Annotated in this window: 51 protein-coding genes and 1 pseudogene (2 of these 52 cut by a window edge); 26 read left to right on the top strand and 26 right to left on the bottom strand. The window is 72.2% G+C overall.

Annotation, left to right across the window (positions count from 1 at the left end):
• On the bottom strand, window positions 1-94 hold the 5' end (the start) of the coding sequence (locus F9C41_RS01420; protein WP_155384739.1) for an RNA polymerase sigma-70 factor. It extends 848 nt beyond the left edge of the window; only the first 94 of its 942 coding nucleotides appear in the window; its start codon is at window positions 92-94; its stop codon lies beyond the left edge, outside the window.
• A 216-nt stretch (window positions 95-310) separates the two neighbouring features.
• Between F9C41_RS01420 and F9C41_RS01415 the strand changes: the two genes are divergently transcribed.
• From F9C41_RS01415 to F9C41_RS01385, 7 genes are all read left to right on the top strand, one after another.
• Window positions 311-1,060, top strand: coding sequence for a DUF4118 domain-containing protein (locus tag F9C41_RS01415; RefSeq protein ID WP_155384738.1), 750 nt, complete (start codon window positions 311-313; stop codon window positions 1,058-1,060).
• A gap of 424 nt (window positions 1,061-1,484) precedes the next feature.
• Window positions 1,485-2,546: an ABC transporter substrate-binding protein gene (locus F9C41_RS01410; RefSeq protein WP_230689194.1), complete on the top strand. Its 1,062-nt coding sequence runs from the start codon at window positions 1,485-1,487 to the stop codon at window positions 2,544-2,546.
• On the top strand, window positions 2,543-3,382 hold the full coding sequence (locus F9C41_RS01405; RefSeq protein ID WP_155384737.1) for an ABC transporter permease: 840 nt from the start codon (window positions 2,543-2,545) through the stop codon (window positions 3,380-3,382). Before F9C41_RS01410 ends, F9C41_RS01405 begins: the two co-directional genes overlap by 4 nt.
• Entirely contained in the window at window positions 3,358-4,095 is a 738-nt protein-coding gene (locus tag F9C41_RS01400; RefSeq protein WP_155384736.1) for an ABC transporter ATP-binding protein, read from the top strand. Before F9C41_RS01405 ends, F9C41_RS01400 begins: the two co-directional genes overlap by 25 nt.
• Window positions 4,092-5,426: an LLM class flavin-dependent oxidoreductase gene (locus F9C41_RS01395; RefSeq protein WP_155384735.1), complete on the top strand. Its 1,335-nt coding sequence runs from the start codon at window positions 4,092-4,094 to the stop codon at window positions 5,424-5,426. Before F9C41_RS01400 ends, F9C41_RS01395 begins: the two co-directional genes overlap by 4 nt.
• 22 nt (window positions 5,427-5,448) lie before the next feature.
• Entirely contained in the window at window positions 5,449-6,498 is a 1,050-nt protein-coding gene (locus F9C41_RS01390; protein WP_155384734.1) for an aldo/keto reductase, read from the top strand.
• Complete coding sequence (locus tag F9C41_RS01385; RefSeq protein ID WP_155384733.1) at window positions 6,495-7,559, top strand: LLM class flavin-dependent oxidoreductase; 1,065 nt, start codon at window positions 6,495-6,497, stop codon at window positions 7,557-7,559. Before F9C41_RS01390 ends, F9C41_RS01385 begins: the two co-directional genes overlap by 4 nt.
• 5 nt (window positions 7,560-7,564) lie before the next feature.
• On the opposite strand, the gene F9C41_RS01380 is transcribed toward F9C41_RS01385, so the two are convergent.
• The 5 genes from F9C41_RS01380 to F9C41_RS01360 form a co-directional block, all read right to left on the bottom strand.
• Window positions 7,565-7,975 (bottom strand): tautomerase family protein, encoded by a 411-nt coding sequence (locus tag F9C41_RS01380; RefSeq protein WP_230689308.1) that lies wholly within the window; start codon window positions 7,973-7,975, stop codon window positions 7,565-7,567.
• A gap of 128 nt (window positions 7,976-8,103) precedes the next feature.
• Entirely contained in the window at window positions 8,104-8,457 is a 354-nt protein-coding gene (locus F9C41_RS01375) for a UBP-type zinc finger domain-containing protein (RefSeq protein ID WP_155384731.1), read from the bottom strand.
• Between the two features lie 130 nt (window positions 8,458-8,587).
• Window positions 8,588-10,210 (bottom strand): serine/threonine-protein kinase, encoded by a 1,623-nt coding sequence (locus F9C41_RS01370; protein WP_155384730.1) that lies wholly within the window; start codon window positions 10,208-10,210, stop codon window positions 8,588-8,590.
• Between the two features lie 56 nt (window positions 10,211-10,266).
• Window positions 10,267-11,106, bottom strand: a complete 840-nt coding sequence (locus tag F9C41_RS01365; RefSeq protein WP_155384729.1) for an alpha/beta fold hydrolase — start codon at window positions 11,104-11,106, stop codon at window positions 10,267-10,269.
• A gap of 70 nt (window positions 11,107-11,176) precedes the next feature.
• Complete coding sequence (locus F9C41_RS01360; RefSeq protein WP_155384728.1) at window positions 11,177-11,806, bottom strand: TetR/AcrR family transcriptional regulator; 630 nt, start codon at window positions 11,804-11,806, stop codon at window positions 11,177-11,179.
• Between the two features lie 112 nt (window positions 11,807-11,918).
• Here F9C41_RS01360 and F9C41_RS01355 point away from each other — a divergent pair, with 112 nt between their 5' ends.
• The 3 genes and pseudogenes from F9C41_RS01355 to F9C41_RS41740 all read left to right on the top strand — a co-directional run bounded on the left by F9C41_RS01355 (window position 11,919) and on the right by F9C41_RS41740 (window position 15,454).
• The gene (locus F9C41_RS01355) at window positions 11,919-13,187 is read left to right on the top strand and encodes an MFS transporter (RefSeq protein ID WP_155384727.1); all 1,269 of its coding nucleotides are present in this window, start codon (window positions 11,919-11,921) and stop codon (window positions 13,185-13,187) included.
• Window positions 13,188-13,221: 34 nt separating this feature from the next.
• Window positions 13,222-14,406: pseudogene (locus F9C41_RS01350) on the top strand (glycoside hydrolase family 3 N-terminal domain-containing protein); the annotation flags it as partial.
• Between the two features lie 109 nt (window positions 14,407-14,515).
• Window positions 14,516-15,454: a glycoside hydrolase family 3 C-terminal domain-containing protein gene (locus F9C41_RS41740; protein ID WP_269058889.1), complete on the top strand. Its 939-nt coding sequence runs from the start codon at window positions 14,516-14,518 to the stop codon at window positions 15,452-15,454.
• Between the two features lie 57 nt (window positions 15,455-15,511).
• Here F9C41_RS41740 and F9C41_RS01345 read toward each other — a convergent pair whose 3' ends face one another.
• Window positions 15,512-15,775 carry a GlsB/YeaQ/YmgE family stress response membrane protein gene (locus tag F9C41_RS01345; RefSeq protein WP_155384726.1) on the bottom strand — a complete coding sequence of 88 codons (264 nt, stop codon included), beginning with the start codon at window positions 15,773-15,775 and terminating at the stop codon, window positions 15,512-15,514.
• 176 nt (window positions 15,776-15,951) lie between these two features.
• On the opposite strand from F9C41_RS01345, the gene F9C41_RS01340 reads away from it, so the two are divergent.
• Window positions 15,952-16,269 (top strand): hypothetical protein, encoded by a 318-nt coding sequence (locus F9C41_RS01340; protein ID WP_155384725.1) that lies wholly within the window; start codon window positions 15,952-15,954, stop codon window positions 16,267-16,269.
• A gap of 202 nt (window positions 16,270-16,471) precedes the next feature.
• Here the strand turns inward: F9C41_RS01340 and F9C41_RS01335 are convergent, their stop codons facing one another.
• Entirely contained in the window at window positions 16,472-16,648 is a 177-nt protein-coding gene (locus F9C41_RS01335) for a hypothetical protein (protein ID WP_155384724.1), read from the bottom strand.
• Between the two features lie 108 nt (window positions 16,649-16,756).
• Between F9C41_RS01335 and F9C41_RS01330 the strand changes: the two genes are divergently transcribed.
• Window positions 16,757-17,248, top strand: a complete 492-nt coding sequence (locus F9C41_RS01330; RefSeq protein ID WP_196279578.1) for a GNAT family N-acetyltransferase — start codon at window positions 16,757-16,759, stop codon at window positions 17,246-17,248.
• 67 nt (window positions 17,249-17,315) lie between these two features.
• On the opposite strand, the gene F9C41_RS01325 is transcribed toward F9C41_RS01330, so the two are convergent.
• The 3 genes from F9C41_RS01325 to F9C41_RS01315 form a co-directional block, all read right to left on the bottom strand.
• Window positions 17,316-19,508, bottom strand: a complete 2,193-nt coding sequence (locus F9C41_RS01325; protein ID WP_155384723.1) for an MMPL family transporter — start codon at window positions 19,506-19,508, stop codon at window positions 17,316-17,318.
• Window positions 19,509-19,586: 78 nt separating this feature from the next.
• A complete protein-coding gene (gene trpD / locus F9C41_RS01320; protein WP_155384722.1) occupies window positions 19,587-20,612 on the bottom strand; it encodes an anthranilate phosphoribosyltransferase in 1,026 nt (341 codons plus the stop codon).
• 212 nt (window positions 20,613-20,824) lie between these two features.
• Complete coding sequence (locus F9C41_RS01315; RefSeq protein ID WP_155384721.1) at window positions 20,825-24,535, bottom strand: family 78 glycoside hydrolase catalytic domain; 3,711 nt, start codon at window positions 24,533-24,535, stop codon at window positions 20,825-20,827.
• Between the two features lie 144 nt (window positions 24,536-24,679).
• Between F9C41_RS01315 and F9C41_RS01310 the strand changes: the two genes are divergently transcribed.
• Complete coding sequence (locus F9C41_RS01310; protein WP_196279577.1) at window positions 24,680-25,510, top strand: hypothetical protein; 831 nt, start codon at window positions 24,680-24,682, stop codon at window positions 25,508-25,510.
• Between the two features lie 84 nt (window positions 25,511-25,594).
• Here the strand turns inward: F9C41_RS01310 and F9C41_RS01305 are convergent, their stop codons facing one another.
• Complete coding sequence (locus tag F9C41_RS01305) at window positions 25,595-26,932, bottom strand: M23 family metallopeptidase (RefSeq protein WP_230689193.1); 1,338 nt, start codon at window positions 26,930-26,932, stop codon at window positions 25,595-25,597.
• Window positions 26,933-27,128: 196 nt separating this feature from the next.
• On the opposite strand from F9C41_RS01305, the gene F9C41_RS01300 reads away from it, so the two are divergent.
• On the top strand, window positions 27,129-29,930 hold the full coding sequence (locus F9C41_RS01300; RefSeq protein WP_155384720.1) for an AfsR/SARP family transcriptional regulator: 2,802 nt from the start codon (window positions 27,129-27,131) through the stop codon (window positions 29,928-29,930).
• A 10-nt stretch (window positions 29,931-29,940) separates the two neighbouring features.
• Here the strand turns inward: F9C41_RS01300 and F9C41_RS01295 are convergent, their stop codons facing one another.
• Together F9C41_RS01295 and sigJ are read right to left on the bottom strand one after the other, a co-directional pair.
• Complete coding sequence (locus F9C41_RS01295) at window positions 29,941-30,975, bottom strand: endonuclease/exonuclease/phosphatase family protein (protein ID WP_230689192.1); 1,035 nt, start codon at window positions 30,973-30,975, stop codon at window positions 29,941-29,943.
• 113 nt (window positions 30,976-31,088) lie between these two features.
• Window positions 31,089-32,042 carry an RNA polymerase sigma factor SigJ gene (gene sigJ, locus F9C41_RS01290; protein ID WP_155384719.1) on the bottom strand — a complete coding sequence of 318 codons (954 nt, stop codon included), beginning with the start codon at window positions 32,040-32,042 and terminating at the stop codon, window positions 31,089-31,091.
• Between the two features lie 213 nt (window positions 32,043-32,255).
• Between sigJ and F9C41_RS01285 the strand changes: the two genes are divergently transcribed.
• Window positions 32,256-32,723, top strand: coding sequence for a DUF6220 domain-containing protein (locus tag F9C41_RS01285; RefSeq protein ID WP_155384718.1), 468 nt, complete (start codon window positions 32,256-32,258; stop codon window positions 32,721-32,723).
• A 130-nt stretch (window positions 32,724-32,853) separates the two neighbouring features.
• Here F9C41_RS01285 and F9C41_RS01280 read toward each other — a convergent pair whose 3' ends face one another.
• The 3 genes from F9C41_RS01280 to F9C41_RS01270 all read right to left on the bottom strand — a co-directional run bounded on the left by F9C41_RS01280 (window position 32,854) and on the right by F9C41_RS01270 (window position 35,529).
• Entirely contained in the window at window positions 32,854-33,600 is a 747-nt protein-coding gene (locus F9C41_RS01280; RefSeq protein ID WP_155384717.1) for a DUF4184 family protein, read from the bottom strand.
• 70 nt (window positions 33,601-33,670) lie between these two features.
• The gene (locus tag F9C41_RS01275; protein ID WP_230689306.1) at window positions 33,671-34,306 is read right to left on the bottom strand and encodes a response regulator transcription factor; all 636 of its coding nucleotides are present in this window, start codon (window positions 34,304-34,306) and stop codon (window positions 33,671-33,673) included.
• Entirely contained in the window at window positions 34,300-35,529 is a 1,230-nt protein-coding gene (locus F9C41_RS01270; RefSeq protein WP_155384716.1) for a sensor histidine kinase, read from the bottom strand. Before F9C41_RS01270 ends, F9C41_RS01275 begins: the two co-directional genes overlap by 7 nt.
• Before the next feature lie 108 nt (window positions 35,530-35,637).
• Between F9C41_RS01270 and F9C41_RS01265 the strand changes: the two genes are divergently transcribed.
• From F9C41_RS01265 to F9C41_RS40555, 3 genes are all read left to right on the top strand, one after another.
• Window positions 35,638-36,402, top strand: coding sequence for an ABC transporter ATP-binding protein (locus F9C41_RS01265; protein ID WP_155384715.1), 765 nt, complete (start codon window positions 35,638-35,640; stop codon window positions 36,400-36,402).
• Complete coding sequence (locus tag F9C41_RS01260) at window positions 36,399-38,735, top strand: ABC transporter permease (protein WP_155384714.1); 2,337 nt, start codon at window positions 36,399-36,401, stop codon at window positions 38,733-38,735. The genes F9C41_RS01265 and F9C41_RS01260 overlap by 4 nt, the downstream gene beginning before the upstream one ends.
• 99 nt (window positions 38,736-38,834) lie before the next feature.
• A complete protein-coding gene (locus tag F9C41_RS40555) occupies window positions 38,835-39,320 on the top strand; it encodes a hypothetical protein (RefSeq protein WP_196279575.1) in 486 nt (161 codons plus the stop codon).
• A 33-nt stretch (window positions 39,321-39,353) separates the two neighbouring features.
• Here F9C41_RS40555 and F9C41_RS01250 read toward each other — a convergent pair whose 3' ends face one another.
• Entirely contained in the window at window positions 39,354-40,106 is a 753-nt protein-coding gene (locus F9C41_RS01250) for an SDR family oxidoreductase (RefSeq protein WP_155384713.1), read from the bottom strand.
• Window positions 40,107-40,278: 172 nt separating this feature from the next.
• Here F9C41_RS01250 and F9C41_RS01245 point away from each other — a divergent pair, with 172 nt between their 5' ends.
• The 6 genes from F9C41_RS01245 to F9C41_RS01220 all read left to right on the top strand — a co-directional run bounded on the left by F9C41_RS01245 (window position 40,279) and on the right by F9C41_RS01220 (window position 45,319).
• Window positions 40,279-41,445 carry an aminotransferase-like domain-containing protein gene (locus F9C41_RS01245; protein WP_196279574.1) on the top strand — a complete coding sequence of 389 codons (1,167 nt, stop codon included), beginning with the start codon at window positions 40,279-40,281 and terminating at the stop codon, window positions 41,443-41,445.
• A 280-nt stretch (window positions 41,446-41,725) separates the two neighbouring features.
• Window positions 41,726-41,929: a cold-shock protein gene (locus tag F9C41_RS01240; protein ID WP_120322455.1), complete on the top strand. Its 204-nt coding sequence runs from the start codon at window positions 41,726-41,728 to the stop codon at window positions 41,927-41,929.
• Window positions 41,930-42,095: 166 nt separating this feature from the next.
• Entirely contained in the window at window positions 42,096-42,989 is an 894-nt protein-coding gene (locus F9C41_RS01235) for an acyl-CoA desaturase (protein WP_155385367.1), read from the top strand.
• A gap of 107 nt (window positions 42,990-43,096) precedes the next feature.
• On the top strand, window positions 43,097-43,567 hold the full coding sequence (locus F9C41_RS01230) for a sigma-70 family RNA polymerase sigma factor (protein ID WP_230689191.1): 471 nt from the start codon (window positions 43,097-43,099) through the stop codon (window positions 43,565-43,567).
• Complete coding sequence (locus tag F9C41_RS01225) at window positions 43,560-44,897, top strand: TolB family protein (protein WP_155384710.1); 1,338 nt, start codon at window positions 43,560-43,562, stop codon at window positions 44,895-44,897. The genes F9C41_RS01230 and F9C41_RS01225 overlap by 8 nt, the downstream gene beginning before the upstream one ends.
• A gap of 35 nt (window positions 44,898-44,932) precedes the next feature.
• Window positions 44,933-45,319 (top strand): DUF488 domain-containing protein, encoded by a 387-nt coding sequence (locus F9C41_RS01220; RefSeq protein WP_155384709.1) that lies wholly within the window; start codon window positions 44,933-44,935, stop codon window positions 45,317-45,319.
• A gap of 46 nt (window positions 45,320-45,365) precedes the next feature.
• On the opposite strand, the gene F9C41_RS01215 is transcribed toward F9C41_RS01220, so the two are convergent.
• The 8 genes from F9C41_RS01215 to F9C41_RS01180 all read right to left on the bottom strand — a co-directional run bounded on the left by F9C41_RS01215 (window position 45,366) and on the right by F9C41_RS01180 (window position 55,210).
• Window positions 45,366-46,736: an alpha/beta hydrolase domain-containing protein gene (locus F9C41_RS01215; protein ID WP_230689190.1), complete on the bottom strand. Its 1,371-nt coding sequence runs from the start codon at window positions 46,734-46,736 to the stop codon at window positions 45,366-45,368.
• An 86-nt stretch (window positions 46,737-46,822) separates the two neighbouring features.
• A complete protein-coding gene (gene cydB, locus F9C41_RS01210; protein WP_155384708.1) occupies window positions 46,823-47,824 on the bottom strand; it encodes a cytochrome d ubiquinol oxidase subunit II in 1,002 nt (333 codons plus the stop codon).
• 7 nt (window positions 47,825-47,831) lie between these two features.
• The gene (locus F9C41_RS01205) at window positions 47,832-49,226 is read right to left on the bottom strand and encodes a cytochrome ubiquinol oxidase subunit I (protein WP_155384707.1); all 1,395 of its coding nucleotides are present in this window, start codon (window positions 49,224-49,226) and stop codon (window positions 47,832-47,834) included.
• A gap of 88 nt (window positions 49,227-49,314) precedes the next feature.
• Window positions 49,315-50,724, bottom strand: a complete 1,410-nt coding sequence (gene zwf / locus F9C41_RS01200) for a glucose-6-phosphate dehydrogenase (protein ID WP_155384706.1) — start codon at window positions 50,722-50,724, stop codon at window positions 49,315-49,317.
• Complete coding sequence (locus F9C41_RS01195) at window positions 50,721-52,028, bottom strand: NAD(P)/FAD-dependent oxidoreductase (protein WP_155384705.1); 1,308 nt, start codon at window positions 52,026-52,028, stop codon at window positions 50,721-50,723. The genes zwf and F9C41_RS01195 overlap by 4 nt, the downstream gene beginning before the upstream one ends.
• A gap of 140 nt (window positions 52,029-52,168) precedes the next feature.
• On the bottom strand, window positions 52,169-53,302 hold the full coding sequence (locus F9C41_RS01190; protein WP_230689189.1) for an FUSC family protein: 1,134 nt from the start codon (window positions 53,300-53,302) through the stop codon (window positions 52,169-52,171).
• 1 nt (window position 53,303) lies between these two features.
• Window positions 53,304-54,248 carry a cyclase family protein gene (locus F9C41_RS01185; protein WP_155384704.1) on the bottom strand — a complete coding sequence of 315 codons (945 nt, stop codon included), beginning with the start codon at window positions 54,246-54,248 and terminating at the stop codon, window positions 53,304-53,306.
• An 11-nt stretch (window positions 54,249-54,259) separates the two neighbouring features.
• On the bottom strand, window positions 54,260-55,210 hold the full coding sequence (locus F9C41_RS01180; RefSeq protein ID WP_230689188.1) for a DUF389 domain-containing protein: 951 nt from the start codon (window positions 55,208-55,210) through the stop codon (window positions 54,260-54,262).
• 161 nt (window positions 55,211-55,371) lie between these two features.
• Here F9C41_RS01180 and F9C41_RS01175 point away from each other — a divergent pair, with 161 nt between their 5' ends.
• Together F9C41_RS01175 and F9C41_RS01170 are read left to right on the top strand one after the other, a co-directional pair.
• Window positions 55,372-56,838 carry an MFS transporter gene (locus F9C41_RS01175; RefSeq protein WP_155384702.1) on the top strand — a complete coding sequence of 489 codons (1,467 nt, stop codon included), beginning with the start codon at window positions 55,372-55,374 and terminating at the stop codon, window positions 56,836-56,838.
• A gap of 43 nt (window positions 56,839-56,881) precedes the next feature.
• A protein-coding gene (locus F9C41_RS01170) for a glycoside hydrolase family 15 protein (RefSeq protein WP_155384701.1) crosses the window boundary here: on the top strand, window positions 56,882-56,973 show its beginning. The gene runs 1,801 nt beyond the window's last position; only the first 92 of its 1,893 coding nucleotides appear in the window; it begins with the start codon at window positions 56,882-56,884; its stop codon lies beyond the right edge, outside the window.

The following is a 56,973-nucleotide window of genomic DNA, read 5'->3' as shown; positions in this document are numbered from 1 at the left end:
GGTACGCGATCCCGAACAGCCGGGGCCGCAGGCTCGCGAATTCCGCCGCCGCCTCTTCGAGCGCGGCCGCCGACGGGTCGTCCAGACGCGGCACAACATCATGCTAGCGATCTTCTCGCGGCCGGCGCCGCCCTTCGGGACGACCGGAGGGTACGGGCCATTTCGAGCATCGACCGGCAGCGGATGCTTTCCTTGCGAGAATCGGAGGGCGGAACCGAAGTCGTCTGACATCACTGACCTGGTTGATCCAGCTGTCGGCGGCGGCCTGCTCCAAGCCAGGGACAGGCGGGGACCGGATGGAGTGGAGGACATGCCTCGCTGGGGAAGGGATCGCATCGCCGTCGTGGCCGCGCTCGTGGCCCCGTTCGTGGTGGCGCTGGCTCTGGTGCCGGCGCGGGACAGCGTCTCCAACACCAATGTCGCCCTGATCCTCGTCGTCGTGATCGTCGCGGTGGCCGCCAACGGGCACCGCCTCGCCGGCGCACTGGCGGCACTGTCGGCAGCGGTCTGGTTCGACTTCTTCTTCACTCTGCCCTACCAGACGTTCGCCATCACGAAGCGGGCCGATCTCGTCACCACCGTGTTGCTGCTCGCCGTCGGGCTGGCGGTGTCGCAACTGGCGGCATACGCGCGCCGGCTACAGGTCATCACGATCACCGACGCCGGCTACCTGAACCGCATCCACGACACCGCGAAGCTGGCGCAGACCGCCGCGTCGCCCCGCGAGGTGATCGAACACGTGAAAGGGCAGCTCATCGAGCTGCTGAACCTGCGGGATTGCCGGTTCGAACACGGCACGCTGATCGGCCGTCCGCCACGCCTGGAGCCCGACGGCAGCATCGTCGGGCCGCACGGGCAGTGGGACGTCGACCGGCTGGGCCTGCCCGACCAGGACATCGAGCTGCGCACGTTCCACAACGGCGCCTACTACGGCCGGTTCCTCATGCGACCGGGGCCCGGCCCGGCGCCGCCGCTGCAGGCCAGGCTCGTCGCGGTCACTCTCGCCGACCAGGTCAGTGCCACCCTCGACAACCCGGGCATCGTCAAGGGCCGCGAATGAACCGGACTGGCTGACGGCCCGTCGCGCCGACCCAATACCGCAATAATTCATTAATCTCAATAAATGGAACTCCTATTTCGCAGATAGGAGATGTGGGATAACGTCTGTGCCATGACAAGCCGGCAGACCCCGCTCGACGCCACCGCAGTCGCGGTGTCGCGGGGATGCTGCCGCTGCTGGACCACCGCGCGCGGCTGCTGCTGAGCACGCCGCCCCGTTTCCCGACGCGACGAAGCCGGTCGACAGACCGGTGTCCGCTTCTCTGACCGAGCCACGGCCGCGCCATGCCGCGCCGCGCCCACCCATGCCTGGCCGACGTCCACTCGTCGACTCGCCCGGGAGGAACCCCCATGCCCCTCGTCACCGCACCCCTCACCCCGACGCACCCCGACGCCGCCCTGCGTGCGTCCACGAAGGAGTCACCGTGAATCCGCCACCCATGGACCGCAGGGCGTTCCTGTCCGCCACCCTCGGCGCGGTCGCGCTGAGCCTGACCGCGTGCGCCCAGGACGAGACGCCGGCCGAGGCACTGGCCCTCACCGCCGCGCTGCCCGCAGCCGTGCCGAACGGCACCAGGCTCGTCGTCGGCGACAAGGAGCACCAGAAGGCGATCGAGTTCTCCGGCGCGGCGAAGGACCTGACGTTCGAGGTGGAGTGGGCCAACCTCAGCGGCGGCCCGCAGACCCTGGAGGCGTTCCGGGCCCGGGCGCTGGACATCGGCTCGGTCGCCGACATCCCCCCGATCCACTCGCACTGGACCGGCATCCCCACGAAGATCGTGGCCTCGAAGTTCCGCCAGGACCCGCTCAACCACGCCATCTACCGGCTCGGCATCGCACCCGGGACCTCGGTCGCCACCCTCGCCGACCTCCGCGGCCGGAAGGTCGCGTACAGCCCGGGGCAGGCGCAGGGCGCGCTGGTGCTGCGAGTGCTGCACAAAGCCGGGCTGACCAAGAAGGACGTCGAGCTGGTGGAGCTGCCCAGCACCGGCGACGTCTACGCCAACGCGCTCGCCAGCCGCCAGGTCGACGTCGCCCCGATCGGGGGTGTGCAGGTCAAACGCTACGAGACCAAGTACGGCAAGGACGGTGCCACGACCATCGCGCACGGGCTGCGCGACGACCCCGGCCACCTGTACGCACCGATCACCGTGCTGGCCGACCCGGCGAAGGCCGCCGCGATCCGGGAGTACGTGCAGGTGTGGGCGCGGGCCTGGCGGTGGCGCGAAGCCAACCCCGACGAGTGGATCGAGCGGTACTACGTCAAGGACCAGGGCCTGACCACCGAGGACGGGCGGTGGATCGTCGCCAACGCGGGTGTCGCCGACATCCCGCCCACCTGGACCGAGGCGATCGCCCGGCACCAGGAGACCATCGACCTGCTGGCCAAGGAGACCGGCAACAAGCCGCTCAAGGCCGAGGACCTGTACGACCGGCGGTATGAGACGGTCGCCGCCGACGCTCTGGCCGCCGGGGGTGCGCGGTGACCGCCTCCGTGCTCACCCGGCCGCGTACGCCCGCGGCGACGGTGCCGGCCCCGAGGCCGCGACGCCGGCTCGGGCCCGGACGTGCCATCCCGTTCGGGGCGGTCCTCGGTCCGGCGCTGCTCCTGGCGCTGTGGGCGGTCGGCTCGGCCGCGGGCTGGCTCGACTCCCGGACCCTGTCGGCCCCCTGGACCGTCGTGACCACCGCGGGCGAGCTCATCGCCGACGGCCGCCTGCAGGACAACCTGGCCGTCTCGGCCCAGCGGGCCGGCCTCGGGCTGGCCATCGGGACCGTCATCGGCACCGTGCTCGCGCTGGTCTCCGGCCTGAGCCGGTGGGGCGAGGCGATCCTCGACGGCCCGGTCCAGATCAAACGGGCGATCCCCGGCGTGGCATTGATCCCCCTGCTCGTCCTCTGGCTCGGCATCGGCGAGCAGATGAAGATCACCACGATCGTGCTCGGCGTGTTCGTGCCCGTCTACATCCACACCCACAACGGGCTGCGCAGCATCGACAGCCGATACGTCGAACTGGGCGAATCGCTGCGCCTGCGGCCGGCGGTGTTCCTGCGCCGCATCGTGCTGCCCGGCGCGCTGCCCGGCTTCCTGCTCGGCATGCGCTTCGCCGTCGTCGGGGCGTGGCTGTCGCTGGTGGTCGTCGAACAGATCAACTCGACCAGCGGCATCGGCTACATGATGGACCTGGCCCGCCAGTACGGCCAGACCGACATCATCATCGTCGGACTCGTGCTGTACGGCCTGCTCGGGCTTCTGTCCGACGGGGCCGTGCGGCTCGCGCAGCGAAAGGCGCTGTCATGGCGACGCACGCTGGCGGACTGACCGGCACCCGCACGGTGCGGGTCAGGGGGCTGCGGCGCGGCTTCGGCGCGCGCACCGTCCTGGACGGCCTCGATCTGGAGATCGGCGCGGGCGAGTTCGTCGCCCTGCTGGGCCGCAGCGGCTCGGGCAAGAGCACCCTGCTGCGCGCGCTGGCCGGCCTGGACCGCGACGTGGCGGGCACCGGACTGATCGACGTGCCGGTGCAGTCCTCGGTCGTCTTCCAGGACGCCCGGCTGCTGCCCTGGCAGCGCGTCCTGGACAACGTGGTGCTCGGCCTGCCCGGGCCGGACGCGCCCCGGCGCGGCCGCGCGGCCCTGGCCGAGGTCGGGCTGGCCGGTCGGGAGCAGGCCTGGCCGCACCAGCTGTCCGGCGGCGAGCAGCAGCGGGTGGCGCTGGCCCGGGCGCTGGTGTCCGAACCGGAGCTGCTGCTGGCCGACGAGCCGTTCGGCGCGCTGGACGCGCTGACCCGGCTGCGCATGCACGACCTGCTGCGCGAGCTGTGCGCCCGGCACCGGCCCGCGGTCCTGCTCGTCACGCACGACGTCGACGAGGCCGTCACGCTCGCCGACCGGGTCCTGGTGATCGACCAGGGCCGGATCACCGTCGACACCGCCATCGACCTGCCCGCGCCCCGCTCCCACCGGCAGCCGCAGTTCCTGGCGTACCGGGAATCGCTGCTGCGCTCGCTCGGCGTCGACCGGACGGAAGGATGACCATGCTGCACCTCAACGCGTTCCTGATGGGCGTCGGCCACCACGAGGCCGCCTGGCGGCTGCCGGAGAGCGACCCGTTCGCGCAGACCGACGTCGAGCACTTCAAGCACCTGGCCCGCATCGCCGAGCGCGGCAAACTCGACTCGCTGTTCCTCGCCGACAGCCCGGTGCTGTGGAACAGCATCGGCCGGCGGCCGTCGGGCACCCTCGAACCGACCGTGCTGCTCACCGCGCTGGCCGGGGCGACCCGGCACATCGGGCTGATCGCGACCGCGTCGACCACCTACAACGAGCCGTTCAACCTGGCCCGCCGGTTCGCCTCGCTGGATCACATCAGCGGCGGGCGGGCCGGCTGGAACATCGTCACCACCGCCGGGGTGGACGCGGCCCGCAACTTCAACCTCGACGACCTGCCCTCCCACCGCGACCGGTACGAGCGGGCCGCCGAGTTCGTCGACGTATCCCTGAAACTGTGGGACAGCTGGGACGACGCCGCGCCGCTGGGCGACAAGGACGGCGGGCGCTGGGGCGACGACACCCTGCTCTACCCGGCAGCGCACGCCGGACGGCACTTCCGGGTCGCCGGCCCGCTCAACGTGCCCCGCTCGCCGCAGGGCCACCCGCTGCTGGTGCAGGCGGGCTCGTCGGAGGACGGCAAGGAGCTGGCCGCCCGCTACGCCGAGGCGGTCTTCACCGCCCAGCAGACGCTCGCCGAGGCGCAGGCGTTCTACCGCGACCTCAAGCGGCGCACCGCCCAGGCCGGACGCGACCCGGACACGATCAAGATCCTGCCGGGGATAGTGCCGGCGATCGGCTCCACCGAGGCCGAGGCCCACGCGCTGGAGGCCGAGCTGGACCGCCTGATCCGGCCCGAGTACGCGCGGCGGCAGCTGGCCACCACCCTGCGGGTCGCCCCCGAGGACCTCGACCTGGACCGGGAGCTGCCCGCCGACCTGCCCGACGAGGACGAGATCGAGGGCGCCAAGAGCCGGTACACCCTGATCGTGACCCTGGCCCGGCGGGAGCGGCTGACCGTACGGCAGCTCATCGGCCGCCTCGGCGGCGGTCGCGGGCACCGCACCTTCGCCGGCACGCCGGAGCAGGTCGCCGACGCCATCGAGGAGTGGTATCGCAGCGGCGCGGCCGACGGGTTCAACATCATGCCGCCGGTGCTGCCGTCCGGGCTGGCGGCGTTCGTCGACCACGTCGTGCCGATCCTGCAGCGCCGGGGCCTGTTCCGCACCGAGTACACCGGCACCACCCTGCGCGATCACTACGGGCTGCCACGCCCGGCCAACCGGTTCACGCGGCAGCCCGCCGCGGCCCGCTGACCCACCAGAGAGGACACCCGCCATGGTCGACTACCGGCCCTTCGGACGCACCGGCGTGCAGATCAGTTCGCTGACGCTCGGCGCGATGAACTTCGGACAGCGCGGAAACCCGGACCACGAGGACGGCATCCGGATCATCCACCGGGCCCTCGACGAGGGCATCAACGCCGTCGACACCGCCGACGTCTACTCCCACGGCGAATCCGAGCAGATCGTGGGCAAGGCGCTGGCCGGTGGGCGGCGCGACGACGTCTTCCTCGCCACCAAGTTCCACGGCCAGGTCGGAGACCATCCCCACCACCGGGGCAACTCCCGCCGCTGGATCCACCGGGCGGTGGAGGACAGCCTGCGCCGGCTGGGCACCGACTGGATCGACCTGTACCAGGTGCACCGGCCGGAGCCGGACACCGACTTCGACGAGACCCTGGGCGCGCTGTCCGACCTGGTGCGCCAGGGCAAGATCCGCTACATCGGCACCTCCACGTTCGAGCCGTCCGCGATCGTGGAAGGCCAGTGGATCGCGCAGCGGCGGGGCCGGGAACGGGTGGTCAGCGAGCAGCCGCCGTACTCGATCCTGGCTCGTGGGATCGAACGGGAGGTGCTGCCGGTGGCCCAGCGGCACGGCCTGGCGGTGATCCCGTGGAGCCCCCTCGCCGGCGGCTGGCTGTCCGGTCGCCACCAGGCCGGGCTCGACGCTCCGGTCTCCCGCCGCGCCGACCGGTTCCCGGCGCGGTTCGACCCCGCCCTGCCCGCCAACGCGACCAAGCTGGCCGCCGTCGCCGAGTTGACCGCGCTCGCCGACGAGGCCGGGCTGTCACTGATCCACCTGGCGATCGCGTTCGTCCTGCAGCACCCGGCCGTCACCTCGGCGATCATCGGGCCGCGCACCCTGGCCCACCTGGAATCGCAGCTGGGCGCGGCCAAGGTGACGCTCTCCCCCGAGGTGCTGGACCGCATCGACGCGATCGTGCCGCCGGGCACCACCCTCAACCCCGCCGACGCCGGCTACCAGCCGCCATCGCTGACCGACCCGGCGCGCCGCCGCAGCGGTGTCGCGAAGGAGCTCCGATGAGCGCGGAGTTCCTCTGGTACATCCCCAACCAGGCCACGCCCGGCCACCGCGGCGACGACGTCGTCGCCGGCCACAACAGCCTGCAGACCCTGGTCGGCCACGCGAAGGCGCTCGAGGAACACGGCTGGGGCGGCGCGCTGCTCGGGACCGGCTGGGGACGGCCGGACACCTTCACCGTCGCCACCGCCCTGGCCACGCAGACCACCACGTTCCAGCCGCTGATCGCGATCCGGCCCGGCTACTGGCGGCCGGCCCACTTCGCCTCCGCCGCCGCGACCCTGGACCATCTCACCGGCGGGCGCGTCCTGGTCAACATCGTGTCGGGCAAGGACAACCTGGCCGCGTACGGCGACACCGCAGGCGACCAGGCGCACCGCTACGACCGCACCAGGGAGTTCCTGCGGATCGTGCGCCGGCTGTGGACCGAGGAGAACGTGACGTACCACGGCGAGCACTTCGGCGTCACCGATGCCACCGTGGTGCCCCGCACGGTCGTCCGTGGCGACCGCAGGCACCCCCGCCTGTACTTCGGGGGCGCGTCCGAGGCCGCCGAACAGGTCGCCGCCACCGACGCCGACGTGCAGCTGTTCTGGGGCGAGCCGCTCGACGGCGTCCGGGAGCGGATCGAGCGGCTCCGGCTGCTCGAGCAGAAGCTGGAGCGCGAGCACGCCCCGCTGGAGTTCGGGCTGCGCATCACCACCCTCGTGCGCGACACCACGGAGCAGGCCTGGGCCGACGCCGAAGCCAAGGTCGCGAAGATGGCCGACGGTCATGACCCGGTCGGCCGCGACCCGAGATGGCGGGCGGCCGTCGGCCAGCGGCGGCTGCTCGACCTCGCCGCCCGCGGCGACGTGCTCGACGACAATCTGTACACGGCTCCCGGCCGGTTCGGCGGCGGCGGCGCGGGCACGACGTGGCTGGTCGGCTCGGCCGCGGACGTGGCGAGCGCGCTGCGCAAGTACCAGCAGCTCGGGGTCACCCACTTCGTGCTGTCCGACACGCCGTACCTGCCGGAGATCAGACGCCAGGGTGACCGTCTGCTGCCGCTGCTGCGCGATTGACGTCCCTACTGCGCGGCGAGCGCGACCAGGTCGGCGTAGCGCACGATCTTCCCGCCGGCGGCCCAGGTTCCGTCGGGCTGCTCGTGGATGAGCACCCAGACGCGCTGGGCGTCGGCGTCGGTCAGCCCGGCCGCGTCGAGCACGGCGGTCGTGATCTCGCCGACCAGGCCCGCCTTGCGGCGCTCGGACAGCGCGCCGACCGGGACGGTGATCTCCACCCGGAACCGGGGCGCGTCGTCCTCGGCGGTGGTCTGCGCCCCGGCGGGCAGCTCGTGCAAGTAGGTCCAGGCCAGGCTGCGGAACAGGGCGTTGTCGGGCGCGCCCTCCCAGCGCAGCAGCACCGCGGCCAGGGTCTTCTGGATGCTGTCACGGCCGGCGGGCGTCAACGCGCCAGCGGGGGCGGTGAGCTGGATCATGGGCACGGGAGACTCCTGGGGGTGTTCAACGCGAACGCTCTATGACGAGTCTCATGGTGCCAGTTCGGGCGAACGCCTGCCGTCGACGGCCGCCGGTGTGCAAGCCACCTCGCTGCAGATCGGCGAGGTCACGGGTTGAGCTTGGACTGCCAGTCCTTCGGCACCCGGCCGCGCGGCCCTGGCACGGGCTGGTCGAGCGGGTGGTGGGAGGGCGGCGCGAGCGCGGGTCCCTTCATGAACGACTCGCTCCGGTAGTCCCAAAACCAGTCCTCGCCCGGTTCGAAGCTGCGGATGACGGCGTGCCCGGTCGCCTTGGCGTGCGCCGTCGCATGCTGGGCCGGGGAGTTGTCGCAGCACCCGATGTGGCCGCAGGCGGCACAGCGGCGCAGGTGCAGCCACCAGCCGCCTGCCTGATCGCAGTCCACGCACCCCGGGCCACTGGGCGGCACGCTCAGGTCGATGACTGACTCGTCGTATTGCATGCGCTGACCTACCCACCACGGCGGCATGGGCGACCACCGCACCTTCAGGATGACAGGATCGCCAGGTCGCCGCAGCCAGAGTGGCCACCAGGCGATGATCCGGAGCGGGCTGCCGGCGCCGCAGCCGCGTTCAGTCGCCCGCCTCACCGCCGCCGTCGCCCGGTTGTGCCGTCGATGACGGTGGCGGTGGCGGGGGGCTCGGCTCCGACGTGGGATCGTCGCCGGCCGAGGGCGACGGACCGGCCGGGGTGGGGTCGGGGACCTGCGGCGTGCCGCCGCCCGGTCCGGCCGAGGCCGGGAGCTGGGTCGGTCCGGCGCTGTGGCCCGGCGGGGCGATCGGGGCGCCGCTGACGTCGACCAGGGTGACGGTGCAGGGTTGCCCGTCGAGGCGGACGGCGGTGGGCAGTGGCCTGTCACCCCGGTGGGTGCCCGCGACCGGCAGGTCCAGCTTGGCGCCGGAGGCCAGCGTGCGCCGACCGGTGGCGGTGACGGTGCCGCCGGCCAGCTTCCATCCGTTCCCTGCGTCGATCCGCTGCGTGCCGGGCAGGTCGAAGGAGGTCCGGGCCGGGTCGCGGACGACAGAGGAGGAGTTGGCGATGGTGATCGTGGCGGTGAACCGGCTGCCGGCATCGCTGCGGAGCCGGAACACGGCCGCGCAGCCCGGCCCCGTGGCGGCGGTCGTAGGGCCGGCGGCGGCCGGTTCCGATCCGCTGTCTGCCGTGGCAGCCCACAGCGCACCGGCGGCCGCCAGGGCGACCGCGATGAGCGTCGCGGTGACGAGCGCCCGCCGTCGACGGGCGGGTGGTGCGACCGGTGGTGCCACCGTCGGCTGCCAGGGCAGCAGGTGCGTGAGCGTGCTCGACGTCGCGACGGCGTTGGGCCGCACCGGCGGCGGGGCGGCGCCGTCGGTTTCGGCGGTCAGGAGTGCGGTGAGCTGCGCGGCGGTGGGCCGGGCGGCGGGGTCGTGGTGCAGGCAGGCCATGACCGCTGCGGCGACGGCGTCGGGCAGGCCCGGAATCTCGGGCAGCGGCTGGGGCGGCCGTAGGCGCGGTGCGGTCAGCAGGCCGATGGGGGTGTCGGCCTGCCAGGGCAGGAATCCGGTGAGCATGCGGTACAGCAGCACGCCTACCGCGAACACGTCGGCAGAGGGCTGCACCGGCTGCCCGTCGACGCGCTCGGGTGCGAAGTAGGCCGGTGTGCCGATGAGGTTGCCGTCGGGGTCTCGCTCGTCGCTGCCGGTCGGTGCGCAGATGCCGAAGTCGATGAGTTTCACTCCGTCGGCGGCGAGCAGGACGTTGGCGGAGGTGATGTCGCGGTGGACGATGCCGCGCGCATGGGCGGCGGCGAGCGCCTCGGCCGTCTGGGCGGCGACGGTCACTGCCTGCGGCCAGGGCAGGGTCGTCTGCCGGGCGAGGGCCTGGCTGACGGATTCACCGTCGAGCAGCTCCATCACCAGGTATGCCGCCGTGATGTGGCTGCCTTGGCGAACGGCGCCGCAGTCGTACACCTCGGCGATGTGGCGGTGGCGCAGCCGGGCCAGGGCATGGGCCTCGTCCTGCAGGCGTTGTACGGACAGCTCGTCGCCGAGCAGTCGCGGGTCGAGCAGTTTCACCGCGACCATGCGTCCGAGACGTTCGTCGCGGGCGCGCCACACGGTGGCGGTGCCGCCGCTGCCGATGGGACCTGTCAGCAGGTAACGGTCCTCGAGCAGGGTGTCCGGTCGCCATGGACCGGGGGCAGCGGTGGTACTCATAACCCGCCTCTACCCGAGAGGCCCCGTCGCAATCGCCGTCACCGGGTTTGCTGCGCTCAGCCGCCCGAGGTCAGCTGCAGGATCGCCGGCACGACCACGTCCCAGGTGGCCGGGGGCGGGGCCTCGTGGCCCATGTCGGGCAGGATCAGCTTGGTGGCGCCCGGGATCTCGCGGGCCAGCGCCTGCCCGTGGCCTGGCGGGAACAGCGGATCCCGCTCGCCGTGGATCACCAGGGTCGGCACGCGTAGGCTGCCCAATCGCGAGCGCCATCCCTCCCTGCCCTGGTCGAGGTGGTTGTGGTTGTTGAGGTTGGCCTCGGTGTCGCTGCCCCGGTCGACCATGCGGGCGAACATCGCCCGGGCGGCCGGTTCGTCGATCGGGCCGGGCACCAGCGCGTGCTGGAAGCCCATCAGGTGCTCGATGACCGCGGTCCGGTCGGACCAGTCGGGCGGGGTGATGTCGCCGAAGTAAACGCGCAGCTCGTCCGCCATCGGCGGCAGATCCTCGGCCGGGCCGCTGGTGGTGGCGACCAGGGTCAGCGACGCGACCCGGTCCGAGCGGTCGAGCGCGAGCAACTGCGCGATAGCGCCGCCCATCGAGACCCCGACCAGGTGTGCCTGCCCGACCCCGAGTGCGTCGAGCAGGGCTATCGCGTCGTCCTGCAGCGCCTGCGCCGGGTAGCCGGGCTTGCCCGCCGGCCAGGTCGTCGAGGCTCCGGTGTCGCGGTGGTCGTAGCGGATGACGAAGCGACGTCCAGCCGCCAGCGCCGCGCAGAAGGCCGGATCCCAGCCGTCCATCGAGCTGTTCGCCCCGGCGATCAGCAGCAGTGCAGGTTGGCCGGGGTCGCCGAACGTCTCGACGCCGAGGTCGGCTCCGTGCACGTGGACCAGTTCCATCCGTCCAACCTAACGCGCAGGTCCGACGGTGGCGGTGGGCGCGCGGCGGGTCCCTTGTGGAGTGCGGGAGTCAGGCGTCCAGATCGGCGAAGAGCACGTTCGCGGCGTCCGCCCAGTCCTGGACCAGGTCGTTGGTCTGCGGGGCGCGCAGCCACTGGATCTGCAGGCCGTCCATCATGGCCACCAGCTGGCGGGCCAGCGCGTGCGGCTGGTCGGTGGCGTCCTTGGCGAGCGCCGCGAAGACGCCCAGGATGTGCTCCTGGCGGGCGGCGAAGTAGTCGTGTGCGGGATGGCTGGGCGCGAGCGACTCGGCTTCCAGGACGGCGAACAGCCGTACGATCTCGGGCTGCCCCGCGTTGCGGCGCACGAGCGCGGCGCACATCTGCCGCAGGCCCACGCCCGACGGCAGCGCGCCGCCGGCCCACGGGGCGGCGAGGTCGTCGACGCCGAGCAGCGCGGCCAGCGAACGGGCATCCTCGGCGTCGCGATGCTCGAGCACGGCGACGAGCAGGCCGTCCTTGGAGCCGACGTGGTGCAGCAGCCCGGGGACGGTCAGCCCACAGCGGTCGGCGACGTCCTGCATCGACAGGCCCCAGAAGCCGCGCTCGGCGATCAGCTCGGCGGTCGCCTCCATGATCTGGCGGCGGCGCTCCGCCGCGGGCAGGCGGGCGCGGTCCCGCCGGTAGGCCGGCATGGTCATGGTCCCGCCACCTCTCGCTGAAGAGCCTCTTGCCGCGGCGCGGCGCAGGCCCTATGTTACAGCCCAGTTACTACCTACTAGGTACTAGGTAAGGCTCTCGGAAGAGGCCCCGATGACGACGAAGTCACCCGCCCCACCCGTCCTGACGGAGACCGCACCGGTCAGACCCGCCCTGACCGGGCCGCTGCGCCGGCTCCTGGTCTGGACGTTCCCCGCCAACATCGGCATGTACCTGCTGTGGGGCGCGATCCCGGGCATCCTGCTGCCGCTGCAGGTCGCCGCGATCGACGAGGACGCGAAGGCGGCCAACCTCGCCGTCGTCGCCACCATCGGCGCGCTCGCCGCGATGCTGGCGCAGCCGCTGGCCGGCGCGATCTCCGACCGCACCCGCTCGCGCTTCGGGCGGCGCGGGCCGTGGATCGTCGGCGGCACGCTCACCGGCGGCCTGGCGCTGCTCGGCCTGGCCTCGGCGAACACCCTCGTACAGATCACCATCGCCTGGACCATCACCCAGATCGCGTACAACTTCGCGCAGGGCCCGCTGGCCGCGGTCATGCCCGACCGGGTGCCGCCGGCCAGCCGGGGTGTCTTCTCCGCGGTGACCGGCACCGGCCTCATGCTCGGCGCGCTCGGCGGCCAGGTCGTCGCCACCCGGTTCGCCGACGACCTGCCCGCCGGGTACCTCACCTTCGCCGGCCTGGCGCTGGTGGCGCTGACCCTGTTCGTGGTCTTCAACCCGGACCAGGACAACCGCGCCACGCCCCGGCGGCCGTTCTCGCTGCGCGCGATCGTCGACAGCTACTGGTTCGACCCGCGCCGCCACCCCGACCTCGGCTGGGCGTTCCTCGGCCGGCTGCTGCTCTACCTCGGCTACTTCATCGTGGTCAACTACCAGCTCTACATCCTGCAGGACCGGGTCGGACTCGGCGAGGCGGCGATCGACTACGTGCCGGTGGTCGGGGTGGCCTCGCTCGGCGGCACCGTCCTGGCCACGGTCGTGTCCGGACCGCTGTCCGACCGGCTCGGCCGCCGCCGGATCTTCGTGTACGCCTCCGCGGCCATGCTCGCGACCGCGCTGCTGCTGCCGTGGATCTGGCCCACCAAGCCCGGCATGCTCGCCTTCGCGCTGCTGTCCGGCCTCGGCTTCGGCGTCTTCCAGGCCGTAGACACCGCACTGATCACCGAGGTGCTGCCCGCCGAGCAGGACTTCGGCAAGGACATCGGCGTCGTCAACATCGCCGCCACGCTCCCCCAGGTGCTCGCCCCGGCCGCGGCGGGCGCGATCGTCGCCGCCGCCGGCTACGCCCCCCTGTTCCCGGTCGGCATCGCACTGGTGCTGCTCGGCGGCCTCGCCGTCGTGCCGATCAAGTCCGTTCGCTGACCCCCGCCGCCACGTCCACCCTGGAAGGAACCACATGACCACCGACGCAGGATCACCCCCGCTCACCACCGCCCAACAGGCGGCGCTCACCAGTGGCGGCGGCTTCTGGCACACCACCGCCGTTGCGGACCTGCCGCAGATCATGATGACCGACGGTCCGCACGGCGTACGCAAGCAAGTCACCGGAGCCGACCACGGCGGTCTGCTCGACAGCGAGCCCGCCACCTGCTTCCCGCCCGCCGTGGCACTGGGCTCCAGCTGGGACCCCGACCTGGTCCGCCGTGTCGGCGAGGCGCTCGGCGAGGAGGCCCAAGCCATGGGCGTTTCGGTGCTGCTCGGCCCCGGCATCAACCTCAAGCGCAGCCCGCTGGGCGGCCGCAACTTCGAGTACTACGCCGAGGACCCGCTGCTGACCGGGGTGCTGGCCACCGAGTGGGTGCGCGGCCTGCAGAGCCGGGGCGTCGGCGCGTCGCTCAAGCACTTCGCGGTCAACAGCCAGGAGACCGACCGCATGCGGGTCAGCGCCGACGTCGACGAGCGCACCCTGCGCGAGATGTACCTGCGCGCGTTCCAGCGGGTCGTGCAGCAGGCCCAGCCGTGGACCGTCATGTGCTCGTACAACCGCATCAACGGGGTGCACGCCTCGCAGGACCACTGGCTGCTCACGCAGGTGCTGCGCGACGAGTGGGGCTTCGTGGGCCTGGTCGTGTCCGACTGGGGCGCGGTCGTGGACCGCGTCGCCGCCGTACGCGCCGGTCTCGACCTGACCATGCCCGGCCCCGACGACGCCGGTGACGACGCGCTGGTACGTGCCGTCGCCGACGGCACGCTCGACCCCGCCGCGCTGGAGACCTCCGCCACGCGGGTGCGCGCCCTGGTCGAACGATCGGTCGCAGCCCTGGACCCGGCCGCGACCTACGACGCCGACGCCCACCACGCGCTGGCCCGCGAGGCCGCCGGACGCGGCATCGTGCTGCTCAAGAACGACGGCGACCTGCTGCCACTGCCCCGCCACGACGTCACGATCGCCGTCATCGGCGAGCACGCCCGCACCCCGCGCTTCCAGGGCGGCGGCAGCTCGCAGATGAACCCGACGCGGCTCGACGACGCGCTGACCGAGATCACCGCGCTGGCCGGCGGGCCGGTGCGGTTCGCCGCCGGCTACGCCCCCGACGGCACCGCGGACGAGCAGTTGGCCGCCGAGGCCGTGGAGACCGCCCGGACCGCCGACGTCGCCGTGGTGTTCATCGGCACCGCCCAGGAGACCGAGGGCGCCGACCCGGGAGAGCCTGGACCTGCCCGCCGCGCAGCTCGCGCTCGTCGAGCGGGTGCTCGCCGCCAACCCGTGCACCGTCGTGGTGCTGTCGCACGGCGCGGTCGTGCTCACCACGCCGTGGGACCGGGCGGTCCCGGCGCTCGTCGAGGGCTGGCTGCTCGGCCAGGCGGGTGGCGGCGCAGTCGCCGACGTGCTCTTCGGCATCGTCAACCCGTCCGGCCGGCTCACCGAGACGATCCCGCTGAAGCTGGCGCATCACCCGTCCCACCTGGACTTCCCGGGCGAGGCGAGCCACGTGCGCTACGGCGAGGGCATCCACGTCGGCTACCGCGGCTTCGACGCCCGCGAGCAGGAGGTCGCCTACCCGTTCGGCTTCGGCCTGTCCTACACCACCTTCGCGTACGGCGACGCCACCGCGACGGCCGCCGACGGCGTCATCGAGGTGCGGGTGCCGGTGACGAACACCGGCTCACGGGACGGGCGCGAGGTCGTGCAGGTATACGCGAGCCTGCCGGGTTCCGCCGTGCGCCGTGCCCCGCGCGAGCTGAAGGGCTTCGCCAACGTCGCCATCGCGGCCGGGCACACCGCCGACGTGGTGGTCCGGATCGCCCGTGACGACCTCGCCTACTGGGACCCGCGCCTGCGCCGCTGGGCCGTGGAAGGCGGCGACTACCTGCTGTCGGTCGGCGCGTCGTCGCGTGACCTGCGCACCACGGTCACCGTGGCCGTGCCCGGCGACGACACCCGGGTGCCGCTGACGGCCGAGTCGACGCTCGGCGAGTGGCTGGCCGACCCGAAGGGCGGCCAGGTGCTCGGGCAGGCGTTCGCCGCGGCGGCCGCCCAGGGCGGTGGCGGACTCGCCGGGATGGCCGCCGACCCGCAGATCTTCACGTTCCTGAGCGGGGTGCCGCTGATCCGGATGTCGGCGTTCCCGGGCAGCCCGTTCACCGCCGAGGCGGTCGCGCAGTTGGTCGCGGCGGCCAACTCCTGACCGACGTACGTGCCGTCGGCGGGAAGCTCACCGGCCCGCCGGCGGCACGTGCTCGGCTCAGCGCTCGTGCTTGCGCTGTACCGCGCCCCAGATCAGCAGCACCACGACGGCTCCGATCACCGACCCGATCAGGCCGGACGGGCGCAGCGCCAGGCCGTCGCCGCTGAGCAGGCTGATCCCGAGCCCCCCGACGAACGAACCGATGAGCCCGGCGGCGACGGCCTGCGGCCAGCGCACGTCACGGAATCTGCCGCCGCGAACGATCAACCAGGCCAGCCAGCCGACCAGGAAACCCCATACCAGAATCGCAAGAATCAGCACGTCGAGCACCCTTCGCGTCGGCAGGCGGCCAGGCTGAACACCGGTATTCAAGTGTCTCGTACTGTTTTGCGATGTTCTGCCGGAATCCAGCAACGACCTGACACTTGCGGATGATCACTACACTCGGCCGCCAGTAGGTGCGACATGGCGCTCCCTGGGCTGAGGAGGCGGAACCGATGCGCAAGCAGACCCTGACCGATGTGCGCACGCCGAGCAGCTGGCGAGCGGAGTGGGCCACCCTCCACGACGACGGCCGGCTGACCGTCGAAGGGCAGAGCCTGAGCCGGGGTGCCGACTTCTTCGAGCACGAGTGGGCCTTCACCATCGCGCCTGCCGACATCCCTGCGCTGGTCGCGGCGCTCGGCGGGGCGGACGGCGACGACCCGCTGGCGCTGCTGGAGACGTTGTTCCAGGCCGAGGCCCGGGTCGATTTCCGCCGCCTGCTGGACCGTCACGGCGTACGGTTCGGATTCTGGAGCCGCGTCGGCGACTGACATCCTGTCCCCCACCGGTGCCGCCGTCTGCCGGTTTTCATTCGGTCAGGTGCTCGGCGGCGTCCACCGCGATTCGCAGGTCAGCACCGTCGCACCGCACCTGGTCGGCTTCCTCGACCTGCTCCGGGCAGCGGCACACGATCATGCGCGCACCGGCGTCACGCCCGGCCTTTGAGAACGCGTCTTTACCGACTGCTCCGGCTCACTCGTCATCTTCCGATGCCCGGTGGATGCTCTCCGCAAGGGCAGCAGCATCCCAGCCGCCGTCCGACCCGCTGTCCCGCCACGCGGCCACCGCCTCCTCGGCCTGCTCCTCGTCCCAGTCGTAGTCCTCGACGAGGGTGTGCGCGATCAGCCGGTCCAGAGTCAGGTCGTCCATATCGAGCAGTTTACGGCCGCAAGATCGCGAGGGCTTCGACCGCCGCTGTGGCGGCGTGCGTCCACTCACGCTGAGCTGGTTTTTCAACGCGGCTGTTAGGGTCGCCGCATGGTCGTGGTGCTGCGCGAGATCACTGACGGCAACCGTGACTCGGTCCTTGAGCTGCAGGTCGCACCCGGGCAGGAGCGCTTCGTCTCATCGGTGCGGGGCTCGCTGCGGGAAGCTGCCGAGTACCCGCACGCCAAGCCCTGGTACCGCGCGGTCTACGCGGATGGCGAGCCGGTCGGGTTCGTGATGCTGAGCTGGAATGTCGAGCCGCAGCCACCCGAGATCCACGGGCCGTGGTTTCTGTGGAAGCTGCTTGTCGACGAGCGGCACCAGGGCCGCGGCTACGGCTTCGAGGTCGTACGGCAGATCGCGGAACTCGTGGTGGCTGAAGGCGCGACCGAGCTGCTGACCAGCTACGTACCCGAGGACGGCGGCCCGGCGGGGTTCTACGAACGGCTCGGGTTCGTCCCGACCGGCGAGTCGGACCCGGACGGTGAGGTCATCATGCGCCTCGCGCTGCCCTGGACACCCGCCGGCCGTCTGCCGGCGTGAACGAAGGCGCCGCCCGCAAGCCGGGTGGCGCCTTCATCGAGCTGAGTCCGTCGATCCGCGAACCCCGTCAGGTCGCCGGCAGGCAGGCTCCCGGTTCCGGCGCGGGCAGCCTGTGCTCCCGCAGTCCGACGCGGCTGTGCAGGCGTGACAGCCAGCGCGGGGCCCACCAGTTCCAGCGGCCGAGCAGGGTCATCGTGGCCGGCACGAGAAGGCAGCGCACCACGGTCGCGTCGATGAACACGGCCACCGCCAGCCCCAGCCCGATCTGCTCGATGTTGCCGATCCGCGCCGCGGCGAAGCAGCCGAACACGATGACCATCAGCAGCGCGGCCGAGGTGATGACCTGCCCGGTGTGCTGCAGTCCCCGGCGTACGGCGGTGTCGGTGTCGACCTCGGCGTCGATGTACTCCTTGATCCGCGCGAGGAGAAAGACCTCGTAGTCCATGGACAGGCCGAAGGCGAACGCGAAGACCAGCACCACGACGAAGGGGTTGAGCGCGCCGACGGTCAGCGTGTCGAGCAGGCCGCTGGCGAAACCCTCGCCGAAGACCGCGGTGAGCACGCCGAAGGTCGCGCCGAGGGAGACCACGTTGGCCAGGATCGCCTTCACCGGCACCACCAAGGACCCGGTCATGGCGAACAGCAGGGCCACCATGGCCAGCAGCGTCACGCCGACCGCCCAGGGCAGCCCGTCGCCGAGGATGCCCATCAGGTCGCCGAGCATGGCCGCGTCGCCGGTCACCCACGACGGGCCGCCCGGCGGCCGGTCGGCGCGCATAGCCTGCACGAGGTCCTGCGCGGCAGGTCCCTGCGGATCGCCGTGGAGGTCGAACCCGATTGACGCCGCGGTCGGCGCGCCGGCCGGGCCGAGCGGCTGCACCGGCCGGATCGAGGCGACGTTCGGATCACCCGCCCAGCGGTGGGCCCACTCCTGCAGGGCCTGCGGCTGGGTCCGCGCGACCACGGTGATGGCGGCGGTAGGCCTGCGGGCGAAGCGTTCGGTGAGGGTGTCGGCGACCCGCGCCGCTTCGATGCTGCGCGGCACGCCTTCCAGGCTGGGCAGCCGCATCGCCGAATCGATCAGCGGAGCTCCCGCGGCGAGCAGCGCCGCTGTCGTGGCCAGGGCGACCAGCACGGGCCGGCGCTGGACGAGCCGGGAGAGCCGGTAGAAGAACCCGCTGTCGACGCTCGCGGCGGCCGCGGCCGCGGCCCGGCGCTGGCGGGCGGTCGGTCTGATCCACCGGCGCAGCAGCCCGATGAGGGCGGCGGAGAAGGTCAGCGACGCCAGCATGGCGACCACGGCGATCGACACGCCCGCGACGCCCAGCGCGGTGAGCGTCGGCAGGTCGAACATGAGCAGGCCGCTGAGCGCGGCGGCCACGGTCAGGGCGCTGAACAGGGTGGCGCGGCCCGCGGTCGCCCAGGCTCGGGCGATCGCCGTCTCGGGCGGCCAGCCGTCCAGCAGTTCCTCGCGGTAGCGCGCGACGAGCAGCAGCCCGTAGTCGACGGCGAGGCCGAGCCCGAGCAGGCTCACCACGGTGACGCCGTCCTGGTCGACGCTGGTGAAGTAGGAGAAGCCGAGCATGACGCCCATGGCGGCGGCCACCGACACGACCGCGGTGAGCACCGGCAGCCCCGCCGCCACCAGGCCACCGAAGATCACGATGAGGACGAGCAGGGTCAACGGCAGCGAGACGTATTCGGCCCGGGCCAGGTCCTCCTTGACCGCGGTTCTGGTCTGGACGCTGAGCACCGGTGCGCCGCCCACCTCGACGCTCGCCCCCGGTGGAAGGTCGCCGCGCAGGTCGTGCAGGGCCTGCCCGATGTCGGTCGCAGCCCGGTCGCGGCCGGGCCGGTCCAACGCCGTCAGCGTCACGGAGAGGATGACGGCGCGACCGTCCGAAGAGGTCAGTTGCGCGGTGGCCACGGGAGACGTGTAGGGGTGATCGACCGATTTCACGCCGGGGATCTCTGCCAGCCTGGGCGAGGCGGCGAGCAGTGCGGCGCGGACCGCGGGGTCGGCCGGGTCGATGCCGTCCACGACACCGACGACCGTGCCCGCCGAGTCGCCGCCCTCGGCGATCACGTCGGCGGCGACGACCGACTCGACCCCTTGGGGCAGCCTGTTGTCGGACAGGCGGCTGAACAGCGGACCGACCGAGACGACTCCGGCACCGACTGCCAAGGCCCAGGCCAGCAGCACCAGCGCCCAGTGCCGGAAGCACCAGCGTCCCACCCGTCCGATGACACTCGTCGGCATGCTGCTCCCATCGACGGCACCGCTGGACCGCAACAGTGTCGCCTACTCCCCCGCTTCGCGCGGCCCGCGTTCCAGCGATCAGCTGACGGAGGCGGCGATCCAGCGTTGGAGGGTCGTCGCGGCGGCACCGGTGTCGATCGCATCGGCGCAGCGGACCATGGCGGCCGCGATCCGGTCGTCGAGGTCGCCGTCGCCGTCCGTCGTCGCGCAGGCCGCCGCCGCGTTGAGCAGCACCGCGTCGCGCACCGGGCCGTGCTCGCCGTCGACGAGCGCGTGCACGACCGCGGCGTTCGCGGCGGCGTCACCGCCGCGCAGCGCCCCGGGCGCAGACCTGGCGATGCCGAACCGCGCCGGGTCGAGCACCGTGTGCCGCACCTGCCCGTCGCGCACCTCCACGACCTGGGAGACGGTGCTCGTGGACAGCTTGTCCAGGCCGTCGTCCCCACGCACCACCAGGGCCTGGCACCCGCGGGCGGCCAGCACGTAGGCGAGCACCGCCACGAACCGCGGGTCGGCGACCCCGACCAGCGCGTGCGCGGGTCGCGCCGGATTGATGAGCGGTGCGAGCACGTTGAAGATCGTCGGCACGCCGAGTTCACGACGCACGGGCCCGGCGTGGCGCATCCCGGCGTGGAAGGCCGGGGCGAACAGGTAGGTGATGCCCGCCCGCTCGGCGACCTTCGCGACCTGCGCGGGCGGCAGGTCCAGCGGGATGCCGAGGCGTTCGATGACGTCGCCGGAGCCCGCCGAGGTCGACGAGGCGGCCCGCCCGCCGTGTTTGACCACGGTGAGCCCGGTGGCGGCGACGACGATCGCGGCCATGGTGGAGATGTTGACCGCGCCGGTGCCGTCGCCGCCGGTGCCGACGATGTCCACGGCCGGGCCCGGGAGCGTGACGCGCACGGCATGGGCCAGCAGCGCGTCCGCCGCACCGGCGACCTCGACGGCGGTCTCGCCCTTGGCGCGTAGGGCGACCAGGTACGCGGCCAGCTGCACCGGGGTGGCCTCACCCCGCACGATCTGTGTCATCGCCCACGCGGACTCGGCGGCGGTGAGGTCGCCCCCGGCGAGCAGGGTGGTGAGAATCGTGGTCCAGGTGGTCATCGTCCGTCCTCGGTGGTCGGGCCGACCGGTCGAGGCACGTCAACGACGACGGCCGCCTCTTCCGGAGGCGGCCGCGGGAACGCGTGCAGGAGATGACCGCCTAGGAGGCGGGCCACCAGCCCTGTCGACGCGAGATCATGCAGGAACGGTAGCACGTATCGACGAAGCGGCCCGCCCCGGTCGGGGCGGGCCGCTCGCTCACCGATTCGTGATCACGCGGGTGCCGTGAACACGTAGCTGCCCGAGGGCAGGTGGTAGGACGCCGCGCCCTGGCCGTAGCCGAACGGCACCGCCTGCGCCGGTGCGGTCACCGCGGCGGCCGAGGCGGCCGGGACCCGTACCGTCGCCGAGGTGCCCGCCGGGACGGTGACCCGCAGCGTCAGCACCCCGCCGGACACCGACCAGTCGCTGACCGCCTGCCCGTAGGGCGTCTGCATCGCCGACCTGGCCGCGGTCAGCCCGCCGCCGGGACGCGGCGCGACCAGCTGCGACTGGTAGCCCGGGCTCGCCGCGGACAGGCCGCCGACCTGCCGGTAGAGGAAGTCCCCGACCGAGCCCAGGCCGTAGTGGTTGAAGGAGTTCATCGACGGGGTCTGGAACGCGCCGTTGGTCTGGATGCCGTCCCAGCGCTCCCAGATCGTGGTCGCGCCCCTGCTGAGCATGTAGCCCCAGCCGGGATAGCCGGGCTGCAGCAGGATCTGGTACGCGATGTCGGCCCGGCCGTTGTCGGCCAGCACCGGCAGCAGGTTCTCCACCCCGAGGAAGCCGACGGTCAGGTGCCCGCCCGCCGAGGCGACCTCGGCGACGAGCTTGTTCACCGCCCCGGCGACCCGGTTGGCGGGCAGCAGCCCGAACGCCAGCGCCAGCACGTACCCGGTCTGGGTGTTGCCCGCGACCGTGCCGTCGGCGGCGACCCACCGGTTGGTGAACGCCGTCGCCACCTGGTCGGCGAGCGTGCCGTAGCTGCTCGCCTGCGCGGTGCGCCCGGTGGCCGCGGCCATCCGCGACACCAGCCGCGCCGACCACGAGAAGAACGCCGTGGCGATGAGGTCGCGGGCCGTGTCGTCGTTGACGTTGAGCCAGTCGCCGTAGCCGCCGGTGTTGCGGATCAGGTCCGCGCCCGACGTGCTGCGCAGGTAGTCGACCCAGCGCGCCATGGCGTCGAAGTGCTGGTTGACGACCTGCAGGTCGCCGTAGCGCTGCCACAGCATGTACGGGACGATCACGCCCGCGTCGCCCCAGCCGGCCGTGCCCGCGCCACAGCAGGCGTCGGGCGCGGTGTCGGTGAACGCGCCGTCGGCGTGCTGGGCGTCGACCAGGTCGTCGGCGAACTTGTCCAGGAACGCCTGCATGTCCAGGTTGAACGTGGACGTGGCCGCGAACGAGGCGATGTCGCCGGTCCAGCCGAGCCGCTCGTCGCGGTTCGGGCAGTCGGTCGGAATGGACAGCATGTTGGAGCGCTGCCCCCACACGATCGCCTGCTGCAGCTGGTTGATCAGGGCGTTGGACGTCGTCAGCGTGCCCGGTTGGCTCGCCGAGGTCCACGCGGCCAGGCCGGTGACGGTGTCCAGGTTCGGGGTGCCCGGGAACCCGGTCACCTCGACGTAGCGGTAGCCGTGCACGGTGAACCGCGGCGTCCAGACCTCCTGCGTGCCGGTGCCCGCCAGGGTGTACCGGTCGGTGGCCAGCCCAGCGGCCCGCAGGTTGTCGGTGTAGATGGTGCCGTCGGAGTTCAGCACCTCCGCGTGGCGCAGGGTGACCACGGTGCCGGCCGGGCCGGTGACCCGCAGCCGGTCCCAGCCGGTGAAGTTCTGCCCCAGGTCGAACACCCACACGCCGGGCTTGGGCTGGTTGACCGAGATCGGCCGCAGCTCGGACTGCACGGTCACCCCGTTGTCCACCTGCGACACCAGGCGCGGCGCGGTGCCGGTGCGCACCGCGGCGGTGGGCCAGGCGCTGTCGTTGAAGTCCGGGCCGTCCCAGCCGTTGACCGCCAGCCGGGCGTCGTACTCCTCACCGCTGTAGAGGTCCTCGGCCCGGATCGGGCCGGTGGCGACCTTCCACGTGTTGTCGGTGCGGATCACGCCGTTGGTGCCGTCGGTGTAGGAGATGTGCAGCTGGGCGGAGTACCACGGCTGGGTGCCGTAGCGCTGCGAACCGGCCATGCCGAGGCTGCCCGAGTACCAGCCGCTGCCCAGCCACGCGCCGAGCGCGTTGGTGCCCTGCCGCAGCTGGCCGGTGACGTCGTACACCTTGTACTGCAGGCGCTTGTTGTAGTCGGTCCACCCGGGCGCGAGCGCGTCCGCGCCGACCTTGGCGCCGTTGAGCCTGGTCTCGTGCAGGCCGAGGGCGGTGGTCAGCAGCCGGGCCGAGGCGACCGGCTTGCTGATCGTGAAGCCCTTGCGCAGCAGCGGTGCGCTGCGGCGCACGACCACGTTGGCACCCCACGGCCCGGTGCCGTACGCGGTGAGCGCGCGGGCGGCGGCCCAGCCGCTGTCGTTGAAGCCGACCTGCTGCCAGCCCGACGGCCCGGTCTGTGACGCCTTCCAGCTCGCGTCGGTGCTGACGGTCGGGCCGCCCGCGACGGTGAGCTTCGCGATGACACCGGTCGGCGACTGGGTGGTGTTCTGCGCGGCGACCGCGATGACGTTGTTGCCCGCGGTCAGCCGACCGGCCAGGTCGACGACCGTCGCCTGCTTCCACGAGTCGGTGACCCGCGGCGAACTGCTGACCTGCACTCCGTTGACCCATACGTCGGCGGTGTCGTCGCCGGTCACCACCAGGCTCGCCTGTGCCGGTGCGCTCGACAGCGCGACGGTGCGCCGGAAGTAGCGGCTCATCGGTGGCAGCCCGGCGATCGGGTCGCCCTCCGGATACCAGATCCAGCTCGCCCCGGTCAGGCCGTCGGTGACGGCGGGCTGGCCGATGTAGGAGCCCTGCCACTCGGTCGCCGGGTTGCGCAGGCCGGTCTCGAAGAACTGCACGGTGCTCCAGCCGCTCGCCCGGCCGTGGGTGTCCCAGACCCGCACGCGCCAGTAGTAGCGGCGCAGCGAGGTCAGCGCGGGACCGGCGTAGGCGACGTCGACGGCCTGGCGGCCGACCACGCGGCCGCTGTCCCACACGTCACCGGTGCCGCTGCCCGCGTTGGCGCTGCTACTGGCCACGATCACCTGGTATGCGGCCTGGAACTGCTGCGCCGTGCCCGACGTCAGCTTCCAGCCGAACCTGGGTGCGGCGGCGTCGACGCCCAGCGGGTTGACGCGCCGCTCGGCGGTCGCCTCCCCCACCGCGAACGGCGACGCCCCGCTGATGACCGGAGCGACCACCGCGCTGTTCCACGGCGCGATGCCGTACGCGCCGAGGTCCATGGCGACTGGCCAGGACCCGTCGGCGAAGCCCGGCTGCTCCCAGCCGTTCGGCACGCTCTGGAACGCCTTCCAGCCGCCGTCGGTGATCAGGTCGACGGTGCCGCCGGCGGTGGCGACGTACACCCGGCCCAGCAGGCCTGCCGGACCGGAGCTGGTGTTATGCGCCGCGATGGCGAGGGTGTTGGTCCCGGCGACGAGCGCGGGCGCGAGGTCGATGTAGACGGCGTTCTTCCAGGCGTCGACGACTCGGGCCGACCCTGCGAGGGGTTTGCCGTTGAGCCACACGTCGACGGTGTCGTCGCCGGTGACGACGAGCTGCGCGTCGCTGACCGCCCCGGTGGGCGCGGTGAAGGTCTTGCGGAAGTAGCGGTGGCCGACCGGCGCGGTGGTGCGCGGATCGCCTTCGGGATACCAGATCCAGTGCGCGCCGCTGACGCTGACGGGGGTGGCGGCGGCTGCGGGCACGGCGGACAGGACGGCGGTTGCGGTGAGCAGGACGGCGAGGACGGCTGCCACTCGTCTGCGGGGGCTGCGGGCAGGATCGGGACGGTGCATGGCGACTCCTATGACAGGGGGATCGCGTGATTAAAACGTTTCATTGCACGGCCGGTGTCCAGACACTAGGGTGCACAATCAATGCTGTCAATATCTCGCTGTAACGTCCCTGACACATGGGTCACCGTTGGATAGCCTGCACCTGTGTTGATCTACGCTGGTCCGCCGCAGTCACTCGGCACCGCGTCCCAGCCGAGGATCCGTTTCGGCGAGGAGCCGAAAACCTCCGGGACGTGGCGGGGCCGCCGGGTGCTGTCGCTGCACGACAAGCCCGCCTTCGAGCTGAGCTTCTGGTGCGGCACCTGCGCGTTCCTGTTCGAACGGCTGGAGGGCGCGAACGAGACCTGCTCGATCCCGGACCTGGAACAACGCCTGACCGACGGCCTGCAGCACATCGACCAGGAGGTGATGACCCGCTTCGGCGATCTCCTGCCGCGTGGCGACTTCCTGCCGCTGCTACTGACGATCGAGCCCCGGCTCGTCCACCCCTGCCGGCCAGGCGACTACTTCGCCGAGGAACAGGTCGCCGTCTGGGGCCTGAACGGCTTCTGGGGACTGCCGGAAAACCCGCGCACACCCTACTACCGGACCTTCGACACCAGGATCGACGACGGCACGCACCTGTTCGAGTTCGTCGTGCCCATGGTGCCGCCTTCCTGGAACGATCCCGACCGCGTCGCCGCCCATGCGCGCGAACTGGCCGGTCCGAGCGGAATGACCGCGGTCGCCGTGTCGATCCTCGACGTATGCGAACCCGCCGGCGACATCACCGGAGACCACGCCGCCCACTGGGCGCTGACGCACTTCCTCCTCGACGGCCACCACAAGATGCAGGCCGCGGCCGAGACCGGACGGCCACTCCGGCTGCTGTCACTGCTGTCGGTCGACGCGAGCCTGGCGGAGCCCGACCAGGTCGCCCGGATACCCGAGCTCAGAGCGGTTCCGCCGGGCACGCCTGCCGATCCGGTCGGCTGACGTCCACACACATCCGCATGTGGACGCCGAGCAGGGCCGGAGCCGCTTTCCGGCATGGTTCGGCCAGCGGCTCCGGCCCCGGGATCAGTTGGAGTAGAGGTACTTGACTCCGCTGAGGGCCAGCACGCTGGTGCGCGAGCCGGTGACGCCCGAGTTGAGGTTGCGCCAACCGTTGTTGCTGCTGGCCTCGTGCACGTAACCGCCGGCCATGGTGTAGATCAGCTTCTCCCCGTTGAGGTTCGCCGCCGCGATGGTGGCGCTGGAGACACCGGAGATGCCGGTCCACACGTTCGCCCAGCCGGCGTTGCTGGCCGCCTCGTACACCGAGCCGCCGTTGACCACGTACAGGATCTTCGTGGTGCCGACCGTGATCGCGGCGACGGCCGAGCCGGGCACGCCGGTGTTGAGGTTGCGCCAGCCGTTCGCGCTGTGCGCCTCGTGCACGTAGCCGCCGACGATGCTGTAGATGTACTTCACGCCGTTCAACGCGATCACCGAGATCGAGGAGTTGCTGACGCCGGCGATGCCGGTGTTGAGGTTGCGCCAGCCGTTGTTGCTGCTCGCCTCGTGCACGTAGCCGCCGACGACGCTGTAGATCAGCTTCTCGCCGTTGAGGTTCAGCGCCGCGAGCGCCGTGCCCTGCGCGCCGTTGATGCCGGTGTGCAGGTTGTTCCAGCCGGCGTTGCTGGCCGCCTCGAAGATCTGGCCGCCCTTGACGCTGTAGATGATCTTAGTGCTGCCGACCGCGATGGCAGCCGTCGCCGTCGCCGTCACCGGACCGTAGCCGCCCGACACCGGCAGCATGCGCCACCCGTTCGCACTGTGGGCCTCGTACACCTGCTGCCCGCCGTTGCAGTTGGAGCTGGTGACGTTGCGGGCCGGGGAGACCGGGCCGTTGACGTAGATCGGGCCGGTCGACGCGCTGCCGTCGGAGGTGATCCCCGAGGCCGAGCCGTTGAAGTACGCCTCGGTCTTGCCACCGTCGCGGGTCACCTCGAAGTGCAGGTGCGGGCCGGTCGAGTTGCCGGTGTTACCGACCCAGCCGATCGGGGTGCCGCCGTCGACCCAGCCGGATGTGTGCGTGGCCGGCTGGAGCATGTGCATGTAGGTGGTACGCCAGCCGCCGCCGTGGTCGATGACGGCGTAGTTGCCGCCGCCGCCGCTGCTCCACCCGGCGCTGATGGTGCCCCCGGCCGCGGCGAGGATCATGCGGCCGTTGCTGCCGCCGCCGGTGTAGGTCATGTCGATGTCGTAGTCGTCGTGGCCCGCGTACGTGGCCAGCCGCCACGTCTCGCCGCACGGGAACGGCAGCTGGAAGAAGGGCATCGGGCCGGCCGCACGAGCCGGGCCGGCCCCGACCGCCAGTACGGCCAGCAGCATGGCGCACACGCCGGTGAGGGCGCGGAGAAGTCTTCCGGACAAGGGGGTGCCTTTCGTTGGGGCACGGCCATTCCGGCCGTGACGGCAACAGGGGGTGTACGGCGCGCAAACGCCACGCGGAGATCGATCAGGCTCGACGGATCACGCGTGGCCGGATGGTACGGTGGCCGACCTACAACCCGTGCACATCGCCGTACAACCGGTCGGCCGCGGCCGCCGCACTGCACGCGAGGTGAGGATGTCCGTCCACTTCGACCTTCTCGGCCCGCTGACGGTGTCCCGGAACGGCCGGCCGGTCACGCTCGGCTCTACGAAGCAGCAGCTGATCCTGGCGGCCCTGCTGCTGCGGCCGGCCGAGGCCGTCAGCACCGACGAACTGGTGGCGATGCTGTGGGGCGACCAGCCGCCCGCGTCGGCCGCCGCCAATGTGCGCACCTACGTGCGAGGGCTGCGGCAGGCGCTGACCGGGCAGCAGTCCGCCGAGCGCCGCATCCTCACCACCCCGGGCGGCTACCTGCTGCGGGTCGAGCCGGGTGAGCGGGACCTCGACCGGTTCGACGCCGCGGCGGCACGCGGTCGGGCGGCCCTGGCCGACGGCGACCCGGCGGGCGCCCAGGCGGAGCTGGCCACCGCGGTCGGACTGTGGCGCGGCCCGGCACTGGCCGGGCTGCCCCTGCCCAGGCTCCTCTCCGGGCGCGTGGCGCAACTGGAGGAGCGGCGGCTACTGGCCGAGGAGGACCACGCCGTGGCGCAGCTCGCGCTCGGGGAACCGGCCGTGGTCATCCCGCGGCTGCGCACCCTGCTCGACCGCCATCCACTGCGGCAGCGAGCCTGGGCCCAGCTCATGACGAGCCTGTACCACATCGGTGACGTCGCCGGTGCGCTGGCGGCGTTCCGGCAGGCCCGGCAGGTGCTGGCCGAGCAGACCGGAATGGACCCCGGGCCCGAGCTGACCCGCCTGCACGACGACGTCCTGCACCAACGGCTCGGACCGCGGCCCGTCCCGGGTGGCGGCCCACCAACCGGGGCGACGGCGGGACTGCCACGGCAACTGCCGCTCGCGCTGCCGGGTTTCGTCGGCCGCGACGCCGAACTGGCCCGGCTCGACACCGTGCTGGACGCCCCGGACGATCAACGGACCGGAGTGGACATCACCACCGTGAGCGGCATGGCCGGCGTCGGCAAGACCACCCTCGCCCTGCACTGGGCCCACCGGGTGGTCGACCGATTCCCCGACGGCCAGCTGTACGTGAATCTGCGCGGATACGACGACGCCGACGTGGTGTCCCCGGCCGACGCCCTGGTCGCCTTCCTGGAGGCGCTCGGCGTGCCGATCGGCCGCATCCCGACCAGCACCGACGCCCGGACCGGGCTCTACCGGAGCCTGCTGGCCTCCCGCCGGATGCTCATCGTGCTCGACAACGCGCGCGACGCCGACCAGGTGCGCCCGCTGCTGCCCGGCGCGGGCCGGTGTGCCGTCGTCGTCACGAGCCGGGACCAGCTCAGCAGCCTCGTCGCGGCGGAGGGCGCCCGGCCGTTGACGCTGGACGTGCTCACGGCCACGGAGTCGATGAACCTGCTGCGCAGCCGGCTCGGGGCCGACCGGCTCGCCGCCGAACCGGCGGCGACCGCCGAGATGATCGACGCGACGGGCCGCCTGCCGCTGGCCCTGTCGATGGTCGCCGCGCGGGTGGCCGCCAGGCCCGCGTTCCCGCTCGAAGCCGTCGCGGCGCAGCTGCGCCCGGCTGAGGGCAGGCTCGGTGCGCTGGCCGACGGTGACGTCCGGCGCGTGTTCTCCTGGTCCCACCGGGCTCTGAGCCCGGACGCGGCTCGCCTGCTCCGCCTGCTCGGCCTGCATCCCGGCCCCGACCTGACCGGCGACGCAGCCGCGGCGCTGCTCGGCCGCCCGCGGTCCGCGGTCGCGCCGCTGCTGCGTGAGCTGACCCGCCTGCATCTGCTGGCCGAGCACCTGCCGGAGCGCTACGCCCTGCACGACCTGCTCCGGTCGTACGCGGCCGAGCTGGCGCTGGCGTCCGAGCAGGCCGAGCTGCGGCAGGCCGCCGTCGGCCGGATGTACGACCACTACCTGCACAGCGCCTATCCCGCCGCGCTGCTGCTCCAGCCGACGTGGACACCGGTCGACACGGTGCCCGCGCTGCCGTCCAACGTGCACGTGCCGACAGCCGACCGGGCCGGCGCGGTGGCCTGGTTCAACGCCGAGCACCCGGTCCTGCTGCGGGTGCTGCGCCAGGCCGCGGAGACCGGCTTCGAGCGGTACGCCTGCGGGCTCGCCTGGACGCTGGCCGCCTACCTGGCCCCCCGCGGCCTGTTCCAGGAGCAGCTGGCGGCTCAGCAGGCCGCGCTCGACGCTGCCGAGCGGATCGGCGACCTGCCGTCCCAGGCCCTCGCCGACCGGATGCTCGCCCGTGCGCTCATGCGGCTCGGCGACCACGACGCCGCCGAACACCATGTGCAGCGGGCGCTCAAGCTCTACGAGCAGCTCGGAGATCTGGACAGTCTCGCGCTGACCCTGCGGCACTACACCGAGCACTGCACCGCGCGGGGTCGCCTGAAGGAGGCGCTCACGCACAGCATCGAGGCGCTGCGGGTGTCCCGCCTGATCGGCAACCGTTATGCGACCGCGCGCGCGCTGAACACCAAGGGATACCTCCACGCCCTCAACGGCGACTTCCGGCGGGCCGTCGCCGACTGCACGGCAGCCCTCGACGAGCAGGGGCAGATGGACGACCGGGTGGGCCAGGCGGCGACGCTCGACAGCCTCGGCTTCGCCCACCAGCGGCTCGGCGACCTCGCCGCGGCGGTGGAGTGCTACGAGCAGTCCATCGAACGCTTCCGCGAGTCGACGAACCGTTACCACGAGGCGGAGACCCTCACCCGGCTCGGCGAGGCACGCGAGGCGATGGCGGACCTGCCCGCGGCCGCCGAGGCGTGGCGGCGGGCGGTGCGCATCTACCACGAACTCGGGGATCCGGCTGCCGACGAGGCCAGGCGGCGGCTGGCCCGCGTGGTCGCCACCTGACCTGGCCGCGCTACTTCGCCGGTAACAGCGCCAGCACGGCGACCACCGCGCGGTGGTCGGTGCCCGGCACGGTCCGCTCGCCGACGGAGACACCCGCCAGGCCGGAGCCGTGCAGGATGTGGTCTATCTGGACCAGTGGCGGCAGCAGCGTCATGCCCACGGGCCAGGTGCGGGCCCAGCCGCTGCCGAGTTCGGCGTGGGTGTCGGTGAGGCCCGCGGCCAGCAGATCGCGCATCGGCGTGTGGTCGAGGGTGGCGTTGAAGTCCCCCAGGAAGACCGTATCCGGGCTGCTGTCCCGGGCGACCTCGGCGAGCGCGTGCATGTCCCGTGTCCAGCGATCCGGGTCACCGACCGGGTAGTACGTGTGGACGGCCACCAGCCGTACGGTGCGTCCGCCGACCGTCACGTCCGCGGTGGTCTGCGGCCAGGCGGTGTCGGCGCGTAGTGGTCCGCCGCGGGTCAGCGGGAACCGCGAGTAGATCGAGGAGTCGTACTCGGGGCGGAGTTCGTGGTAGGGCAGCAGGGTGTCCAGGCCGGCGGCGGTGAGCGCGGCGATTCCGGCGGTCGGCAGCTGCTGCACGGCGAGCACGTCGAGGCGTTCGGTCTGCACCAGCCGCACCAGGGCCGCTGGATCCGCCGCGCCGACATTGGCGTTGATGGTGGCCACCCGCAGCTCGGGCGCCTGCACCGGAACATGCCGCTCGTCCGGTATGAACCGGGGTGCCAGCAGCGCGACCTGAGCAGCCGCGAGCACCGCGACGGCGAGCACGGCCCACCGCGAGCGCAGCCCGGCGACGGCGAGCATGACGCCGAGCCCGAGCACGCTCAGCGCGAGCGAGTACGGGAAGAGCACGATCGGCACGGCGAACACGGTTCCCGCGTCCAGCCCGGTCAGCCGCACGATCACCAGCGTGAGCGGCACGGCCAGCACGGCGGCCAGGGCGAGGCGGGCGACCAGTCGGGTCGTACGGCCGCGCCGGCTGACGCGATCGCCCGCCCCATGCCGGTCGGGAGTCCGCGGGGCGCTGACGGCGGTGTCGGTCAACGGTCCCCCACTCTGAGCTGCCTGCGCGGTGATCATACGCGCGGCGGTCGACCGGCGGCAGGCACGAGGGACCGCGTCGCAGCCGGCGGGCTCGGTGACCGTCGCGTCTCGGCTCACTCCGGTCGGGCGGCGTCCCCTGCCGTCCAGAGCCGGAGCTTGTCGGGGTTGCGGACCGCCCAGATCTGCCTGATCCGGCCACCTGCGACGGCGAACGCCGCCACCGTCACGATGACGCCGTCCTGCTGTGCCACCAGGCCCGGCCGGCCGTTGACGGTGCGCTCCAGGAGTTCCATCGCGGGCGCCCAGTCGGCGATCCGGACGGCGTAGCGGGCCACCTGCGCGCTGCCCTCGATCGCGCCGAGCGCGGTGCTGACCAGGCCGCCGCCGTCGGCGGTCATCGTGACGGCGGGGTCGAGCAGCCTGATCAGGGCGTCGATGTCCTTGGCTTCCCACGCCTGCTTGAAGTCCCTGACCAGGCGCGCCTGCTGGGCCGCCGGATCGGCCTGCGCACGCGAGGCGCGGACCCGCCGGCGGGCCGAGGAGGCCAGCTGGCGACAGGCCGCCGGCGTACGGCCGACGATCTCGGCCACTTCGGCGAAGGAGTGGCAGAAGACATCGTGCAGGACGAACGCGACCCGCTCGGCCGGGGTCATCTGTTCGAGCACGACGAGGAAGGCCATGCTGACCGACTCGTCGAGGGTGACCCGGTCGGCCGGGTCGGCCGTGCCCCCGCCCGACCTGCTGCCGATCCACTCGGCACGACCGGGCAGCGGCTCAGGGACCCACTCGCCCACATAGCGCTCCCGCCGGGCCCTTGCCGACCCGAGCAGGTCCAGGCAGACGCGACCGGCGACCGTCGTCAACCAGGCGCCGGGCGACTCGACGGCCTCCTGCTGCTGCGGGGACATGGCGTACCAGCGGGCATACGTCTCCTGCACGACGTCCTCGGCCTCGCTGAACGAGCCGAGGAGCCGGTACGCGAGGTTGAGCAGCTGACGGCGTTCGCCGATGATCGCGCTCAGGTCCGGATCGGCCCCGATTTCGCCGGGCTCGGATCGGATGTCCATGGTCTCGCCGACTCCTTCGGAAGCGCGCTGCTCTCACCGGTGCTACGAAACGGCGCACCGGATGGTGAGCTGCGTCGCAGTGACCTCACAATCCCGGCGGCCGCGTCGTCGGGCTGACGGGACACCATCCTGCACGCGGGATCGCCGGGCCGCCCAGTCGGGCACCCCGATCCGGCGTGGCCCGTTCACCCGACGATCCTCGAGGAGTACTCGATGCGTAAGACCTTTGCCGCACTGGCGGCCCTGCTCATGCTGGTCGTGCTGGCGGAGTTCTACTTCGCCGCGAGCGGCGCGTTCGGCGTCGCGACCGACGACGCGGCCTACCGGCCCCATCATGCGCTGGGATATGTGATCTTCCTGCTGCCGTTGCTGATGGCGGCCGTCGCCGCGCTGGGCCGGATGCCGGGTCGGCTCATCGCGACGACCGCTCTGGTCGCCGGCCTGACCGCCGTCCAGGTGGTGATCGCGAAGGTCGCCAGGGCGTTCGGCGACGCGGGTGACGGCACCGTAGGCGGGCTCGTCTTCGGGCTGCACGCGATCGGTGGTCTGGCCCTGATGGCCGTGGTCGCGGTGGTCGCCCGGCAGGCGTGGACGCTGTCGAAGTCCACGCAGACCGCTCGCGGAACCGGGACCGGCGACGTCGCGCCCGTGACAGGGGCAGCCGAAGCGACGGTCGCGTGACGGGACTTCCTGCCGTCGAGGTGGCGGTAGTCCTTCGCCGTCCTGGGGAGTGACGCGGGGACATCTCGCCGTCTCCGGGACGGCGGTGGCCGGGCTCGCCGCACCATTACGAAAGCCGCGCTCCGGCAAATCAATCTTGGTAACGTGCGGCGGGCCGCCGGGTGCGCAGCCACCAGGTCACGGTGACGAAAACGAGGCCGACCACGCCCGGCCCGGCACCCCGGGCGAACGCCGCGAACAGCGAGTCGGCCAGCAGCCAGTACAGGAAACCGACGGCGGCCGGACACAGGATCACCGACCACGCCGCGACCCGGATTCGCAACGGCATCAGCCTGACCTCGGCACGTTCGGGTGTGCGCCGCCACCACGCGATGAGCCAGCCGACCACGATCGCGGACCCGGCGACGTCGCTGAACCGCTGCACCCACTCCCATCCCAGCAGGGAGCCGTGCCGGGCGGCCAGCCACGGAACGTACTGCGGGCCCCACATCCAGTCGTGGGTGACGCCATCCCAGATGAGGTGGGTCGCCGCGCCAATCAGTACGGCCGCGAGCACCCGGCCGGCGCGGCTCCAGCTCGCCAGATGGAACGCGAGGCCGCGGGGCACCTCCTCGGGCAGGCGGGCGACGACTGCGCGCGGCGCGATGACGAGCACGGCCGGGCCGAAGAACACCTGCCACAGGAGGAACACGATCGTGCCGAGGACCAGGTCCACGGTGACCAGGCCGAGTGGCGTGTGTGCGAAGTGGACCACCTCGGGGATGGGCAGCATCATCGGCAGGTCGGGCGTGACGGTGCCGATCACGAGGGCTGAGGCCGGCAGACCGCTTCGGACGAGCGGCAGCACGGCCGCTGGATGACCTCCGGTGAAGGGCATGTGCCGCAGCCTAGGCGAACCCGCGTCCACAGGGATGCCCCGGCTCACGTCCCCGGAGCGCCGGGACGGGTCACGCGCGCAGGAACGCGAGCACCGCCAGGACCCGCCGGTGCTGGTCACCGGCCGGGGGCAGGTCGAGTTTCGTGAAGATGCTGCTGACGTGTTTGTTGACGGCCGCCTCGGTGACGAACAGGCCGCGGGCGATGGCCGCGTTCGCCTGGCCCTGGGCCATCAGCTCCAGGACCTCGCGCTCGCGAGGGCTGAGCCGCTGCAGCGGGTCCTGCCGGCGGCGCAGCAGCTGCCGCACGACCTCGGGGTCGACGACGGTGGCTCCGGCGGCGACCCGCTCGGCCGCCCGCGCGAACTCCGCCACCGCGCCGACGCGGTCCTTGAGCAGGTAGCCGACGGCGTGGCCATCGCCGGTGTCGAGCAGCTTGGCGGCGTAGGACTGCTCGACGTACTGGCTGAGCACGAGCACGGGCAGCCCGGGGTCGGCCTGGCGCAGGGTGACGGCGGCGCGCAGGCCGTCGTCGCTGTGGCCGGGCGGCATGCGCACGTCGGTGACGACCAGGTCGGGACGGTCCGCGGTGACGGCGGCGACCAGGGCCGGGGCGTCGCCCACGGCCGCGGCGACGGTGTGGCCGAAACGTTCCAGCAGGCTGGTGAGGCCCTCGCGAAGCAGCACGCTGTCCTCGGCGATCACGATCCGGAGTGGCACGGCACCTCCACGTGCAGCAGGGTCGGCCCGCCGGGCGGGCTGGACAGGCGCATCCGTCCGTCGAGCACGGACAGCCGGTCGGCGAGGCCGGCCAGTCCGCTGCCCGCGCCGGCGTCCGCGCCACCGGCGCCGTCGTCACGGATCTCCAGTACGAGCAGGTCGGTGTGCAGTCGCCCGGTCACTTCGGCCCGTTCGGCACGGCTGTGCTTGGCGATGTTGGCCAGCGCCTCGGCGACCACGTAGTACGCGGTCACCTCGACCGGTGCGGGGAGGCGGTGCGGCAGCCGGATGTCGACCTGCACCGGCACCTGTGACAGGGTCGCCAGCTCGCCGACGGCGTCGCCGAGGCCGTGGTCGGTGAGCACCTGCGGGTGTACGCCGCGGATCAGCGCCCGCAGCTCCTGCAGGGTCAGCGCGACCTGTTCCTGCGCGGCGGCCAGGTGCTGGGCGACGGGCGAGCCGGGTTCGGCGTCGAGCCCGGCCAGGCCCAATTGCACGCTCAGCGACACCAGCCGCTGCTGGGCGCCGTCGTGCAGGTCACGTTCGATGCGGCGGCGCTCCAGCTCGAAGGCGTCCATCAGCCGGGCGCGGGAGGCGCGCACCTCGCGCAGCTGCGCGCCGAGCTCGTCGTCGCGCGGGGCGAGCACGGCGCGGGTGAAGGCGGCGCGGGCGCCGGCCCAGGCGGTGATGGTGTACGGGGCGGGCAGCAGCAGGATGAACCCGAGGATGGCCAGGCCCCACACGTCGGAGTCGTCGACCGGGGACAACATCACGATTACGGGCACGGCGAGCGCGCCGAACAGCACGCCGAGGTCCATCCACCACAGCCCGACCAGGGACAGCGCGGTGAAGCCCAGTTCGCGCCAGGTCGCGGGTTCGCGCAGCCGGGTGGTGAGCCAGGCCCGCAGCCCCGGTTCGGTCGGCTGCTGGTGCGGGTCGGGTGCCGGGTCGAGGTCGACCAGGCGCAGCCGCCAGCGTTCGAACCGGGCGACGTAGATGCCCGACAGCAGCAGCGCCAGGATCGCCAGCACCCCGACCAGCACGATCAGCAGGACGAGCCCGGCCGCGGCGAGCAGCAGCACGACCGCGCCGACGAGGCCGCCGGCCAGCACACCGGAGACCAGGTAGGCCAGCGAGCGCCACGGCCACGCGGAGGTCAGGAACCGCAGTGGCCGCTGCGCCAGGGCCTGCCAGGCGGTACGGGTGTGCACGGCTAGACGGTACCCGCCGGTTGATCTCGTGACGGTAGTGCACGCACTACCTGTGGACTCCCGTCCGCGCCAATGCGCGGGGCCGTCCGCGGCGGTGGACTGGTCGGCATGACGATCACACATTCCCCTGTCGCCGAGGCGGTCGGGCTGGTCGGGGCCCGCAAGGTGTACGGCGCCGGGAACCAGTCCGTGACCGCGCTGGACGACCTGACGCTGGCCTTCGCGACCGGGACCTTCACGGCGGTGATGGGGCCTTCGGGGTCCGGCAAGTCCACCCTGCTGCAGTGCGCCGCGGGCCTGGACCGGCTCACTGCCGGCGCGGTGCGTGTCGGTGGCGTGGACCTGGGCGGGCTCAGCGAACACCGGCGCACCGTGCTGCGCCGCGAGCGGATCGGTTTCGTGTTCCAGGCGTTCAACCTGGTCGGGTCGCTGACGGCGGCGCAGAACGTGGAGCTGCCGCTGCGGTTGGCAGGTCGCCGCCCGGCCGCGGCGGCGGTGCGGGCCGCGCTCGCCGAGGTGGGCCTGGCCGACCGGGCCGCGCACCGGCCGAGCGAGCTGTCCGGTGGGCAGCAGCAGCGGGTCGCCATCGCCCGTGCGCTGATCACCCGCCCGGATGTGGTCTTCGCCGACGAGCCGACCGGCGCGCTGGACACGACCGCCTCGCGTGAGGTGCTGGGTCTGCTGCGGGCGGCGGTGGACGGGCACGGGCAGACGGTCGTGATGGTGACCCACGATCCGGTCGCCGCCTCGTACGCCGACGAGGTGGTGTTGCTGCGCGACGGGCAGGTCGCCGACCGGCTCGGCGGCGCCGCGCGGATGCCCGGCCGCGCCGAGCAGATCGCCGGCCTGATGGCACGTCTGGAGCAGCGATGATCGCGCTGGCCGCGGTGCGCGGCCGGGTCGCGTCGCTGGCCGGCACGTTCGCCGGTCTCACGCTGGGCGTCGCGCTGATCGCGATGACGCTGCTCGTGCACATGTCGGCGCTGCCGCGTACGCCGCAGCGGCTGGCCGCCACGCCGGTGCTGGTGCACGGGCCGGTCGCACCGGACGCGGCGGGCGTCGGCAGCGGCGTGCGGCCCTGGGCGGGCCCGGACGCCGTCGCGCTGGCGCAGCGCCTGGCCGGGCTGCCGGGGGTCGCGGCGGCGGTGCCCGACCGGTCGTTCTACGCCCAGCTCATCGTCGACGGCGCGCCAGTCGGCGATCCCGAGGACGCCGCAGCCGGGCACGGGTGGTCCAGTGCCGCGCTGGGCGCGTACCCCCTGGTCGACGGGGCGGCCCCGGACACCGACGGCGAGGTCGCCGCGGACGTCGCGTCCGGGCTCGCGGTCGGTGCGCGCACCACGATGCTGACCGCCCGCGGTCCGGTGGAGGTGACCGTCACGGGGCTGGTCGGCGGGCCGGGCGTGTACCTGTCCGACGATGCGGCGGCGCGGCTGTCGCCGGGCGTGCCGGTAATCGCACTGCTGCTGCGTTCCGGTGCGGATCCGGCCGCGGTCGCCGACGCCGCGCGCACGGCAGCGCCCGCGGCCGTCGTCGCGACCGGCGAGCAGCGGGCCGCGCTGGAACCGGTGCAGCAGGCCAAGACACGCTGGCTGGGCACCCAGCTGCTGATCGCGATGGCGAGCCTGGCCGTGTTCGTGACCGTGTTCGTCGTCGCGTCGACGTTCGCCCTCAACGTCGCGCAGCGGCGGCGTGAGCTGGGCCTGCTGCGTACCGTGGGGGCGACGCCGCGCCAGGTCAGGCGCACCGTGCTGGGCGAGGCACTGCTTGTCGGGGCGGCCGGTGGCATCGCCGGGGCGGTGCTGGGCACCGCAGTGGCCGGACCCGCAGGTCGCCTGCTGGTGCGGTGGGGCCTGGCCGATCCCGGGCTGCAGGTCCGGCCGCAGCTCATGCCGGTGCTCGCGGCGGTCGCCGTCGGCGTCGGCGTGGCGCTGGTCGGCGCGTACGCGGCCGGCCGCCGTGCCGCGAAGGTGCCGCCCATGGCCGCGCTGCGCGAAGCCGCGGTCGAGGCACGGGCCATGGGGCCGGGCCGCTGGTTGCTCGGCGGCGGCGCGCTCGTGCTCGGCGGCTTCCTCGCCGTTCGCACCGCCACCGCCGCGGCCGACGAGCGGGTCAACGCGGCGCTGTTCGCGGCGATGGCGCTCATCGCCGCCGCGTCGCTGCTGGCCCCGGTCGCGCTGCCGCCGCTGGTGCGGCTGGTCTCCTGGCCGTTGCGCAACGTCCGTGGGGCGGGGCTGATGCTGGTGCGGGCCGAGTCGCTGACCGCCGCCCGCCGCACCGCCGCGACCGCCGCCCCGGTGATCGCCACCGTCGGGTTCGCGGTGCTGCTGTCCGGCATGGTCTCCACCATGCGGGAGGCGTACCCGGCCGGGCAGGCCGCGAAGCTGGCCGGCGTCACCGTCGCGGTGCCCGACCGCACCCCGGGCCTGACCGACGCCGCGCTCGCCGCGGGCGGCAGGGCGGTGCTGCCGAGCCGGGTGTACGCCGAGGGGATGTCCGTCGCCGCGTTCGGCACCGCGACCGGCCCGGTCAGCGTCGCGGCAGGTGTCGCCGACGCGCTGGGCGTGCGGGTCGGCGATTCCGTCACCGTGGTCTTCGCCGACGGGCTCACCGAGCGGCTGACCATCGCCAAGGTGACGCCCGACGGTCAGGTCGACGACGATCTGATCCTGCCGCGGGACCTGGTCCGCCGGCACGACCCGTCCGCGCTGGCCGCGTCGGTGGTCGGGGTCGACGCCGCCGCGCTGGCCGGGCTGCCCGGCGTCGAGGTGCTCGACGCGAAGGCGTACGCCGACCGCGAGAGCGGCGAGGACAGCCGGCTGCTGTGGCTGTTCGCGACGGTGCTGATCGCGCTGTCGGTCGGTTACACGGGTATCGCGGTCGTCAACACGATGGCCATGTCGGCCGAGAGCCGGCGACCGGACCTGGCGGTGCTGCGCCGCGCCGGGACCACGCCACGGCAGGCGCTGCGCTACGCGGCGGCCGAAGCGCTGCTGGTGGTGGCGCTGGGCGCGGGGCTCGGCCTGGCGGTGACGGTACCGCCGCTGCTGGGCATGGCCGCGGGCCTCGAACAGGAGGTCGGCGTGCCGGTCGCGCTGCGTCTGCACTGGCCGGTGACAGCGGCGACGGTGCTGGCCACGGCCGTCGTGGCGGTGATGGCATCGCTGACGGTGACCCGGCGGGCATCAAGTCGCCGGGCACGGTGACACTCCGTCGACCTGCGCGGCGAGTGGCCCGCGTCCACAGCCGGACGTGGGCCGCTCGCGGGCGGGCGGCAACGGGCGGCCGCCCGGTAGCGTGTGCCCATGACCGGGTTCCTGATAGCCGTCATCGTGGTGCTGCTCGTCGTCATCAGCATGCTGGTCGCCCGGCGTCGGCGCCACGACCCGACGGACCTGCTCGGATCCGCGCTGGCCGCCCGGGACGCCGAACACGCCCGGTCGGCCCGCAAGGCCGCCGGGCAGCCCACCGCCGAGGGCGACGCGCTGGTGCAGCAGGTGCGGTTGCTGATGAACCAGCGCCAGAAGATCCCCGCGGTGAAGCTCTGGCGGGACGCCACGGGAACCTCGCTCGCCGACGCGGTCAAGGCCGTCGAGCTGATCGCGGCCGGCGGCACGCCGACGACGGCGGGGATGACCGGGCAGCCGGTCCACCCGGTGCTCGGCCCGGACCTGATGACGAACGCCCGCAACCTCAAGCAGCAGGGCCGGCCGATCGAGGCGATCAAGCTGGTACGCCAGCACACCGGGATGGGCCTGCGCGAGGCCAAAAATGTCGTGGACGCCCTCTGAGGCGACCCGAGCGGGGCGGTCGGCTGCGCGCCGTCAGCCGGGGAGCAGCTGCTGGCCGCCGTCGATGTCGTAGGCCGCGCCGGTGACTGCGGTGTTGGTCATGATGTGCACGGCGAGCGCGGCGACGTCGGCGGGTCCGACGACACGCCGGATGGGCAGCGTGGCGCGCAGCTGGTCGCGGCGCTCGTCGAGGTCCGCGCCGAGCAGTTGCGCGGACAGCGGCGTGTCGACGAACCCGGCGGCGATGAGGTTGACCCGGATCGGCGCCAGTTCGAGGGCGAGGTTGGCGGTCATGGCGGGCAGCGCGGCGGTGCCCATCGCGGCGATCGTCAGGCCCGGCCGCGGGCGGCGGGCGCCCGTGCCGCCCATGAAGATGAGCGTCCCGCCGGGCCGAACCCGGCCGACGGCCAGCCTTGCCACGTTGATGGGCAGCCACATGTGCTCGTCGAAGGAACGGCGTGCCTGCTCGACGTCCATGTCGGCCAGCAGGCCGTAGTACGGGCGACCGGCGGTGATCATCACATGGTCGACGGGTCCGGGCAGTTCCTGGAAGAACCCGGCGAGGGCGGCCGGGTCGGTGGCGTCGAACGCCGCGCTGCGCTGCGCGCCGAGTTCGGCCGCGGCCCGCTCGAGGCGATCGGGATCGCGGCCGGTCAGGATGACCTCGGCGCCCTCTGCTCGGGCCAGCCGCGCGGTTTCGAGCCCGATGCCGGCGCTGCCGCCGATCACGACGACCGCCTTGCCGGTGAGCGCGGATGCTTGCTGGGCGGCGGGTGCGGTGGCCACGGTTCCCCCTCGGCCGGTGCGGGATCACGATGCCGGCGTTCAGACGAAAGTGCTGCTCAGCGACGACTCTAGTGCAGGAGACCCGGCCCGTGGCCCATGGTGCGAAGGTCCGCCGCGGGTGAGCACGGATCCGAAACGATCATTGCGCCGAGAGGGGGCTTATCGTGGCGGTGTGGACACCCCCGGCGCGGTCATCCAGTACGTTCCCCGGCCCGGCATCGTCGACCTGGGCTGGGGCCATCCACTGCCCGCGCTGCTGCCCGTCGAGGAATGGTCGGCGGCCGGCCGGACGGCGCTGCGCGAACACGGGTGGCAGGCGCTGACCTATGGAGCGGCGCCGGGGCCGCGTCCCCTCATCGAGTGGCTGGCCGACCACCTCGGCGACGGCGACCACGGCAGCACACGGACGTCGGAGATCTTCGTCACCAACGGCGCGTCGCACGGACTCGCGCTGGTCGCCGACCTGCTTGTCGATCCCGGTGACGTGGTGCTGGTCGACTCGCCGACCTATCACCTCGCCTTCCCGACCCTGCGCGACCGGCGCGCCGAACTGGTCGGCGTGCCGACCGACGGCCAGGGAGTGCATCCGGCCCGTACGGCGGAGCTGCTGGAACGGCTGGCGCGCGATGGGCGCCGGGTCCCGATGCTGTACATCGTCCCCACGTTCGCCAATCCGACCGGCCGCTGCCTGCCCCACGAGCGCCGGGTCGAACTGGTCGGCCTCGCCCGACGCGCCGGGCTCACGATCGTGGAGGACGACACCTACCGCGAGCTGGCGTACGACGGCCCGGCCCCGCCGTCGCTGTGGAGCCTGGCCGAGCGGGGCACGGTCGTCCGGCTGGGCACCTTCGCCAAGACCGTCGCGCCCGGCCTCCGGCTGGGATGGATCAACGCCGACGACGGTTTCGTACGCCGGCTGACCGGCCTGGGCTACATCCACAGCGGGGGCGGTGTGAACCACACCACCGCCCTGACCATGGCGACCTTCGGCACGTCCGGCGCCTACCGACGCCACGTCGCGGCGGTGCGCGGGCACTACGCCGCGCAGCGCGACGCGCTCCTCGCAGGTTTGCGCACGTCCGCGCCGGACCTGCGGATCTCGGTGCCGGGCGGCGGCTGGTTCCTGTGGGCCGAGCTGCCCCCGCCGGTCACGGCGCGCTCGCTCGCACCGGTCGCCGAAGCGCACGGGGTGGCGTACGTCGAAGGCCGGCGGTTCTTTGCCGACGGCGCCGGCGGCGGAGGCGCCGTCCGGCTGTCGTTCTCCATGCTGCCGCCGGGCGAGCTCCAGGAGGCCGCCGCCCGACTCGGAGCGGCGGTGGACAGTGCACGGGCCCGGTGATCCCCGACGCCGGCCGGGGTGCGCAGGCGTCCAGGTTTACCCTGGTCAGGGCTGTATTTTCGGCGGGCCGGACTCCGCTTGCCGGGAATAAGAGCCGACGTGGGAGAGTTGTGTTGATCCAGGTCGTAATTTCGCGCGTTCAGTAGTCGATCTTTTTGACACCCGCTGGATCAGGTCGCGCGGGTGGTTTCGTCTTCCTCTTGGGGCAGATGTTGCCGCTGGGACAAACGGCTAGGGGATGTCGCAGAGTGCGGCACCCCACTCCCAAGGAGGAGACAACATGGCACAGGGCACCGTGAAGTGGTTCAACGCTGACAAGGGCTTCGGCTTCATCTCCGTCGACGACGGCAGCGCCGACGTCTTCGTCCACTTCTCCGAGATCCAGTCGAACGGCTTCCGCAGCCTCGAGGAGAACCAGAAGGTTGAGTTCGACATCGTGCAGGGCCAGAAGGGTCCGCAGGCAGCGGGCGTTCGCGTCCTCTGAGTAATCCGTGATCACGGCCGGGAACCCGATGGGCTCCCGGCCGTGTCGCTTATCCAGGCACGAACTCCACCACCGTCTCTCAGACAGGAGTCGCATGGGCGCGACCAGTCCGCCGGCGGTCGTCGACCGCCTCGATGCCCCCCGCACCGTGAACGAACCCAAGCCGATGCTCGCCGCTCCGCAGACCAGGGCCGGCGCGATCGCGATCTGGATCTTCGTGGTCACCCCGTTCATCGGCCTGCTCGCCGCCATCCCGATCGCGTGGGGCTGGGGGCTGTCCGGCGTCGATCTGACACTGGCCATCACCACCTACCTGATCAGCGGGTTCGGCATCGCGGCCGGGTACCACCGGCACCTGACCCACGGATCGTTCAAGGCACGACGTGGGCTGCGCATCGCGCTGGCCGTGGCCGGTTCGCTCGCGGTCGAGGGTTCGCCGACCCAGTGGGTCGCCAACCACCGTCGCCACCACGCCTTCTCCGACCGTGAAGGCGACCCGCACTCCCCCTGGCGCTACGGCACCAGCGTCGTCGCGGTGCTCAAGGGCCTGTTCCACGCCCACATCGGCTGGATGTTCCGCCGTGAGGTGAGCAACCGCGAGCGCTTCGCCCCGGACCTGGTCGCCGACCGCGACATCCGGGTGGTCGACCGCCTCTTCGGCCCGCTCGTCGCGGTGTCGCTGCTCTCCCCCGCCCTGATCGGCGGCCTGGTCACCGGCACCTGGGCTGGCGCGCTGAGCGCCTTCTTCTGGGCCGGGCTGGTCCGGATGGCGGTGCTGCACCACGTCACCTGGTCCGTGAACTCCATCTGCCACGTGGTGGGCGACCGGCCCTTCGTGAGCAAGGACCGGGCCACCAACTTCTGGCCCCTGGCGATCCTGTCGTTCGGTGAGAGCTGGCACAACTCCCACCACGCCGATCCGACCGGAGCCCGCCACGGCGTGCTGCGCGGCCAGCTCGACCCCGCCGCCAGGCTCATCTGGATCTTCGAGAAGCTCCGGCTGGCCCGCGACGTGCGCTGGCCCGTGGCCGAGCGACTCGACGCGAAGCGCGCTCGGTAGCGCACACCCGACCGCGCCGCAGGCGGTCGGCGGACCCTCGCCCCGCGGTCCGCACCGAAGCGGGGTGGAACCTTTCGGGCCCGTCGTGCGCCCAGCAGGATGTGCAGGTGCAAGCGACCCTTATCGAGCCGGCGGCGTTCGACTCGGTGTACTCGCAGGAGTACACCGGGCTCGTCCGGCTCGCCTACATGACGACCGGCAACGTCGGCGCCGCCGAGGACGTGGTGCAGGAGGTCTTCGCGGCGTGGTACCGGCAGGGTGCCCACGTGCAGCAGCCGGCCGCCTACCTGCGCCGTGCGGTGATCTCCCGGTGCACCTCGTGGGTGCGGCGCAGAGTGCTCGAACGCCGCCACGCCGGCGTCTTCGCCGACGGCCACGAGCCCGCGTACGCCGATGTCACCGCCGTGCGCGCCGCGCTGCGCCGGCTGCGCCCCCGCCAGCGGGCCGCCGTCTTCCTGCGCTACTACCTCGACCTGCCCGAGTCGGAGATCGCCGAGGCGCTGGGCTGCCGGCTCGGCACGGTCAAGTCGCTGCTGCACCGGTCGCTGGCCACGATGAAGGAGTTCCTCGGTGAGTGAGACGCCGTCGACGCGCGCAGCGCTGGAGCACCGGGTTCGGGCCGCGATCCGGGTCATCGCCGAGGAGCCCAGCGTCGTACGCCGCGGCTTCGTGCCCGCCCCCGGCCCGCGGCGGCGGCCACGCCTGCTCGCACCGGTCGCCGTCGCGGTCGCGGTCATCGCCGCAGTGGCCCTCGTCCCCGTACTGCGCGGCGGCGACGGCGCCGCCGGGCCCGCCGCCGCCGACGCCGCTCCGGTGCTGCCACAGGAGTTCGGCGCCATGTCACTGCTCACCGCCTCGCTGTCCGAGGCGCCGCTGGGCCGGCCGGGCATCGCCGTGCTGCGACAGCGCGTGATCGGGTCGTTCTTCGGCCTGGCCCAGGCGGTCGTCGTCGGCAGCGACGGCCGGACGTACCGCCGGATCGACCTCGCCGAAGAGCGCGGCGCGACCGAGGCCGACGGGGAGTGGAGCCCCGCCGAGGCGCTGCTGTCCCCCGACGGGCGGCGCGTCGCGATCGGCGACCGCCGCGGCGGCGCCACCGAGATCCCCGTCCTCGACCTGGTCACCGGACAGCGCCGGGACTACCCGCTGCCTGCCCCGCTGGCCTACGACCTGCAGGCGTGGTCGCCGGACGGACGCCGGCTCGCCCTGGCCCTGCAGGACACCGCCGAGCGGGTGGCCGACCGCTTCCAGGGCTCCGACGGCTACCCCCTGGCCCTGCTCGACCTCGACACCGGCGTCCTCACCACAGTGCCCGACATCGTGTTCGACCCGCTCGACTCGGTCCGCTTCTCGGCCACGGGCAGGCTCGGCGTGCCCACGGTGCAGGACCGCGGCAGCAGCGCGCCGACCTCGTGGCTGACCGTGGTCGAGCCGACCGGCGCGGTCACCGCGACCATGCGCATACCGGAGAACTCAATCTTCGGCGGGTGGACGCCGGCCGGTGATCCCATACTGTTCAGCGGCACGGGCGAGGCCGTCGGCGTGCACGTGGTCCGCTTGGCCGACGGTGGGGACGTCCAGCCGCCCGTACCGATCCCCGGCGAACGGGCCTGGCTGCTCGGCTGGCGCTCGCCGACGGTGTTGCTCGCCCGGATCGAGGACGTGGGCATCGCCGCCGTCGACCTCCCGTCGGGCAGCGTGGACGTGCTGAGCACCTTCGACAGCGGCCTGCTCACGCACTCGACGGGCGCGAGCGTCGCGGAACGGCTCGTCGCGGTCGCCGCCGTCGAACCGGTCTCCCCGGCCCGCGGCCCGTGGCCGACCTGGATGATCGCCGCCCTGGCCGGGCTCGCGCTCGCCGTCGGGGCGCTCGCCGTGCGCCGCGTCGTCCGGCTGCGGGGCCGCTGACGCATCGCGGGGCCGAACTGCCCGACAATGGGCGTATGCCGACAAGACGCGCTGCCGACGCCGCGAACCTGCGGATGCGCCGGGTGTACGACCCGCCCTCGCCCGAAGACGGCCTGCGGGTGCTGGTGGACCGGCTGTGGCCGCGCGGCCTGGCCAAGGAGCGGGCCGAGATCGCGTCATGGCCCAAGGACCTCACCCCGTCCAACGAGCTGCGCCGCTGGTACCACGAAGCTCCCGACGCGCGCCACGAGGAGTTCGTGGCCCGCTACGACGCCGAGCTGGACGATCCCGCCGCGCAGCAGGCGCTGGCCGAGCTCCGCCAGGCCCTGCACCGTGGCCCGGTGACCCTGCTGACCGCGGTGAAGGAGCTCCCCGGCAGCCACGTCGATGTGCTCGCCCGGCACCTGACCGCAAAGGACTGACGCGACACGGAATCCGTGCCGCGTCAGCGCCGCGTGCAGACTTGCCTCAGCCGCCCACGCCGGAGGCGAGCGCTTCACGGAGGTTGCCACGTGCGTCCGCCGGCAGCAGGTATCCGGCGTGGACGTTGCCGAGGTCGGCCCGGACGACCCGGGCCAGGTAGCCGCCCCGGTGGGGGTACAGCTGGTCGAGCGTGGCCTCGTCGAACGGCTGGTGGCTGCCGAACAGGAAGCAGAACGACTGCCCGGCGTTGTCCCCGGTGTTCCGCGCGGTCGGCACGGTGACCTGCGAATACCGGATGCCGCCGAGCGCCAGGCCGAGGCTGTCGCGCGCCTTGGTGCCGTCGGCGTTGAAGACCAGCGGCGGGGCGGTCGGCGGCGCGACGCCCTTGCGGACCCACCGCACCAGATGGTCGTAGGCCGCCGTGGTGGCGTGGTTGACCGGGACGCGGCTGAACGGCGGCTGGGCGCAGTCGTAGACCGGCGCCGCGCCGAGGTCGCGCACCGAGATCGGGGCCCGGTACTGCTGGCCGTGCCAGCCGGAGTGCGCGCCTCCGGCGACCTCCCAGCGGCGGAACTGTCCGGTGTCCGGTGACGGCCGGACGGGGGTGCGCACGTCGGTCTCCGACAAGACCTGGAACACCGGCTCCGGGCCGACCCGGGTGGGCGCGTTGCCGACGATGAACGCATACCCGTCGAACACCGGCTCGACCTGGGGCAGGATGCTCTGGTAGTAGACGGTCATCCGGGCGGCGGACTGCGATGCGCCGATGGCCAGGACCGTGCGGACGTCCAGCCCGCCCAGCGGCGAGCCCGATCCACGCGTCCCGAGGGCCTTCGCGGCCTGGGCGAAGATGTCGTAGGACAGCTCGTCCGCGAGGTAGCGGCCGCCGCCGGTGACGTCGAGGGCGCCGTACCGGGCGGGGCTCCAGCCGCGTAGCTGGTCGACGCCCACGCGCTGGGCGGAGACACCGATCCAGGCGTACCCGGCGCGCATCATCGCCTCGCCGTTCCACAGCGCGTCCAGGTCGTAGCCCGCGGTCACGTTCTGCCATTCGACCAGCGCGGTGCCGTTGAACCCGTGGCCGCGGGCCGGACGCCGGACCACTACCCGGGTCCGGTACGGCACGTCGGTGGCGACCTGCACCCCCTGCAGGTCCCAGCCGTCGGCGACCCCGGACAGGTAGAACTCCCGCTCGACGTAGCCTTTCGCGGCCAGGTCGTCGGGTGTGGAGAAGAACGGGTAGGTGTCCTCGACGGCCGCCGCGAGCCGGTCGCCGGGCACAGCGCCCGGGATCGGCCCGGAGACCGCCGGGGACGGGGCAGGTGACCGCTGGTCGGCGGTCGCGGGGACGCCCAGGACGAGCGTCACGATCACAGCCGCGGCGACGGCCGCGTAGTACGCGCGAGGATGCCTCATACACCGACATCCTGGCCGGATCCGCTGGTGGCCGCATCGGCGATGTCACCGGTCTCGATCCCGGAGACCCGGCCTGATCGATCGCCTCACTCGTCCTGGAGGTCGCTCTGGCTGAGGCGTCGGCGGAACACGTGGTAGGTCCAGCCCTGGTAGAGCAGGACCACCGGGAGCAGCACGACGAGCACGACGGTCATCACCTTGAGCGCGTACGAGCCGGAGGCGGTGTTGGCCAGGGTGAGGTCGTTGGCCGCGCCCAGGGTGGAGACCATGACACGCGGGTAGAGGTTGGTGAAGACGACCAGCACGCTGGTGGCCATGGCGAAGGTCGTGGCGGTGAAGGCCCAGCCTTCCTTGTTTTCCTTGACCAGCCAGGCGGCGGCCAGCACGGCCAGCACCGCGGCGATCTCGATGACGTTGGGGAAGAAGCCCTTCCCCGACAGTACGTGGGACCAGCTGATGTAGATCAGCACGGCGAGCGCGGTCACCGGGGCGATCCGGCGGGTGAGCCGGGTCGCCCGTTCACGCAGGTCGGAGGTGGTCTTCAGGGCCAGGAAGGTGGCGCCGTGCAGGGCGCACAGCAGCACGAAGGTGAGCCCGACGAACAGCGAGTAGGGCGGTAGCAGGTCGGCGAAGGTGCCCGCGAACTCCTGGTCGGAGCCGATCGGCAGGCCGTGCAGGAGGTCGCCGAGCCCGACGCCGAGCAGGAACGGGGCGACCACGCTGCCGACGGTCATGAGGGTGCTCCAGGTGCGCCGCCAGCGCGGGTGGGCGTCCTTGTTTCGGTATTCGAAGGACATGCCGCGGACGATGAGCGCGACGAGCGCCAGCACCAGGGCGAGGTAGAGGGCGGAGAACATGGTGGCGTACCAGCCGGGGAACGCGGCGAACATGGCCGCGGCGGCGACGACGAGCCAGACCTCGTTGCCGTCCCACAGCGGTCCGATGGTCGCGATCGCGGTCTGCCGCCCGGCGTCGTCGCGCCCGACGGCCCCGTGCAGCATGCCGACCCCGAAGTCGAAGCCCTCCAGGATGAAGAAGCCGGTCCACAGCACGGCGACGGCGATGAACCAGATGTCGGGCAGTGTCATGGCGGCCTCAGTAGGAGAAGGTCGGCTCGGGCGTGGTCACGTCGTCGGCGGCGGGCACCGTCGGTGGCGGCGCCTTGCGGGCGTAGCGCAGCATGAGCACCAGCCAGACGACGGTCAGCGCGGCGTAGAGCAGGAAGAACACCGTCAGGCTGATCGCGACCGTGGTGGCGCTGATCGACGGTGAGACGCCGTTCTCGGTCAGCATGAGGCCCTGCACGATCCAGGGCTGGCGACCGTTCTCGGTGAGCATCCAGCCGGCGGTGTTCATCAGGAAGAGCAGGAGCGGGGCCCACATGGCCAGCCACAGGAACCGGTGTGATCTCTCCAGATGCTTGCGCCGCATCAACCACAGGCCCCACAGCCCGAGCAGGACGATCACCACGGCGAGGTACGCCATCACCCGCATCGACCAGTACTGGATGAACACGTTGGGCACGTAGTCTCCGGGCCCGTACTGCTGCTGGTATTGGGCGTTGAGCTCGTTGAGTCCGACGACCTGGCCGTTCCAGTGGTTGGTGGCGAGCAGCGACAGCAGGTGCGGAAGTTCGATGATCTTCGTGGGGGTCTGGTCCTGCTTACCGCCGCCGATCTGGATGATCGAGAAGGAGCACGGCTGGCAGGTGGTCCACTGCGCCTCGGCGGCCGCGATCTTCATCGGCTGGTACTTGCCCTCGACGACGCCGAGCTCGCTGCCGATGAACATCTGGAAGATCATGGCGGGGGCCAGGATGACCAGGGCGAGCTTCGCCGAGCGGGCGAAGAGCTCGGAGTCCGAGCGGCGCCGCAGGTGCCAGGCCGACACCGCGAGCATGACGACGCAGCCGGTGACCAGCGCGGCGAGCAGCACGTGGGCGTACGCCCACAGGAACACCGGGTTGGTCAGCACCGCCCAGATGTTGTTGAGCTGCGGGCGGCCCGTGGTCGCGTTGATCTCGTAGCCGACGGGGTGCTGCATCCAAGAGTTCGCGGCCAGGATGAACGCCGCGGATCCGGCGGCGCCCAGTGCGACGAGCCAGATGGCGGTGAGATGGATCCGGCGCGACAGCTTGCCCCAGCCGAAGATCCACAAACCGAGGAAGGTCGACTCCAGGAAGAACGCGGCCAGGCCCTCCATCGCCAGCGGCGCGCCGAACACGTCGCCGACCATGCGCGAGTATGCCGACCAGTCCATGCCGAACTGGAACTCCTGGACCAGGCCGGTCACCACCCCGACCGCGACGTTGATCACCAGCAGGGTGCCGAAGAACTTGGTCAGCCTCAGGTATTCGTCACGGCCCGTGCGGTGCCAGACGGTCTGCAGGATCGCGGTGAGGAACGCCAAGCCGATGGTGATCGGCACGAAGATGAAGTGGTAGATCGAGGTCATCGCGAACTGGATCCGGGCCAGATCTACGTTGGACATGGCTGACACGCCTCCGAAATCTGGGTGGGCGGGCTGACGGCGGCCGTGAGACGGGCCGGAGCCGTGGCCCTGCGGACGGCCGCCCGCGTCATGACTCGGTCCAGGGCTGCTGCCAGCCGCCGTGGTCGGCGACGAGCTGGTCGGCTGCCGCGGGACCCATCGTGCCCTTCTCGTACGGCTGGACCGGCGGTGGCTCGTCCAGCAGCGGCTGCATGATCCGCCAGGTCTCCTCGACGCCGTCCTGGCGGGTGAACCGGGTGCTGTCGCCGCGCAGCGCGGCGTCCAGCAGCACCTCGTACGGCGTGGCACCCTCGCCGCCCGCATGGGCGAAGTCCACGTCGGCGGCGACGGTCTGCGGCCCCTTGGTGCCGGCGCGCCGGGCCTCGAACCGGAACCGGATGCCGATGGCCGGGTCGAGTCTGACGACGATCTGGTCGGCTTCGGGGGCGCGATCGAAGGGCAGCTGCAGACCCAGCTTCGGCGGCTTCTTGAACACCAGCCGGAACTCGGTCTGCGTCATCGGCAGGCACTTGCCCGTGCGGATGAAGAAGGGCACCCCCGACCAGCGCCAGTTGTCGATGTCCAGGCGCAGTGCGGCGTAGGTCTCGGTGGTCGAGTCCGCGGCGACGCCGTCGATGGTGCGGTAGCCGTCGTACTGGCCGCGCACGTACCGGGCCGGGTCGGCGGTGCCGACCGCCTTCCACAGCGCCACCTGCGCGTTCTTGATCGTCGCCGGGTCGGGGCCGGCCGGGGCCTCCATCGCGCCGGCCGACAGCAGCTGCATCAGGTGGTTGACGACGACGTCGCGCAGCGCGCCGACGGGGTCGTAGAAGTGGCCGCGGTCCTCGACGCCGAAGTTCTCGGCCATCGTGATCTGCACGGACTCGACGTAGTTGCGGTTCCACACCGGTTCCAGGAACGTGTTGGCGAACCGCAGGAAGACCAGCTCCTCCAGGCCCATCTTGCCCAGGAAGTGGTCGATGCGGTACAGCTGCGCCTCGTCGACGTAGGCGTGCAGCTCGTCGGCCAGGGCCCGCGCCGAGGCCAGGTCGTGGCCGAACGGTTTCTCCACCACGACCCGGCCGCCGCGGATCAGTTTCGTCTTGGCCAGACCCTTGATGACCATGCCGAACAGCGACGGCGGGGTCTCCAGGTAGTAGACCGGCGTGCGCGCGTCGCCGATCGCGGCCTCGACCCGGGCGTAGGTGTCCGGGTCGGCGAAGTCTCCGCCGAGGTAGGACATGCGCCCGAGCAGGCGGTCGAACACGTCGTCGTCAAGTTTCTCGCCCGTGTCCACGATCGCCGACCGGGCATGTTCGCGCAGGTCGTAGGCGGTCCACGGGTCGACCGCCACGCCGATGATCGGACAGTTCAGCAGCCCGCGGGCCTCCAGCCGGTACAGCGAGTGGAAGGTCATCACCTTGGCCAGGTCGCCGCTGATGCCGAAGATGACGAAGACGTCGGCGGCCCCGGTCGCGGGCGTGTCTGCTGTGGTCATGACGATTCGCTCTTCTCGTTCCAGTCGATGCGCGGGGTGTCGATGCGCGAGGGGTCGAGCAGCTCGGCGCGGCGGTGGTTGGGGCGCAGGTAGAACTCCTGCGCCCAGGCGACGTACGCCTTGAGCTCGGCGCCGATGTTGCCCAGCAGCTCCATGTGCACGCCCAGCCACGCGACGAACGCGAACCTGCCGTGCAGCTCGTGCCGGTGCGGGCCGATCTCGGCGACCGCGGCCTTGGTGCCGATCATCGCCATGATGCCCTTGTCGCGGTAATGGAACGGATGAGGCGGTTTGCCGCCCATCTGGGCGACGATGTTGTCGGCCGCCCACCGGCCGGACTGCTGGGCGACGCTGCCGAGCTGCGGCAGGGCGGGCTCGTCGCCCGAGGGAATGTTCGCCATGTCGCCGAGGGCGTAGACGTGCGGGTTGCCCGGCACGGTGAGGTCGGGCTGGACGTCGATGCGCCCGCCGCGGCCGACGGCCAGCCCGCAGGCGCCGGCGACGTCGGCGGCCTTCTCCCCGCCGCCCCACACCACCAGCCGCGTCTTGATCACCTGGCCGTCGGCGAGGGTCACGCAGTCGGGATCGACCTGCTTGACCGCTGTGCCCAGCCGCAGCTGCACGCCGCGGCGGTGCAGCTGCTTGGCCGCGTAATCACCGGCCTGCTCGGAGAACCCGGACAGCAGCGCGTGGCCGAGGTCCACGAGGATGATCTGCGCGTGTCCCACGGGCACGGTCGGGTAGACGCTCGGCAGCACGTCGTGGATCAGCTCGGCCAGCGCGCCCGCGGTCTCGACGCCGGTGGGCCCGCCGCCGACGATCACGAAGTTGAGCGCACCCTCGTCGACCAGCTGCGGATTGCGGGCGACGTCCTCGAACACGGTGAGGATGCGGCCCCGCACCTGCCGCGCGTCCTCGACGCTGTAGAGCGGGAACGCGTTCTCCCTCGCCCCCGGCGTGTGAAAGAAGTTGGGCTGGGCGCCCGCGGCCAGGACCAGGTATTGCGCGGTCAGGGTGTCGCCACCGTCCAGGGTGACTGTCAAGGCCTGCAGATCGACGCTGGTGACGTCGGCTTTGCGCACCTCGACACCGGCCTTGTCGCGGAAGATCCGTACGAGGTCGAAGCGGATGTCCTGGGAGGTCAGCTCCGCGGTCGCGACCTGATACAGCAGCGGCTGGAACTGGTGGTATCCGGTGCGGTCGAGCAGCACGACCCGCAGACCCGCCTGGCCGGCCAGGCGCTGTGCGCACGCCACTCCGGCGAACCCGCCGCCCACGATGACTACGTCGACTTCCGTACCCATGCCCGCCCCGTCATTCATCCGGCGGCGATCTCCGCGTCCGTTTAATCCCAGATGCATCATCACATGGCATAAACAGCGAAATCCTCACTTCGATAGGTTCTGCGTCGAACGGCCGCTGAGTAACGCGGCAATGTCCAGGCCTACCGGTCACCGGGTCGCGTCCCGCCGACCGCGTGCCGGACGACGGATTCCGCGGCCGCCTGGTCCAGGCCGGTCGCGCGCAGCAGGTCGGTGACCGTGGCCCTGATCTGCGCCACGACCACTGCCCCGGAGAAGCCGACACCCGCCCGGTACGCCGTACCGGCCAGGCCGGTCGCGGCTTTGGCCTGTTCGCGGGTGCGCAGCGGTTCGGTGCCGGCAGCCAGCTCGTCGCGAAGCGAATCCACCGCGTCGGCGAGCAGGCGGATCGCCGCGGGCAGCTCGGCGGGCACGGGCTCGGCGTCGGTCAGCATCGACACCGCTCGGCGTGCCAGGCCCCGGCAGTCGCCGAGCGCGCGGTCGATGTGGGTCCGCGCGTCGACGTACTGGGTGAGCGGCGCCCGGTGTCGCCACCGCGCCGGGGCCATCGCCGCCGTCTCACGCGCGGCGTCCAGCGCCTCCCGGAAGTGCTCCACGTCGGCCTCGCCTTCGCGCAGTCGGCTGAGCAGATCGGCGGCGGCCTGCCGGTCGCGCTCGGCGAGCGCGGTGGCGCAGCCGCGCAGCCCGTCGGCGACGAGGTTCAAGGCCGGGCGGGCCGCCCGGCGGACGACGGTGAACGGGTTCATCGGCAGCAGCAGAGCCATGACCAGCACACCGACCAGGCCGCCGATCAGCGCGTCGAAGAACCGGCTGTAGAAGAACTGGCCGGTCGGCGCGGCGAAGGTGGCGATCAGCACGCCGGTGGACGCGGCCTGCACGACGACCACGGGGCCGCCGCCCAGGAACACCGCGGCGAGCATGGCCGCGGACACGCCCAGCCCGATCTGCCATGCCCCGCTGCCGATCACCGCGATCACGGCGTCGCCGACGAGAATGCCCAGCGCCACCCCGACGAGCAGCTCGACGGCACGCCGCAGCCGCTGCCCGACCGATGCGCCGAGCACGATGACAGCGGCGATCGGCGCGAAGAAGGGGGCCGGCTGTCCCAGCAGGTTGTGGACGGCGAACCAGGCGATGCCGGCGGCCAGGCCTGCCTGCACGGCCATCAGCAGCGCGGCGCGGACCCGCTCCCACCGGTCGGCCAGCGTGGTGCGGGACCGCGCCGCCAGCATGCCGAGGCGGCCGGGGGCTGCCACGTCACAGCACCGCGATGGGGTTGACCGGGGAGCCGGTGGCCGCGGGCAGCCGCAGCGGCGCGATGACGCACAGGAACGACCACCGGTTCTCCTGTTCGCACAGTGCGCGCAGCTCGCCGAACTGCAGGTAGTCCAGCAGCTGCAGGCCGAGGGCGTTGATGGCGAGCACGTGCACGGGAAACTCGACGCCGACGGACGGTGCGGTGTCGTTGTTGCCGTCGCTGCCCAGCACGGCGACCCTGCGCTCGGCCAGGAAATCCAGCGCTGTGGGGTGCAGCCCGACCCGGGCCGCCGCCGCGTCCCACGGGCCGAGACTGTTGCGGCGGTGACGGTGGCCGACCCGGACGAACAGGAGGTCACCGGGCCCGACCCGGACGTGTTGGGCTTCTTCGGCCGCGGCGAGGTCGGCGGTGGTGACGTGCTCGCCCGGTTCGAGCCAGGGCACGCCTCGCACGCGCGGGATGTCCAGCAGGACGCCGCGGCCGACGATGCCGTCGTGTGCCACGTCGATGGACAGCGCCGGGGTGCCGTCCGGCTCGGTCGAGCCCGCCGCGACGCCGTTGTACATCAGGCCGTCGTAGACGACGTGGCAAAGCGCGTCGATGTGGGAGTCGGCGTCGCCGTGGATGTTCATCGCCAGCCGGTCGTAGGCGAAGTTCAGGCCGGGTTTGTTCCGATGCTCCGCCGGCGAGCTGATCATGTCGTGGGTCGAGGGCTGCGGGTTGTCGGCCGCAGGGACGGTCTCCACGGGCGCCGCGAGCGACACGGATCGGCCGAGCCGGACCTCACCGGCGGCGGCCCGGACGGTCTCGGGGGTGATGTGGTTCAGCGCGCCCCGCCGGTCGGCCGGGGAACGGCCGGCGCGGTGCCGCAGCCGTTCGTAGAATGCCGGGAACTCGGCCGGATCCCAGCCGGCCGTCCCCGAGGCAGGCCCGTTGTCGCCCATGTCGTCTCCCGTCAGCCGTACCTGCGCCCGCGGGTCAGCGTGCGCCGACTGATCCGGCCCCAGAGCGCGCGCTGCGCGCGCAGGGTCGCGAAGCCCACAATGATCAGCAGTGTGATGTTGAGCAGCAGTTGCAGCAGCGAGCCACGCGCCTCGGCAGGGCTCGCCGCGGCGAGGGCGACGCCGATGTCGGCGGCGGCGGGGATGGTGGTCACCGAGACGAAGACCCCCAGCAGGGTGCTGGTGCGGGTGTGGGTCAGCGCGACCACGCCCGCGATACCGGCCAGCACCGCGACCACCACGGAGTAGAAGTTCGGGGTGTCGATCAGGTGCGTCACCGGCCGCAGTCCCAGGGTGAACGCGGTGGGCACCAGGCCGAGGCCGCGCACCAGCATCGTGAAGGCGTACGCGGCGACGACGGCCAGCCCGAAGCCCACGGTGAGCGCCGCCAGGCCCCGCCGGACCGGGTGCCAGTCCCGCCGGTCGACGCCCAGCGCCACGCCGATGATCGCCCCGTAATCGGGGCACAGGATCATCGCCGCCACGATGAGGATCTGCGAGTTGGTCAGCAGGCCGATCGCGCCGATGACGCCGGCGATCACCAGGTACAGATAGAAGCTGGGAGTGTAGGTGGCATCGGCGTCGATGCGCGCCTCCACCTCAGCCCAGACCGGTGCGCGCGCCATCGGCCCTCGAAGCCCCGTCACAGCGGCGTCGACCCGGTCCGACATCACCAGATCCACCGGATCGGCCATCAGTGAGCCGTACTGGTGAACCTGCAGCTCGCGCAGCCTCGCCAGCACGTCGTTGGCGGCGCCGGCCAGCACATCGCACTCGATCGCGTCGCCGGCCGGGTGCAGCGCACCCCGGTGCACGACGACGTCCACCACGTACCCGTCGGCGGCGAGCAGCGCCAGGACCTGGTCGGTCCGCTCGGGCGGGCTCGCGACGCGAAGGTGGATCACGCCCACGCCGGACCTCGCTCACTGTCGGCCTCGATCAACCGTTGTCCGCGCACCTGTCGAACTGTCGCGGGCTGCTATCCAGATTCTCTGACATACACACCCGAAATATTCCTACAGTCATAAACTGTCGCCATGCTGGCGAATGCCGCAAGGCCGCCGCGATGACTGCGGAGGTGACGACAGAGCCGGTCCGCACCGCGATCCCGGCGCGCCTGGACCGGCTGCGCTGGTCGCCCTTCCACACCCGCATGATCGTCGGGCTGGGCGCCGCGTGGATCCTGGACGGGCTCAACATCACCGTGGCCAGCTCGGTGTCGGCGATCCTGCAGCAGCCCGACACCCTGGACCTGTCGTCCACGCAGGTCGGCCTCATCGCCACCGTGTACCTGGTCGGCCAGATCGTCGGGGCGCTGTACTTCGGCAAGATGTCCGACCGGCTGGGCCGCAAGAAGCTGTTCGTGGTGACGCTCGCGGTGTTCCTGGTCGGCAGCGGGCTGAGCGCATTCACCTTCGGCAACAGCCCCGGCTGGCTCGTCTTCTTCTACGCCACCCGGTTCGTGGCCGGCATGGGCATCGGCGGCGAGTACTCGGCGATCAACTCGGCGATCGACGAGATGATGCCCTCGCGCTACCGCGGCCGCGTCGACGTCTGGATCAACGGCACCTACTGGGCCGGCTCCATCCTCGGCACCTTCGTCGCCCTGATCTTCCTCAACGCGATGAGCCCGACGGTCGGCTGGCGGCTGGCCTTCCTGGTCGGCCCACTGCTCGCCGTCGTGGTGATCCTGGTGCGCCGCAACCTGCCGGAGAGTCCCCGCTGGCTGGTCACCCACGGCTACGCGGCGCAGGCCGAGGAGGCCATCAAGAGCATCGAGCAGGAGGTCACCGGCAGCGGGCAGCTGCTGTCCCCCGTCGACGAGACCGACACGATCACGCTCAAGCCGGAACGCCAGTACGGTTACCTGGTCTTCCTGCGGCTGGTCTTCCGCCAGTACACCAAGCGCGCGATCCTCGCCGCCTCCCTGATGATCACGCAGTCGTTCCTGTACAACGCGATCTTCTTCACCTACGCGATCGTGCTGACCCAGTTCTACGGGGTCAGCGCGACCCGGGTGCCCATCTACGGGCTGGCGTTCGCGGTCGGCAACCTCGCCGGGCCGCTGCTGCTGGGGCATCTGTTCGACAAGTGGGGTCGCAAGATCATGATCGCTGGGACCTACCTGCTTTCGTCGGTGCTGCTGGCGATCAGCGCCTGGCTGTTCGACGCGGGCAGCCTCAACGCCGAGACGCAGACGCTGATGTGGATGGCGATCTTCTTCCTGGCGTCGGCGGGCGCCAGCGCGGCCTACCTGACCGCCAGCGAGATCTTCCCGATCGAGATCCGGGCTGAGGCCATCGCGGTGTTCTTCGCGATCGCCCAGGTCGCCGGCGCGATCGGCCCGCTGTTCTACGGCGCCCTGATCGGCGACGGCACCAACCGCACCGCGCTCGCGATCGGCTACCTCATCGGGGCGGCGATCATGTTCGTGGGCGGCCTGGTCGAGGTGGCGTTCGGGGTGAACGCCGAAGGCAAGTCGCTGGAGACGATCGCCCGGCCGCTGTCCGCCGTCGAGGTCGGACAGAGGTGACCGCGATGCCCGGCGGCACACGGCGACAACGACAGGTGAGATCATGACAGCAATCGATGCAAGGGTCACCGCCGAGGCGACCGCCACGGTGCCGTCCCCGTTCCCGCCGATCGCGCAGTACGCGTTCCTGTCGGA

The organism is Catellatospora paridis (genome assembly GCF_009720365.1).
Classification (GTDB): domain Bacteria; phylum Actinomycetota; class Actinomycetes; order Mycobacteriales; family Micromonosporaceae; genus Catellatospora; species Catellatospora paridis.
This window is presented reverse-complemented; position numbering and strand designations above follow the sequence as displayed.

Coding starts and splice junctions, on each gene's coding strand:
- F9C41_RS01415 (WP_155384738.1), top strand. CDS start 311: ATGCCTCGCTGGGGAAGGGATCGCATCGCCGTCGTGGCCGCGCTCGTG.
- F9C41_RS01400 (WP_155384736.1), top strand. CDS start 3,358: ATGGCGACGCACGCTGGCGGACTGACCGGCACCCGCACGGTGCGGGTC.
- F9C41_RS01395 (WP_155384735.1), top strand. CDS start 4,092: ATGACCATGCTGCACCTCAACGCGTTCCTGATGGGCGTCGGCCACCAC.
- F9C41_RS01390 (WP_155384734.1), top strand. CDS start 5,449: ATGGTCGACTACCGGCCCTTCGGACGCACCGGCGTGCAGATCAGTTCG.
- F9C41_RS01385 (WP_155384733.1), top strand. CDS start 6,495: ATGAGCGCGGAGTTCCTCTGGTACATCCCCAACCAGGCCACGCCCGGC.
- F9C41_RS01380 (WP_230689308.1), bottom strand. CDS start 7,975: ATGATCCAGCTCACCGCCCCCGCTGGCGCGTTGACGCCCGCCGGCCGT.
- F9C41_RS01375 (WP_155384731.1), bottom strand. CDS start 8,457: ATGCAATACGACGAGTCAGTCATCGACCTGAGCGTGCCGCCCAGTGGC.
- F9C41_RS01370 (WP_155384730.1), bottom strand. CDS start 10,210: ATGAGTACCACCGCTGCCCCCGGTCCATGGCGACCGGACACCCTGCTC.
- F9C41_RS01365 (WP_155384729.1), bottom strand. CDS start 11,106: ATGGAACTGGTCCACGTGCACGGAGCCGACCTCGGCGTCGAGACGTTC.
- F9C41_RS01360 (WP_155384728.1), bottom strand. CDS start 11,806: ATGACCATGCCGGCCTACCGGCGGGACCGCGCCCGCCTGCCCGCGGCG.
- F9C41_RS01355 (WP_155384727.1), top strand. CDS start 11,919: ATGACGACGAAGTCACCCGCCCCACCCGTCCTGACGGAGACCGCACCG.
- F9C41_RS01340 (WP_155384725.1), top strand. CDS start 15,952: ATGCGCAAGCAGACCCTGACCGATGTGCGCACGCCGAGCAGCTGGCGA.
- F9C41_RS01335 (WP_155384724.1), bottom strand. CDS start 16,648: ATGGACGACCTGACTCTGGACCGGCTGATCGCGCACACCCTCGTCGAG.
- F9C41_RS01330 (WP_196279578.1), top strand. CDS start 16,757: ATGGTCGTGGTGCTGCGCGAGATCACTGACGGCAACCGTGACTCGGTC.
- F9C41_RS01325 (WP_155384723.1), bottom strand. CDS start 19,508: ATGCCGACGAGTGTCATCGGACGGGTGGGACGCTGGTGCTTCCGGCAC.
- trpD (WP_155384722.1), bottom strand. CDS start 20,612: ATGACCACCTGGACCACGATTCTCACCACCCTGCTCGCCGGGGGCGAC.
- F9C41_RS01315 (WP_155384721.1), bottom strand. CDS start 24,535: ATGCACCGTCCCGATCCTGCCCGCAGCCCCCGCAGACGAGTGGCAGCC.
- F9C41_RS01300 (WP_155384720.1), top strand. CDS start 27,129: ATGTCCGTCCACTTCGACCTTCTCGGCCCGCTGACGGTGTCCCGGAAC.
- sigJ (WP_155384719.1), bottom strand. CDS start 32,042: ATGGACATCCGATCCGAGCCCGGCGAAATCGGGGCCGATCCGGACCTG.
- F9C41_RS01285 (WP_155384718.1), top strand. CDS start 32,256: ATGCGTAAGACCTTTGCCGCACTGGCGGCCCTGCTCATGCTGGTCGTG.
- F9C41_RS01280 (WP_155384717.1), bottom strand. CDS start 33,600: ATGCCCTTCACCGGAGGTCATCCAGCGGCCGTGCTGCCGCTCGTCCGA.
- F9C41_RS01265 (WP_155384715.1), top strand. CDS start 35,638: ATGACGATCACACATTCCCCTGTCGCCGAGGCGGTCGGGCTGGTCGGG.
- F9C41_RS01260 (WP_155384714.1), top strand. CDS start 36,399: ATGATCGCGCTGGCCGCGGTGCGCGGCCGGGTCGCGTCGCTGGCCGGC.
- F9C41_RS40555 (WP_196279575.1), top strand. CDS start 38,835: ATGACCGGGTTCCTGATAGCCGTCATCGTGGTGCTGCTCGTCGTCATC.
- F9C41_RS01240 (WP_120322455.1), top strand. CDS start 41,726: ATGGCACAGGGCACCGTGAAGTGGTTCAACGCTGACAAGGGCTTCGGC.
- F9C41_RS01235 (WP_155385367.1), top strand. CDS start 42,096: ATGCTCGCCGCTCCGCAGACCAGGGCCGGCGCGATCGCGATCTGGATC.
- F9C41_RS01220 (WP_155384709.1), top strand. CDS start 44,933: ATGCCGACAAGACGCGCTGCCGACGCCGCGAACCTGCGGATGCGCCGG.
- F9C41_RS01215 (WP_230689190.1), bottom strand. CDS start 46,736: ATGAGGCATCCTCGCGCGTACTACGCGGCCGTCGCCGCGGCTGTGATC.
- cydB (WP_155384708.1), bottom strand. CDS start 47,824: ATGACACTGCCCGACATCTGGTTCATCGCCGTCGCCGTGCTGTGGACC.
- F9C41_RS01205 (WP_155384707.1), bottom strand. CDS start 49,226: ATGTCCAACGTAGATCTGGCCCGGATCCAGTTCGCGATGACCTCGATC.
- zwf (WP_155384706.1), bottom strand. CDS start 50,724: ATGACCACAGCAGACACGCCCGCGACCGGGGCCGCCGACGTCTTCGTC.
- F9C41_RS01195 (WP_155384705.1), bottom strand. CDS start 52,028: ATGGGTACGGAAGTCGACGTAGTCATCGTGGGCGGCGGGTTCGCCGGA.
- F9C41_RS01185 (WP_155384704.1), bottom strand. CDS start 54,248: ATGGGCGACAACGGGCCTGCCTCGGGGACGGCCGGCTGGGATCCGGCC.
- F9C41_RS01175 (WP_155384702.1), top strand. CDS start 55,372: ATGACTGCGGAGGTGACGACAGAGCCGGTCCGCACCGCGATCCCGGCG.